The sequence below is a fragment of the uncultured Cedecea sp. genome (assembly GCF_947498825.1).
In the GTDB taxonomy this organism is placed as follows: Bacteria; Pseudomonadota; Gammaproteobacteria; order Enterobacterales; family Enterobacteriaceae; genus JGM124.
This window is the reverse complement of record NZ_CANMLV010000001.1, coordinates 403,701-461,371: the sequence shown is the minus strand read 5'-3', so window position 1 is coordinate 461,371 and position 57,671 is coordinate 403,701. Positions and strand designations below refer to the sequence as shown.

Annotated in this window: 46 protein-coding genes, 1 pseudogene and 1 riboswitch (2 of these 48 cut by a window edge); of the genes and pseudogenes, 32 read left to right on the top strand and 15 right to left on the bottom strand. The window is 46.4% G+C overall.

Features of this window, described 5'->3' with window-relative positions; genetic code table 11:
• Window positions 1-998, top strand: the 3' portion of a protein-coding gene (locus Q1A40_RS02260; RefSeq protein WP_299997214.1) for an alginate lyase family protein. It extends 151 nt beyond the left edge of the window; the window shows 998 of its 1,149 coding nt (coding positions 152-1,149); the start codon falls outside the window, past its left edge; the stop codon is at window positions 996-998.
• A 662-nt stretch (window positions 999-1,660) separates the two neighbouring features.
• Entirely contained in the window at window positions 1,661-2,398 is a 738-nt protein-coding gene (locus Q1A40_RS02255; protein WP_299997213.1) for a carbonic anhydrase, read from the top strand.
• 52 nt (window positions 2,399-2,450) lie between these two features.
• Here Q1A40_RS02255 and Q1A40_RS02250 read toward each other — a convergent pair whose 3' ends face one another.
• A complete protein-coding gene (locus Q1A40_RS02250) occupies window positions 2,451-4,763 on the bottom strand; it encodes a molybdopterin-dependent oxidoreductase (protein WP_299997211.1) in 2,313 nt (770 codons plus the stop codon).
• 416 nt (window positions 4,764-5,179) lie between these two features.
• Between Q1A40_RS02250 and Q1A40_RS02245 the strand changes: the two genes are divergently transcribed.
• Genes Q1A40_RS02245 through Q1A40_RS02225 form a run of 5 tightly spaced genes read left to right on the top strand, consistent with a single transcriptional unit; the run spans window position 5,180 to window position 10,641 of the window.
• A complete protein-coding gene (locus tag Q1A40_RS02245; RefSeq protein WP_299997209.1) occupies window positions 5,180-6,160 on the top strand; it encodes a sugar ABC transporter substrate-binding protein in 981 nt (326 codons plus the stop codon).
• A gap of 32 nt (window positions 6,161-6,192) precedes the next feature.
• Window positions 6,193-7,698, top strand: a complete 1,506-nt coding sequence (locus Q1A40_RS02240) for a sugar ABC transporter ATP-binding protein (RefSeq protein WP_299997881.1) — start codon at window positions 6,193-6,195, stop codon at window positions 7,696-7,698.
• Window positions 7,695-8,681 carry an ABC transporter permease gene (locus Q1A40_RS02235; protein ID WP_299997207.1) on the top strand — a complete coding sequence of 329 codons (987 nt, stop codon included), beginning with the start codon at window positions 7,695-7,697 and terminating at the stop codon, window positions 8,679-8,681. The genes Q1A40_RS02240 and Q1A40_RS02235 overlap by 4 nt, the downstream gene beginning before the upstream one ends.
• Entirely contained in the window at window positions 8,678-9,688 is a 1,011-nt protein-coding gene (locus tag Q1A40_RS02230; protein WP_299997205.1) for an ABC transporter permease, read from the top strand. The genes Q1A40_RS02235 and Q1A40_RS02230 overlap by 4 nt, the downstream gene beginning before the upstream one ends.
• Before the next feature lie 8 nt (window positions 9,689-9,696).
• Entirely contained in the window at window positions 9,697-10,641 is a 945-nt protein-coding gene (locus Q1A40_RS02225; protein WP_299997203.1) for a carbohydrate kinase family protein, read from the top strand.
• A gap of 48 nt (window positions 10,642-10,689) precedes the next feature.
• On the opposite strand, the gene Q1A40_RS02220 is transcribed toward Q1A40_RS02225, so the two are convergent.
• Window positions 10,690-11,301, bottom strand: a complete 612-nt coding sequence (locus tag Q1A40_RS02220) for a methylthioribulose 1-phosphate dehydratase (RefSeq protein ID WP_299997201.1) — start codon at window positions 11,299-11,301, stop codon at window positions 10,690-10,692.
• A 278-nt stretch (window positions 11,302-11,579) separates the two neighbouring features.
• Here Q1A40_RS02220 and Q1A40_RS02215 point away from each other — a divergent pair, with 278 nt between their 5' ends.
• Together Q1A40_RS02215 and Q1A40_RS02210 are read left to right on the top strand one after the other, a co-directional pair.
• On the top strand, window positions 11,580-11,873 hold the full coding sequence (locus Q1A40_RS02215; RefSeq protein ID WP_299997199.1) for a hypothetical protein: 294 nt from the start codon (window positions 11,580-11,582) through the stop codon (window positions 11,871-11,873).
• Window positions 11,874-12,087: 214 nt separating this feature from the next.
• Window positions 12,088-12,263, top strand: a riboswitch (M-box (ykoK) riboswitch).
• A gap of 73 nt (window positions 12,264-12,336) precedes the next feature.
• Window positions 12,337-13,374, top strand: a complete 1,038-nt coding sequence (locus tag Q1A40_RS02210) for a magnesium transporter (protein WP_299997197.1) — start codon at window positions 12,337-12,339, stop codon at window positions 13,372-13,374.
• 42 nt (window positions 13,375-13,416) lie between these two features.
• Here the strand turns inward: Q1A40_RS02210 and moeB are convergent, their stop codons facing one another.
• The 3 genes from moeB to Q1A40_RS02195 all read right to left on the bottom strand — a co-directional run bounded on the left by moeB (window position 13,417) and on the right by Q1A40_RS02195 (window position 17,838).
• Window positions 13,417-14,175: a molybdopterin-synthase adenylyltransferase MoeB gene (gene moeB, locus Q1A40_RS02205; RefSeq protein ID WP_299997195.1), complete on the bottom strand. Its 759-nt coding sequence runs from the start codon at window positions 14,173-14,175 to the stop codon at window positions 13,417-13,419.
• A gap of 1 nt (window position 14,176) precedes the next feature.
• Window positions 14,177-15,409, bottom strand: coding sequence for a molybdopterin molybdotransferase MoeA (gene moeA, locus Q1A40_RS02200; RefSeq protein ID WP_299997193.1), 1,233 nt, complete (start codon window positions 15,407-15,409; stop codon window positions 14,177-14,179).
• 479 nt (window positions 15,410-15,888) lie between these two features.
• Window positions 15,889-17,838 (bottom strand): bifunctional 2',3'-cyclic-nucleotide 2'-phosphodiesterase/3'-nucleotidase, encoded by a 1,950-nt coding sequence (locus Q1A40_RS02195; RefSeq protein WP_299997191.1) that lies wholly within the window; start codon window positions 17,836-17,838, stop codon window positions 15,889-15,891.
• 683 nt (window positions 17,839-18,521) lie between these two features.
• Here Q1A40_RS02195 and gsiA point away from each other — a divergent pair.
• The 4 genes from gsiA (at window position 18,522) to gsiD (ending at window position 23,895) form a co-directional block, all read left to right on the top strand.
• A complete protein-coding gene (gene gsiA / locus Q1A40_RS02190) occupies window positions 18,522-20,396 on the top strand; it encodes a glutathione ABC transporter ATP-binding protein GsiA (protein ID WP_299997189.1) in 1,875 nt (624 codons plus the stop codon).
• 19 nt (window positions 20,397-20,415) lie between these two features.
• Window positions 20,416-21,954, top strand: a complete 1,539-nt coding sequence (gene gsiB, locus Q1A40_RS02185) for a glutathione ABC transporter substrate-binding protein GsiB (RefSeq protein WP_299997187.1) — start codon at window positions 20,416-20,418, stop codon at window positions 21,952-21,954.
• Window positions 21,955-22,060: 106 nt separating this feature from the next.
• Window positions 22,061-22,987: a glutathione ABC transporter permease GsiC gene (gene gsiC, locus Q1A40_RS02180; RefSeq protein WP_299997185.1), complete on the top strand. Its 927-nt coding sequence runs from the start codon at window positions 22,061-22,063 to the stop codon at window positions 22,985-22,987.
• A complete protein-coding gene (gene gsiD, locus Q1A40_RS02175; RefSeq protein WP_299997183.1) occupies window positions 22,984-23,895 on the top strand; it encodes a glutathione ABC transporter permease GsiD in 912 nt (303 codons plus the stop codon). The genes gsiC and gsiD overlap by 4 nt, the downstream gene beginning before the upstream one ends.
• A 163-nt stretch (window positions 23,896-24,058) precedes the next feature.
• Here gsiD and rimO read toward each other — a convergent pair whose 3' ends face one another.
• The gene (gene rimO / locus Q1A40_RS02170) at window positions 24,059-25,366 is read right to left on the bottom strand and encodes a 30S ribosomal protein S12 methylthiotransferase RimO (protein WP_299997181.1); all 1,308 of its coding nucleotides are present in this window, start codon (window positions 25,364-25,366) and stop codon (window positions 24,059-24,061) included.
• A gap of 398 nt (window positions 25,367-25,764) precedes the next feature.
• On the bottom strand, window positions 25,765-26,391 hold the full coding sequence (locus tag Q1A40_RS02165) for a glutathione S-transferase family protein (RefSeq protein WP_299997878.1): 627 nt from the start codon (window positions 26,389-26,391) through the stop codon (window positions 25,765-25,767).
• A 295-nt stretch (window positions 26,392-26,686) separates the two neighbouring features.
• Between Q1A40_RS02165 and dacC the strand changes: the two genes are divergently transcribed.
• Window positions 26,687-27,877, top strand: a complete 1,191-nt coding sequence (dacC, locus tag Q1A40_RS02160; RefSeq protein WP_299997876.1) for a serine-type D-Ala-D-Ala carboxypeptidase — start codon at window positions 26,687-26,689, stop codon at window positions 27,875-27,877.
• Window positions 27,878-27,882: 5 nt separating this feature from the next.
• Here dacC and deoR read toward each other — a convergent pair whose 3' ends face one another.
• Both deoR and ybjG read right to left on the bottom strand, forming a co-directional pair.
• A complete protein-coding gene (deoR, locus tag Q1A40_RS02155; protein WP_299997179.1) occupies window positions 27,883-28,641 on the bottom strand; it encodes a DNA-binding transcriptional repressor DeoR in 759 nt (252 codons plus the stop codon).
• Between the two features lie 185 nt (window positions 28,642-28,826).
• Window positions 28,827-29,435: an undecaprenyl-diphosphate phosphatase gene (ybjG, locus tag Q1A40_RS02150; RefSeq protein ID WP_299997874.1), complete on the bottom strand. Its 609-nt coding sequence runs from the start codon at window positions 29,433-29,435 to the stop codon at window positions 28,827-28,829.
• A 585-nt stretch (window positions 29,436-30,020) separates the two neighbouring features.
• Between ybjG and Q1A40_RS02145 the strand changes: the two genes are divergently transcribed.
• On the top strand, window positions 30,021-31,253 hold the full coding sequence (locus Q1A40_RS02145) for an MFS transporter (RefSeq protein ID WP_299997177.1): 1,233 nt from the start codon (window positions 30,021-30,023) through the stop codon (window positions 31,251-31,253).
• 165 nt (window positions 31,254-31,418) lie between these two features.
• Here Q1A40_RS02145 and putP read toward each other — a convergent pair whose 3' ends face one another.
• Complete coding sequence (gene putP / locus Q1A40_RS02140; protein WP_299997174.1) at window positions 31,419-32,927, bottom strand: sodium/proline symporter PutP; 1,509 nt, start codon at window positions 32,925-32,927, stop codon at window positions 31,419-31,421.
• 343 nt (window positions 32,928-33,270) lie between these two features.
• Between putP and Q1A40_RS02135 the strand changes: the two are divergent.
• A pseudogene (locus tag Q1A40_RS02135) lies at window positions 33,271-33,369 on the top strand (VOC family protein); the annotation flags it as partial.
• 100 nt (window positions 33,370-33,469) lie between these two features.
• Here the strand turns inward: Q1A40_RS02135 and metG are convergent.
• Complete coding sequence (metG, locus tag Q1A40_RS02130) at window positions 33,470-35,506, bottom strand: methionine--tRNA ligase (protein WP_299997171.1); 2,037 nt, start codon at window positions 35,504-35,506, stop codon at window positions 33,470-33,472.
• Window positions 35,507-35,657: 151 nt separating this feature from the next.
• On the opposite strand from metG, the gene apbC reads away from it, so the two are divergent.
• The 10 genes from apbC to manA all read left to right on the top strand — a co-directional run bounded on the left by apbC (window position 35,658) and on the right by manA (window position 47,862).
• Window positions 35,658-36,770, top strand: coding sequence for an iron-sulfur cluster carrier protein ApbC (gene apbC / locus Q1A40_RS02125; protein WP_299997169.1), 1,113 nt, complete (start codon window positions 35,658-35,660; stop codon window positions 36,768-36,770).
• A 129-nt stretch (window positions 36,771-36,899) separates the two neighbouring features.
• Entirely contained in the window at window positions 36,900-37,382 is a 483-nt protein-coding gene (locus Q1A40_RS02120) for a DUF1456 family protein (protein WP_299997166.1), read from the top strand.
• 407 nt (window positions 37,383-37,789) lie between these two features.
• Entirely contained in the window at window positions 37,790-38,251 is a 462-nt protein-coding gene (locus Q1A40_RS02115; RefSeq protein WP_299997164.1) for a PTS sugar transporter subunit IIA, read from the top strand.
• Window positions 38,248-38,571, top strand: a complete 324-nt coding sequence (locus Q1A40_RS02110) for a PTS fructose transporter subunit IIB (RefSeq protein WP_299997161.1) — start codon at window positions 38,248-38,250, stop codon at window positions 38,569-38,571. Before Q1A40_RS02115 ends, Q1A40_RS02110 begins: the two co-directional genes overlap by 4 nt.
• A 13-nt stretch (window positions 38,572-38,584) precedes the next feature.
• Complete coding sequence (locus Q1A40_RS02105; RefSeq protein ID WP_299997158.1) at window positions 38,585-39,691, top strand: PTS fructose transporter subunit IIC; 1,107 nt, start codon at window positions 38,585-38,587, stop codon at window positions 39,689-39,691.
• A 31-nt stretch (window positions 39,692-39,722) separates the two neighbouring features.
• A complete protein-coding gene (mngB, locus tag Q1A40_RS02100) occupies window positions 39,723-42,356 on the top strand; it encodes a mannosylglycerate hydrolase (protein ID WP_299997155.1) in 2,634 nt (877 codons plus the stop codon).
• Between the two features lie 10 nt (window positions 42,357-42,366).
• Window positions 42,367-44,280, top strand: a complete 1,914-nt coding sequence (locus tag Q1A40_RS02095; protein ID WP_299997152.1) for a PTS sugar transporter subunit IIA — start codon at window positions 42,367-42,369, stop codon at window positions 44,278-44,280.
• A gap of 98 nt (window positions 44,281-44,378) precedes the next feature.
• Complete coding sequence (locus tag Q1A40_RS02090; protein WP_299997871.1) at window positions 44,379-45,551, top strand: carbohydrate porin; 1,173 nt, start codon at window positions 44,379-44,381, stop codon at window positions 45,549-45,551.
• A 209-nt stretch (window positions 45,552-45,760) separates the two neighbouring features.
• Window positions 45,761-46,675 carry an ROK family protein gene (locus Q1A40_RS02085; RefSeq protein WP_299997148.1) on the top strand — a complete coding sequence of 305 codons (915 nt, stop codon included), beginning with the start codon at window positions 45,761-45,763 and terminating at the stop codon, window positions 46,673-46,675.
• Between the two features lie 5 nt (window positions 46,676-46,680).
• Window positions 46,681-47,862 carry a mannose-6-phosphate isomerase gene (manA, locus tag Q1A40_RS02080; RefSeq protein WP_299997145.1) on the top strand — a complete coding sequence of 394 codons (1,182 nt, stop codon included), beginning with the start codon at window positions 46,681-46,683 and terminating at the stop codon, window positions 47,860-47,862.
• Between the two features lie 73 nt (window positions 47,863-47,935).
• Here the strand turns inward: manA and Q1A40_RS02075 are convergent, their stop codons facing one another.
• Together Q1A40_RS02075 and Q1A40_RS02070 are read right to left on the bottom strand one after the other, a co-directional pair.
• A complete protein-coding gene (locus Q1A40_RS02075; protein ID WP_299997869.1) occupies window positions 47,936-48,715 on the bottom strand; it encodes an OmpG family monomeric porin in 780 nt (259 codons plus the stop codon).
• A 267-nt stretch (window positions 48,716-48,982) separates the two neighbouring features.
• Entirely contained in the window at window positions 48,983-50,401 is a 1,419-nt protein-coding gene (locus tag Q1A40_RS02070) for a PTS transporter subunit EIIC (RefSeq protein WP_299997142.1), read from the bottom strand.
• A gap of 255 nt (window positions 50,402-50,656) precedes the next feature.
• Between Q1A40_RS02070 and Q1A40_RS02065 the strand changes: the two genes are divergently transcribed.
• Window positions 50,657-51,856 (top strand): enolase C-terminal domain-like protein, encoded by a 1,200-nt coding sequence (locus Q1A40_RS02065; RefSeq protein WP_299997139.1) that lies wholly within the window; start codon window positions 50,657-50,659, stop codon window positions 51,854-51,856.
• Between the two features lie 18 nt (window positions 51,857-51,874).
• Here Q1A40_RS02065 and Q1A40_RS02060 read toward each other — a convergent pair whose 3' ends face one another.
• Both Q1A40_RS02060 and Q1A40_RS02055 read right to left on the bottom strand, forming a co-directional pair.
• Window positions 51,875-52,588 (bottom strand): GntR family transcriptional regulator, encoded by a 714-nt coding sequence (locus tag Q1A40_RS02060; protein WP_299997136.1) that lies wholly within the window; start codon window positions 52,586-52,588, stop codon window positions 51,875-51,877.
• 210 nt (window positions 52,589-52,798) lie between these two features.
• The gene (locus Q1A40_RS02055) at window positions 52,799-53,755 is read right to left on the bottom strand and encodes a LacI family DNA-binding transcriptional regulator (RefSeq protein WP_299997133.1); all 957 of its coding nucleotides are present in this window, start codon (window positions 53,753-53,755) and stop codon (window positions 52,799-52,801) included.
• Between the two features lie 294 nt (window positions 53,756-54,049).
• Here Q1A40_RS02055 and Q1A40_RS02050 point away from each other — a divergent pair, with 294 nt between their 5' ends.
• The 5 genes from Q1A40_RS02050 to Q1A40_RS02030 all read left to right on the top strand — a co-directional run.
• A complete protein-coding gene (locus tag Q1A40_RS02050; protein WP_299997130.1) occupies window positions 54,050-54,364 on the top strand; it encodes a PTS sugar transporter subunit IIB in 315 nt (104 codons plus the stop codon).
• Between the two features lie 12 nt (window positions 54,365-54,376).
• Window positions 54,377-55,708 carry a PTS transporter subunit EIIC gene (locus Q1A40_RS02045; RefSeq protein ID WP_299997127.1) on the top strand — a complete coding sequence of 444 codons (1,332 nt, stop codon included), beginning with the start codon at window positions 54,377-54,379 and terminating at the stop codon, window positions 55,706-55,708.
• An 18-nt stretch (window positions 55,709-55,726) separates the two neighbouring features.
• Complete coding sequence (locus tag Q1A40_RS02040; RefSeq protein WP_299997124.1) at window positions 55,727-57,109, top strand: glycoside hydrolase family 1 protein; 1,383 nt, start codon at window positions 55,727-55,729, stop codon at window positions 57,107-57,109.
• Between the two features lie 14 nt (window positions 57,110-57,123).
• The gene (locus Q1A40_RS02035) at window positions 57,124-57,426 is read left to right on the top strand and encodes a PTS lactose/cellobiose transporter subunit IIA (protein WP_299997121.1); all 303 of its coding nucleotides are present in this window, start codon (window positions 57,124-57,126) and stop codon (window positions 57,424-57,426) included.
• Window positions 57,427-57,608: 182 nt separating this feature from the next.
• On the top strand, window positions 57,609-57,671 hold the 5' portion of the coding sequence (locus Q1A40_RS02030) for a carbohydrate porin (RefSeq protein WP_299997118.1). 1,341 nt of this gene lie beyond the right edge of the window; 63 of the gene's 1,404 nt are visible here — the first part of the coding sequence; its start codon is at window positions 57,609-57,611; the stop codon falls past the right edge of the window.

The following is a 57,671-nucleotide window of genomic DNA, read 5'->3' as shown; positions in this document are numbered from 1 at the left end:
AACTCAGGCCAGTGAGTGGCTGCGCCAATGATTATTACAGTCTGGGGACTTACTGGTGGCCTAATCCTCGTCGACCTAATGGATTGCCTTATATTCGCCGGGACGGACATACCAATCCACAATGTGAAAATAATGATACTGATACGACCCGTATCATTCGCATGTGCGAACGTTGTCTGACTCTGGGACTCGCCGGGTATTTTACCGGACAGCGAAAATATGCCGAAGCCGCCGCGGAGCAAATTCGTTGCTGGTTCTTAAATACTGAAACCCGTATGAATCCCCACTTAAATTATGGTCAGGCGATTCCGGGGGTTGTTTCTGGGCGTGGAACCGGATTAATAGATACCCGACTACTGTGGATGGTGATTGATACTATTGGCCTTATCAGTGCTGAAGGCGTTCTGGACACGGATGATATTATTGGTTTACACCAGTGGTTCCGCGATTTTAACCACTGGATGTATTACAGCGATATCGGACATTCGGAGTATGTCTGGCACAACAACCATGGTACCTGGTATGACGCGCAGCGGGCGGTCAATGCGTTATTTTACGGTGACAGAGGTTTAGTGGCTCGAATCATCGAGCAAGGTATCACTCAGCGTATGGCAGCGCAAATTGACCAGGATGGTAAACAGACCATGGAGCTGGAACGGACTATTCCGTTCCACTATTCACTGTTTAATCTTGAAGCGCATCTGTTGCTCAACCGTTATGCCGAGCATATTGATTTTGATCGCTGGAATACCATTCGTGACGGACGAGGTGTAAAGCTGGGTATAGATTACCTGGTGCCCTTTATCTGCGAACCCGATCTCTGGCCGTACAGTGATTTACAGGGAATTATCTGGGACAGTGCGTTACGGGTTATGTTGCAATCCGTTCGCGGTTATCCTAAGCATGCGGAGAACTATCGTAGTGTACTGGCACTGTTTCCAAGAAATACACAAAGTCTTAAAGAACTGTTGATGTGGTGTCCGTCGACGCGAAATTAAAACGGTACAGATACGATCGAGGTATGACCTCGACCGTATCTGTATATTCATTTACTGGCAAATCGGGCAGAAGCATCCAGCATGGGATAGAGTAAGAACACCTGTCGAGGCCGCCAGAGTGATTTTTTCCGGTCAATGGCGAGTTTATCAGTATGTTTATAGATTGTATTTGATGCTTTTTAAACGTCGTTTTGAATAAACCTCCACTACCAGTTTAGCAATTCCCCTTTTCAGTATCATATTTTCTCTTTCCGATTAATGGCGGTTGGTTTATTTCTTTTTAAATTCAAAATGAAATTAATAAGGTGTAATTGCTGCTCTTTGAGGAGGGATTAAATTCAGTTTGCTCCAGTTAATTTTCATAAGTTGGTTTTATAGTTTTCAGAATATAATGTATCACAATGATAACATTAAATTTATTTATGGTTTTTTTTGAGTTAATAATGATGTTTATTTCCTGAAATAAATATTTGTTGCTATTTTTATAAAAATGTATAGAACAGAGAAATAATTTATGTTAGCTTGAAATCAATTCAACTTTATAAACAAAAGCTGATTTATTTATTAAGGCGTCATAGGGCAAGGGAATGCCATTGTAGCTAATGCAAACCATATATTGCCTGATTATCCAATCCCTAAATAACGTAATTAAAGGTGAGAATATGAGTAAATCTGCATTGTCACGCCGTTCATTATTAAAACGTTCCGCAGGATTATCAGCATTAGCGGTGATGGGTGTCAGTGGTGTGACTTTACCCTCCATTGGTTTTGCTTCTACGTTGACGAAAGAGCAACGTGACAACATGACACCAGATGAAATAATCAAAAACTTTAAAGAAGGTAATATAAGATTCCGCGAAGGGAAAATGGTTCAGCATGATTATGTTGCCCAAAAGCTGGACAGCAAAACAGGTCAGTATCCGGCCGCGGTTATTTTAAGTTGTATTGACTCCAGAGCCCCGGCTGAGATTATATTCGACTCAGGTATTGCGGAGATATTTAATACTCGTATTGCCGGAAATATTCAAAACGACGACATACTGGGAAGTATGGAGTTTGCCTGTGCCGTTGCCGGAGCCAAAGTTGTTCTGGTGATGGGGCATACTGCTTGCGGTGCCGTAAGAGGCGCGATTGATAATGCTGAATTAGGTAATCTGACTGGATTGCTGGAAAAAATTAAACCGGCTATTGCTGAAACCGTTTATCAAGGTGAGCGTTCAGGCAATAATGATGATTTTGTTGATGCAGTTGCAAAAACAAATGTCCAGTTGACCATTGATAATATCAGGAAAAGTAGTCCGGTATTAAAACAACTGGAGGATGACAATAAAATAAAGATTGTCGGAAGTATGTATCATTTGCATAACGGGGTGGTTGATTTTTTTGATACGGTTAAATAAAGAAATTACGCACCCGTTAATATAACGGGTGCGGTTTAGCCTGCGATAGACGCTATTTAATCACCACAAATTCCGGCGGATTAAAGGCGGTAATCGGCGGTAATTCTTCATGCCATAGTTCTATCTCGACCCGGCAACTTTGTGCGCTACAACCCTGGCCCAGACGCGAACTTCCTTGATCTTCAGTTAATACATTAGGGTTACCGTGCTTATCCAGAGATCCTGGCGTTGCGGGATCTAATGGGTCATACCAGGCGCCCGTAGATATTTGCACGACACCGGGAATAATCTGTGAACTAATATGAACTCCAGCGAGAATAGCTCCTCGTTGGTTAAATACCCGTACCACATCCCCTTCATTGACGCCCCTGAGTTCGGCATCTTGTGGATTCATCCACAGCGGCTCACGTCCCTTTATCTTGGTCTGGCGACTGATAGTGCCGTGATCGTACTGGCTATGCAGTCGGGTCCGTGGCTGGCTGGATAACAGATGCAGCGGCCAATTTTGTGCCTGCTGTGCTTGAAAACGGGCTTCTTCCTCGTCCCAGAAAGGGTAACCCGGGCATTCGCGGTAACCAAAACTTGCCACCGTTTCAGAATAGAGTTCAATCTTGCCCGAGGGGGTTGAGAGAGGGAAATCCGCAGGTGAGGCACGGAAGTCAGACAGGAAAATCTGCGGTTTTTGTGGCGCGGCGTACTCCAGTTTACCGAGTTCCCAGAAATCGTCAAAAGCAGGAAGTGTAATACCATCCTGCTCTGCGCGATCCCGGGAGGCTTCATAGAGTGTCGGCAACCATTCTTCAGCGCTGCGGCCTTCGCTGAACTGCTCACCAAAACCCAGGGCTTCAGCCAAGTCTGAGAAAATCCTGTAGTCATCACGGGCTTCTGCCACTGCAGGAATTTGCTGACGCATGGCTATCATAAATCCGTCATGGGCGGCGCTGCCGATGTCATTGCGCTCCAGTGAAGTCGTAACGGGAAGCACGATGTCAGAAAATTTTGCCTGTGCGGTCCAGTATTGTTCATGAACAACCACGGTTTCCGGGCGACGCCAGGCTTCAACCAGGCGGTTAAGATCCTGATGATGATGGAACGCATTGCCTCCGGCCCAGTAAACCAGGCGAATATCCGGGTAATTGAGATGCTGGCCATCAAACTCATACTCTTTACCCGGATGCAGCAACATATCGGACAAACGGGCAACAGGAATAACGCTGTTTACCTTATTTTTCCCGGCCGGCAAGCGTGGGCCCGAAAATGAGACCCGACCAGCACCGGCGAGATTAGTACAGGCATAACCGAATGCCAGACCACCGCCGGGTGTACCTATTTGCCCAAGCAGGGCTGTCAGGGCGACGGTAGCCCAGTAGGCTTGTTCCCCCTGACGAGCGCGTTGAATCGACCAGGAAATATTGACCATACTGCGTTTTTCCGAAAGCGTACGTGCCAAGTCGATAATGACTTGTTCATCAAGCCCTGTGATACCCGCAGCCCAGCGGGCTGTTTTCGCCTTACCGTCAGTCTCGCCCAGCAGGTAAGCGCGGAAGGGAGTAAAGCCGACAGTATGGCTATCAACAAAGGCCTGATCGTGACGCGATTCGCTAATCAGGGTATGGCACAAGGCAAGCAGTAATGCGGTATCCGTGCCGGGTTTAACGGCAAGCCACTGGGCGTCAGGCACTGCGCTGAGATCGTTTTTGACCGGGCTAATATTAATAAACTTTACACCTTTCTGCTGGAGACGTTCCAGCCAGTGTTTCAGCATATGGTCATTGGCACCGCCGCCATTTACCTGGGCATTGCGTATCGGCAGGCCACCAATAGCCACAAACACTTCACAATGTTCTTCCAGCACAGACCAGTGGGTATGCTGGTGGTGTAACGGACTCAGAGGGCCGAGAATATGTGGCAGTATACGCTCACCTGCAGCACTGCTGTATGTGTTGGTACTGGCGGTATAACCGCCAAAACCTTTCAGAAAACGGTGTAACTGGCTTTGAGCATGATGAAAGCGTCCGGCACTGGCCCAGCCATAAGAACCGCCAAAAATAGCCTCATTACCACAGCGGTTCTGAACCGAACGCATTTCTTGCGCGACCAGGGCAATGGCTTGTTCCCAGCTCACCTCAACAAAGGGCTCTTTACCGCGCCCATCGCGTGAAGCCGGACCACCGGTTAAATATCCTAAACGGACCGCCGGGCGACGAATGCGAGAATTACCGGTTACCGACTCGGTAAGCGACTGACCAATCAGCGAAGGATTTTTATCCCAGCCAACCGGTGAAATTGAAGAGATGCGTTCACCCTCAGTGGTTACCTGATAGGTTCCCCAGTGCATTACCGCCAACTGATGTTCCGTTTTCATGCTGATACTCTGATTTGTAATACTGAAGGCACATCATAATCATGGCGTGTTGAAAAGATAGCGTAAATTTAACCGTGAAATATGACGTCAAAAAGAGAATATTTTAGAGAATGATTTTGCATTTATCTTTAAAGATGGTTTTTATTGTGGCCTGATTAATATTTTTTCGGGCGTTAATATTATTTTTCAGTAATGAGATATCTTTCAAAAAAAACAGCATAACCATTTTCTTTAAATGGATATTTGTTCTTGTAACCTGTTTTATCAGGATTTTTTTATGTCATAACTGTTAATTCTCTGGTGACTTAGTGATATGACTATGTGAATATAAGTTATAATTATTTTTTATTTGGGCCTGCCCGTTGTTGTTGTCATTGTGTGTTTCAACCCGTGACGAATATAGGATAACTATCAGAATGAAGTTCAAGAATACGCTATTAGCTGCGGCAGTGGGTCTGCTGTCTGTGACGTCAGCCAGTACTTTTGCAGCTGATGCTTTGTCCCTGCAAGGAAAGACCGTTGGTGTTGCTGTAGTGGGGACTCAGCACTTCTGGGATCGTGAAGCTTTTAAAGGTGCCACTGCAGAAGTTGAAAAACTGGGGGGCAAAGTTGTCGCCGTTGATGGTGGTCGTGATAATCAGGTTCACGCTAATAATCACGATATTTTATTATCACGCAAAGTCGATGCTGTTATCAGTATTCTCGGTGATAGTGCCGTTGAGCCAAAATTCAAAGCCTTGCGTGAAGCGGGTATTCCGGTCTTTACTGTTGACCATGTTTCACCTGAATCTGTGAATAACACCACCTCTGATAATTATACCTTGGGTTCAACGATTGGCCGAAATATGGCTGATGCCTTGGGCGGGAAGGGCAATGTCGCTGTTTTTAATGCCTTCTCCAGCGCATTACGTATTTGTGGCATCCGTTATGATCAGTGGAAATATGTTCTGAATGATTACCCGAATATTAAAATCATTCAGCCAGAGCTGGCAGAACAATTTGCTAACTCGCCGGAAGATGCCCGTAAGAAAACCCTGGAACTGTTAAGCCAGTATCCTAAAGGCAAACTGGATGCTATCCACGTAGCGTGCTGGGATCAGCCAGCCATCGGTATTGTTCAGGCCCTGGAAGAAACGGGACGCGACAAAGATGTTAAAGTTACCGCTATTGATGCCGGTCCGGAAACCTTGGAAATCATGGCAGAGCAAGACAGTCCGTTTGTGGCTAACGTCGCACAGCAGCCAGCCCTGATTGGTAAAACCTCTGCTGAAAATGTCGCGCGTTACTTTGCCGGGGAAAAACTGCCGGTTCAAACCTTTATTCCGGTTGTCCCTGTGAATGGCCCGGAAGAAGCGAAAGCGGTACATGAAAAACTGGGTTATGGTGAATTGAAGTAGTGAATAGCGAAAATACGCAACGCGGTCTGGTTATGGACCGCATTAGTAAACGTTTCGCAAACGTGGCCGCACTCAACGCGGTCACGTTGACGATTAAGCCGGGAGAAATTCACGGCCTGATTGGCGAAAATGGGGCAGGCAAGTCAACACTGATTAAAATCCTCGCCGGGGTGTACCAGGCAGATGGCGGGAGTGCTACGCTTGATGGCGAGCCACTCCCTCTCGGTAAACCTGCGGCGATTGAAGCCATGGGCATTCGGGTTATCCACCAGGAACTCAATCTTATTCCTCATTTTACCGTCGCTGAGTCGGTGTTTCTGGGACAAGAATCAGTGCATCAGGCGGGTCTGCTAAACCGCAAACAAATGCGTGAAATAACACGCAAGTTTTTCCAGGATACCTGGCAAATCTCCCTCGATCCGGACAGCCTTATCAGTCAGTTAAGCTTAGCTGAGCGTAAGCTGGTACAAATTGCTCGCGCGCTGATTGATGGTGCCGCGAAGCTGGTGGTGTTTGATGAGCCCACCGCTCCCCTTGAAGTCCATGAAGCCAGTCTGGTTTCTGACGCCATATTGCGTTTAAAACAGCAAGGCATTGCTATCCTCTATATTTCCCACTATCTCAATGAGATTGCCTTGCTCTGTGATGCGGGAACGGTACTGCGTAACGGTGAAGTCGTCGGTTATCCTGACCGTGCGTTATTGCAGGATACAGATGCCTTGATTCGCATGATGGTCGGTCGTGAGATAGAGCAGCTCTATGCTGTTCGTGATAAGCGTCATGATGTTGCCCCCACTGACCACCCACTATTAGCCGTTCAGTCTCTGAGCGATGGCCAGCAGTTAAAAAATATAAGCTTTGTTATTCAGCGCGGTGAAATCGTCGGTGTCGCAGGATTATTAGGCGCCGGTCGCGATGTGCTTATCGACGCACTTTATGGCCTGCATAAAGCGAAAAGCGGTGAGATAGCTATCGACGGCAAAGTTTGCCGCATACGGACCCCCCGCCAGGCGATTCGCGCAGGAATGGCACTGGTGCCACGGGACAGACGTCATCAGGGGCTGGTGCTTCCTTTTTCTGCTGCCGACAATATTAACCTTGCCTCAATGAGCGACAATGCCACGCTGGGCTGGGAACATCGCGGTAAAGCGCTACAGAAAGCCCGCGACTGGATTGAACGTTTAAGTATCCGCCCTGGTTCACCCATGATACCGGTTCGCCATATGAGTGGCGGGAATCAGCAGAAAGTGATTCTGGCGCGCTGGCTGGGGACGGATGCCCGGCTGTTTATTCTGGATGAGCCAACACTTGGCGTGGATATTGGTGCTCGCAGTGATATCTATCAACGTACGCGCCAGCTGGCAGAGCAGGGGCGATCGGTACTGGTCTCGTCAAGTGACGCCAGTGAGCTGCTCGGCTTATGCGATCGCATTCTGGTGATGTGGCGCGGTGCCTTAGTCGCTGATTTATCTACCACCGGACTGACGCTTGATATGTTACTGGCAACGATTAACGGTGGGCAGGAACAACCACAATGAGTACTGAAACCCAAAAACTTAGCTCGCGTTCTTTGCGCGGGCTATTTGAAAAAATTCCCTTACTGCTGTTTGCTTTACTGCTTATCTGGCTCAGTGTCCAGTCGCCTTACTTCTTAAGCTGGGAAAATATCAGCCGTATGCTGGTACAAAGTGTCCCGCTGGCAATTTTAAGCTTTGGCCTGGTGTACGTGATTGCTGCTGGTGGTGATGATGTGGTCTCTGGCGGTATCGACCTCTCTTTACCTGCCATCGCAGTATTGGGCGTTGCGCTGCTGAGCCTGGGTATGATGGAGTGGATGATCCCCTGGCCGCTGATGTTAGCGGGTCTGATAATCGCTTGCCTGGTGTGCGGTGGTATTAACGCCTTGTTGGTGCTTGCCGCCGGACTGCCGCCATTGCTGGCAACACTGTCCACCTCCGTGGCTTTTACAGGGGTAACCAACTTGATCACCGGCCAACGCCGCATTAGCGTTGACGATCCGTTGATGATGAGCTTCCGTGATGGCAGTGCGTTTGGCGTGCCCTATGCCCTTATCTATCTGGTGGTGGTTTTTGTTGGCTTCCAGGTTCTGTTACACCACAGCCGTTTTGGCCAGCATTTACAGGCAGTAGGGGGCGGTAAAGATATGGCCCAGATGTCGGGCTTAAATGTCCGCCGTCTGATCCTTGCTTCATGGTTTATCGCCGCCATCGCTGCTGCACTTGCCGTGTTTCCGTTATTGGCTCAAGGATCCGGCAGCTCAAGTGGAACTGCGACACCACTGCTGATGGAGATGGTGCTCGCGACCTTTCTCGGTGGAGCATTTTCACGTCGCCGGGTGGTGACGATTTGGGGGGCATTATTGGGCGCAATACTGGTCAATGCCTTGTCAAACGGTCTGGGCCTGTTAGGTGTGAATATTTTCTGGATGGGTGCCATCAAAGGGGTACTGATCCTGGTAGTGCTCGCCGCTTCGGCATTGCAGCATAGAGGAAAGTCATGATGAAGTTATCTCCTGCAATGTCACCTGCATCTGCTTCAGATAAACGGGGTAGTAATCTACGTGCATGGTTATCGTGTCTGTGCTTTGCCTTGGTCACGCTGGCATTTATTCTGCTGTTTAGCTGGTCCAACCCAGTCTTTTTGACGCTGGGCAACTGGAGCAACTTACTACAGGGCAGCGCTATTTTACTGATTGTTGCCCTGGCGATGACACTGATTGTCAGTGCCGGTGCGATTGATTTGTCCGTCGGTGTCGCGATTGATTTTGGTGCCATGATGGCCTTAATCGCCTTGAAAACCTGGCATCTTCCCTGGGAAATGGCGGTGATGTGTGCCTTACTGGGAGGAATGACCATTGGGTTGGTCAATGCCTTTTTAATCATCGTATGCCGTATTAAACCCTTCCTTGCAACACTGGGAACATGGTTTATCGCCAGCAGTGTAGAACGCATCTATACCGATGGTGGTGGTGCGATTGCCATGCGGCGCATGGCACCGGAATACCATAACCTGGCCGTCGGTGATGTGCTGGGTATTCCTGTTCCGGTGATTATTGTGCTGGTGATATGGCTGGCTGCGTGGTTATTAACTGAGCGCACACTGTTTGGTAAACAAGTTCGTGCAGTCGGACAAAACAGTGAAGCATCTCGTATCGCGGGTATTGCCGATAAGCGTACGCTGTTTTGGGTGCTAGTGATTGCTTCTACCCTGTGCGCGGTAGGTGGGATCATTTTGTCTGCTAACTTGCGACAGTTTACGCCACTGGCCGGGCAGTCCTATTTGATGGACTCTATTGCTGCGGTGTTTATTGGAACCGCTTTTAACCGTCAGGGGCGTGCCAGCATGAGTGGCACCCTTGGCGGTGTATTATTCCTGGCAATTGTGAATAACGGACTCAACCTAATGGGCCTTAACTATCTGGTTAAAGATGCTCTGGTAGGGATTATTTTAGTCGTGGCGCTGGCAGTCTCGTTCTGGCAAGCCCGCCTGCGTCAGCAACATGTTTGAGGTCATCTGTGAGTAAATTTGATGCGGTTTTTGTCGGCCTGACTATTCTGGATATTGCAGGCAGACCTGTGGTCGAAATCCCTGCCGGTGGTAGCGTACAGTTTATCGAGCAAATTCGGCTTAATCCGGCGGGAACGGCTGCCGGGGCACTGGTGAATGCGGCGAAGTTAGGTATCAGCACCTCAACCGTTGCCTGTCTGGGGGAAGATGAAAAGGCTGAGTTTATTCTGGGTGCTTATCGGCGCCTGGGGATCGACTGTTCACTGGTTCAGCGGACTTCAAATAAAGAAACCTCCGCGACCATCTTACCTGTCAGACCTAATGGCGAGCGTCCGGCGCTGCATTGCCGGGGAGCGTCAGATGAGCTTTTTGTCAGTGAAGAAAGCTTTGACGAGATACTCGACTGTCGTTTTCTTCATCACGGTGGAACGGGATTACTGGCGGCGATGGATCAGGGCCAAAGCGCGAAGTTGCTGAAAGCAGCCCATGAACGTGGCATTACGACCAGTTTTGATTTAATCGCGCCAAATCCGGGAACGCTTGAGTTACTGCGTCCATTACTGCCTTATGTTGACTACTTCATGCCGGCCCTTGAAGAAGCGGCCTATATTTCTGGCTTAACCGAGCCGGAAGATATTGCGGCCTTCTTCCATGACTTGGGTGCTGGCTGCTGTATCTTTAAAGATGGTGCTCAGGGTTCACTGCTGTTTAAAGATGGAAAATCGATACGTATTCCGTCGTATCAGATAGTTGCCAGCGATACCACTGGCTGTGGTGATAGCTATTGTGGTGGTTTTATTGCCGCTCTGGCGAAAGGTTATTCAGTCGAAGAGGCCTGCCTGGTTGGCTCTGCGGTTGCCGCCCTGGTGGCGACTGGGTTGGGATCGGATGCCGGTCTGGTGGACTGGCAGCAGCTGCAAGCGTTTATGGCGAATACGCCGGTTAATGCCTGATAGCGTGAAAACCGGTCACATTCTGTGACCGGTTAACTCTTTTTTGCACTAATCGCGCTCATAGAGGCGACGTTGCATTTCACATTCAAATAAGAACTCCAGCCCTTCCAAATGGCGACGTGCTTCGTTGACATCTTTACCCCAGCAGGTCAGGCCGTGCCCACGCAGCAGAAAGCCGTACTGCAGGGGATGCTGTTGCGCATACTGTTCAATATGCTTCGACAGGCCATTAATATCCTGAGAATTTTCAAAAATAGCTATCGGCAAGGTATCAAGATGGCTGGTCTGACCGCCGAGCGATTTCTGCATTTCATAGCCATGAATATTCAGCACATCACGTTTTTCAATGCGTGACAGTACAGTGGCATTGACCGTATGAACATGCAGCACTGCATTAGCTTCAGGGTACAAACGATAGATAAGTGTATGTAGCCCAGTTTCCGCAGAAGGTTTACGTCCGGAAGGTGCGAGATTGCTGGCAATATCAACCTGAAGAAAGTCTTCTGCTGTCAGGGTGCCTTTATCGCGACCAGACTCACTAAGCCAGCACCATTCAACATCCTGACGAATAGACATATTTCCGCCAGTTGCCGGTGCCCAGCCTTTGGCACCAATCCAATGACAGGTAGTGACTAATTGCGCCAGTCTTTCTTGCCACATAACGTTTTTCCTTTCTTGTTGCACGTTTATCAATCTAGCCGTCTAAATGGCTAGATTTAGAATGTTATCACTGTGTGAACGAATCAACAACAGTCAATAAATGATAAGTACATCTGATGGGGAACAGTCATGCGTAGAGTATTTTTCGCTATTAAATTGACGATAACTTAGATTGTTTTTTGAATTAATCTTTATTTTTGAAACATTACACTGCTTTTAAATTGCGCAAGAGTAAGAAACAGACGGTTCAGGATGATATTTTATCTAATGGAGAAAAGATGAATAAATTAGGGATAGCGCTATTACTCTCTTTTTCAGCCAGCTTATCTGCTACTGGCAAAGCAGACTTTACACTGAGATGGCAAGAGGAACCGACATCAGTAATAGATCCGATAACGCGATGGCAGATAGAGCAGAAAAAATTGTCCCGGCAGTCCCCCTCCAGGCAAGGCAATCTTTTTGGCCGGATTAATAAAGCGCACCGCCAGCGTTTCGTCGATCCGAATTTTTCTGCATTTAATAGCGATGAGAGTGATTTTGGTTTCACTCGAAGTGATCTGGAAAAACATTAGTGATAATTGATGCTCATCGTCTGACTGTCATCCGTGCCTGCAGGCAATTGAAATTATGTATGAATTGTTAAAATCAGCCGACAAAGGTTGAATTGCTGCTGTTGTTTTTTGTTTGTTCATTTATTTTGGGGGAAATATAAATGAATATTAAACGATGCTCACCTTTTGAGTTGCAATGAAAGTGGATTTAAATAAAATCTGCCGCGAAGATTTTGCAGTATCTCGTTAGGCGAGGCTCCTGTACAAACACAGGTTACTGATCTGACGACGTCGAGAGACGCCCAAGATTAGGACAGGTTATATCGAGTCAAGGTATAACCCCAGGTAACTTCCTCCTGAAATTCAGGGGATACGTTGTACAGTGCTAAAACCGAGACATGGAGATAGCGTTAGCACTCTCATATCTTGCTTCGCCCCAGATGAGTTCTGTTTATTATAAAACAGTAATCGGGGAACGTTAATCATGACCTTTTCAACACCTTCCGTAGCGCATAACAACGCTCAGTCTCTGGCCCGTGCGGCAGATAATACTACGCTACAAAGTCATGATATCGGGTCTTATATGACTCAGAATTATCTGGCTCTCTCAGCTGCGACTGATGTAAATACCGCGCGTGAAAAATTCTTTTCTGATATCGATAGTGAATATATTGCTCCGCAAATATTTGTCGTTGATGACGAGGGGTATCTTTTAGGTTTGGTGACAGTAAAAAATTTACTGAACGCAAATACTGATACCTTTATCGGCGATTTAATGACAGGTATTAAATATTCATTAGCAATAGATAAACCGCGTCATGAAGCGAGCGTTTTTTTAAAACAAACAGCGATAAATTATATTCCGGTACTTAATAATGGCAAAATTATTGGTATCTTAGGTCCGCAAGAAATTGCTGAATTAAAAGAAGATGAAGGAACTGAAGATAGCCAGCTTCAGGGCGCTTCATCACCGCTGGAAACGCCATATCTGGAAAACAGTATTTTTACTCTGTGGCGTAAACGATCGGTCTGGCTATTATTGCTCTTTGTTGCGGAAGCCTATACCGGAACGGTGATTAAGTCATTTGAAGATCAGCTGGAAACCGCGATCGCGCTGGCATTCTTTATTCCGTTACTGATTGGTACGGGAGGAAATACTGGAACGCAGATAACCTCAACCTTAATCAGAGCGATGGCGCTGGGTGAAGTCGGTCTGAAAGACTTAGGCGCGATTCTGCGTAAAGAAGTTTCCGCTGCGGTATTAATTGCCCTGACTATCGGTGCTGCGGGCTTCTTGCGGGCGTGGACGTTAGGTGTCGGTTATGAAGTCATGGTTGTTGTCAGTCTGACACTGATTGCGATTACTATCTGGAGTGCGATTGTTTCTTCGATAATTCCGATGCTATTACGCCGCATGAATATCGATCCTGCGCTGGTGTCTGCACCCTTTATCTCGACGCTTATCGATGGTACCGGGCTGATTATCTATTTCCAGATTGCCAGAGTAATGCTGACGATTTAGTGAATAACAGCGGGCAAGGAGCAATTCTTGCCCGAATGATATCTACAGATGAGTGTTTCCACAGACTTCGCATTGAGGGTTGGGCATCAGTTTCATTTCCCTGAACTGGCAAGTCATCGCATCATACATCACTATTTTCCCTGCTGGCGGAGTACCAAAGTGAGTGAGAACTTTGATACTCTCCATTGCTTGTAGCGATCCGATAACGCCCACCAGAGGCGCCATGACACCTGCTTCAACGCAGCTCAAGGTTGCGTCACCAAATAACCGGCTCAGACAGCGATAGCACGGTGTTCCGGGCTGCCAGGTAAAGACACTTATCTGGCCTTCCATACGAATAGCTGCTCCGGAAACCAGCGGCACTTTATGCGCATAACAGCCACGATTAAGCTGCTGACGGATATCAACATTATCGGTGCAGTCCACCACAATATCCTGTTGGGTAATCTGCTGATGGAGCTGCTGTTCGGTTAACAGACTGGGGATAGTATCAATCTGGATATGGGGATTAATCGCTGTCAGCGTATCACGAGCAGAGAAGACCTTAGGTTGACCGATATTGATATCATGATGCAAAGTCTGACGTTGAAGATTGGAAAGCGCTACAGTATCGAAATCCAGCAGAGTTAAATGCCCCACGCCTGCCGCTGCAAGGTATTGTGCTGCTGCGCAACCCAGCCCCCCAAGACCAACAACCAAAACTCTGGAGCCTTTAAGCTTTTCCTGACCGTCAAAATCAAAATCCCGCAACACTATCTGACGGTTATAACGCAGCATTTCGGCATCAGTCAGCACTTCCATCTTAGCCTCCAAACAGGGCGTTAAAGGGTTCAACATTCACCCATTCACCCGCCTCGACATGTCCGCGCTCTTGTTCAAGTACGATAAAACAGTTCGCCTGGCTGAAAGAGCTAAATATATGCGACCCTTGATGTCCGGTACTATACACTTCCAGTTCGCCGTGGGTTCCCGTTTTGAGGATACCGCGTTGAAAATCTAGCCGTCCCGGACTTTTCTTCAATTTTTCAGCAGCGCGTACTCGTAGTCGGGCAGGGAGAGCAAGCCCCTGTTGCCCGCTGAGTCGTGCCAGAAGGGGCTGAACTAACTGATAAAAAGTTACGGCGGCAGAAACAGGATTACCCGGTAAGCCACAGAACCAGCTATCACTCAGACGCCCAAAGGCAAAAGGTTTTCCGGGCTTAATAGCCAGTTTCCAGAAACTGATTTCGCCCAGTTCTTCGAGGATCTGTTTCGTATAGTCAGCCTCACCCACTGAAACACCACCACTACTGATAACCACATCTGCCTGTTGCGAGGCCACTTGGAAGGCGGTACGTAAAGCCTGTTCGTTGTCGGGAATAATCCCTAAGTCTGTTACCTCACAACCGAGCTGAGACAGCATAATATGCACCGCCAGGCGGTTGGTATCGTAAATTTGTCCTTCAGACAGTGTTTCGCCTGGTAAACGAAGTTCATCTCCTGTTGAGAATACCGCTACCTTGAGTGGGCGAAATACCTGAACATCCTTGATACCGAGTGAGGCTATCATTGCCAGTTCAGCCGCGCTCAGTTTTATTCCGCTATTAAGGATCGTCGCACCTTCAACAATATCTTCCCCACGCCGACGAATGTTCTGACCCGGGCGAACTGAAACAGGAAAACGAACGCCACTGTCACAGATTTCTGCGTCTTCTTGCATAATGATGGCATCAGTCCCTGGCGGGATCTGTGCACCCGTCATAATACGAATGCAACTATTTTCTGGCCAGACACCAGTAAACGGCTGCCCTGCAAAGGCTTTGCCTGCAACGGGTAATACCGCTCCCGAACCAATATCCGCCATTCTTACCGCATAACCATCCATTGCTGAATTATCGAAACCAGGAACATCAATAGGGGAGATAACCGGTGCCGCAGTGATGCGTCCTGCTGCCTGGAGTAATGTTAAGGTCTGTGTTTCGGTCACGGCTGAGATACCCGACAGCATCTTTTCCAGCGCAGTTTCCAGGGGGATAAGTCCGGCGGTATGTTCCATGTTTGATTCCTCGATGGCGGATAAAGCAAAGCGGTATTATGCCAGAGAATGGCTCACTCTGAATGTTTGCTGTCAGAATAATCACTTTTAAAATATACAGTTCTTCGCATGTAAAAAGCACTGACGTGATGAACACACAGTGCTTTACTGGATAAATACTCAAAGCAATATATGCTCGTCCTACTTCAAGTTGTCCGGATGTTACAGGTGCTGCCGGATTGCATCGTTTATCTGTGCTCATCAGCAGTCTTAACTTGCTGGTTACAAGCACCTTGAATTATTTTGAGTATATACTCATCAGCATTTTTATTTGATTACGACATATTAAAATCACTATATAGTTATAACAGGATTATTTATTATTGATAATGTATAATTTAGATCGGTTGTTCTCTTTAGTCTTTTTAAGAATATAATTTATTATATCCTCCTCCTGAGTCACGTGGTGCGAAGGAGGAGGAGGCCATATATTTAAATGGTTACTTTGCTGTCAGAGATACCTGATATATTGCAAAGCCAGTTTCATCAGTCCCCACTTGCTTCACGGGATACTGAGCATGTTCCTTAATAAAGGCTACTGCTTTTTCGCTTGGTGAAGTTTCAAAGCGTATATCTAATTTTTTATCCGTTTTAATCGGAGTGAAGGACCAGTTATTGTCCGCTTTAGAGCTTATTTCACCTTTGTCTTTTGACTCTTTAGCGATATAAGCCGCTAAAATTGAGCGATTTTCATCGGGGGATGCAAAAACAATATGGTCATCGCCGGTCCCTGCAAACTTGGCGCCATATCCACGATAGTTATTGGTTGCCACTAAGAATGTGGCTTTCGGATCAATAGGTTTACCTTGCCAGGTAACATTTTTAATTCGATTTGCATCTTTATTAACCGTCTGACAGTCTCCGTCGTATTTTGCTGGTTGAGTTAAATCGATTTGATAATTTACACCACTGATCGTATCGAAGTTATATGTTCTGAACCCATCCCAGTTAATCAAGTTTTGTGTGGCAGTGGATTGTGGGTCTATCTGATTAAACATGCCGGCAGAGCATTCCAGCCATTCGACCACATCAGCCCCACTGGCTTTCACAACGACTAATGTATTTGGATAGAGATACAAGTCTGCTGCATTGCGGAACGTTAAATCACCTTTTTCCACTTCAATAAATTCAGCCGGTGCATTTTTACGCCCGCCTGCTTTAAAAGGAGCCGCAGCGGATAATACGGGTAAATCAGCTAAGTCAGGATCGCCTTGAATAAATTTCCGGGTATAATCTGCCTGAGCATCATTGACAATTTGTACGGTTGGGTCACTTTGAACCAGTGCCAGATAGCTATACATATTTTCAGAGGCTTTACCGATGAGTTTCCCGACAAAGTCGCGGGTGCCTTCATGTTGCTCATCAATAATTTTTACCAGCTCTTCATCACGTTCAACTAATGCTTTTTTATTGGCTTTATCGTAAACCGGGCGGGTATGTGCCGTGGCATCAACCACTTTCCAGTTGCCATCGTCATTATTTACGACTAAATCAACTACCCCAAGATGGTCGCCCCACTGGCCAGGCATAACAGCAGGAACACCATTTACGGTACCTTTTTCAATATCAACCCCCTTGATACCGGCAAACTCTTTTCCTGGGAATACGCCATGAGAGTGACCAAACATGATAGCGTTGATATCCGGCACTTCACTGAGATAATAAACGGAGTTTTCTGCCATTGCTTTGTAAGGTTCTTGTGAGAAACCTGAATGAGGAATAGCAACAATGATATCAGCGCCTTCCTTCTTCATTTGCGGAACAAATTTTTTGGCGGTCTCCGTGATGTCATTAACCATCACTTTACCTTCCAGATTTTGCTTATCCCAAATAAGAATCTGTGGCGGCACAAAACCAATGTAACCCACTTTTAGATTATGTGTTTTTCCGTCACGATCCTTCACCGGTGTGTCGACAATAATATAAGGATTAAAGTAATTCTTCCCTGTTTTGGCATCGACGATATTGGCATTCACATAGGGGAAATGGGCGCCAGCAATAGCTTTTTGCAGATAATCTAATCCAAAGTTAAATTCGTGGTTACCAAAATTACCCACTGTATAACCCATGGTATTCATCAGGCTGTGAGCAGGGTGAGATTCACCCTTTTTTAAGCCTTTATTTGCCATGTAATCAGCAAGCGGGCTCCCCTGGATTAAATCACCGTTATCCACTAAAACTGCGTTGGTGGCTTCATTTTTAGCATTTTTAATCAGCGTTGCAGTACGCACTAAACCAAATTGTTCGGTCGGTTTATCTTTATAATAATCGAAATCAATCAGGTTACTGTGGATGTCAGATGTTTCCATAACCCGTAAATCAACGGTTGCGGCATTGACATTAAAAGCAATCAATAACGCCAGTGATGATAGTTGTAAAACCTTAGCCACGATACCTCTCCTTAATTGCTTCTGTACGCAAAAATGGTTTTTCTAATGTGAGTGCTGAGCGCGAATACTTCGACCCAATATCCCTGTCATACGTCAAGTTGCCTGGGGATTGCCTACGTTCATCTCGTCGAATCACATAGTTTGTCTGTGCTCATTGACGGGCTGAACTTGGCGCCTACAAGTAACTCGAATTGTTTGGGGTATATACCCGTCATACTTCAAGTTGCTTGGGTGTTACCTTCGTCAATCCTGCCAAATCACATAGTTTATCTATGCTCATCGCCAGGATTGACTCTGCGCCTACAAGCAACTTGAATTATTTAGGGTATAAACAACAAAACCAGGATAAGAAATGCTTAAATGTGCATTGATTCAAGTTTTAGTGATAGTACACTGCAAACATTAGTCACTTAGTCGTGATAAATCACGGTTTTCATCTTTTTATCGTGATTGATTTTAATCCCGGTCACAGATTTGAATTTATCCGGCGATTTGCCATCCGTACTGCTAAATTTGCAACAAAACGCTGAGCATGCTTTTATGGGGAAAGACGTTGTTTCCAGATAATACAGGCAGCTTTCTCGCGAGTGCTAAGCAAGACAACATAACCTTACCCTTAAACTGAGAAGGGATGTCTCCAGGCAATGAGGCTCCGCAGGTATTGATGATGAAAAGGAGAGAGGATGCCGCTTAATCATGTCCTTGCTACCGATCACGTGCTTTCAGTACGCGATTTAACGATCCGTTTTGAGCAACAAGGTCAGTTAGTACCGGCGGTGGAAAATCTTTCCTTTACGTTGGGGCGGGGTGAAACCTTGGCGATTGTCGGAGAGTCGGGTTCAGGTAAGTCTGTCACTGGCCTGGCCTTGATGCGCTTGCTGAGTGAGTCTGGCAGTCAGATGACCTGTGAAGAATTGTTGTTACGCCGCAGAAGTCAGCAAGTGACTAATTTGCTGGAAATGAGCAATGCCCAGATGCGTAATGTCAGAGGCGCGGATATCGCCATGATCTTTCAGGAGCCGATGACTTCGCTTAATCCGGTATTTACCGTTGGCGTACAAATCGCTGAGGCGATTCAGTTACATCAGAAAATCGGACATAAAAGAGCGCTTGAAGAAGCCCGGCTGATGCTGGAAAGAGTTCGTATTCCGGATGCCCGCGATATACTGAATCGTTTTCCGCATCAGCTCTCAGGCGGCATGCGTCAACGAGTGATGATTGCAATGGCGCTGTCATGTCGCCCGGCAGTCCTGATTGCGGACGAACCGACAACGGCTCTGGATGTCACTATCCAGGCGAAAATTTTGCAACTGATCCGCGTTCTGCAAGAAGAGATGCAGATGGGGGTGATTTTTATTACCCACGACATGGGCGTAGTGGCGGATATTGCCGATCGTGTATTAGTCATGTATCGAGGCCAGGCGGTTGAAAGTGGCCCGGTTGAACAGATTTTTCGTCATCCTCAGCATCGTTACACTCAGTCATTACTGGCAGCAGTACCTCGTCTTGGTGCGATGACAGGACATGCACTTCCTCAAAAGTTTCCGGTTATCTCTTCAGATGGCTCTGATAAATTAATCACCTTTCCGTCGCAAGATACCATTCCGGCAGGGGCAAAACCCATTCTTGAAGTACGCGACTTAGTCACACGTTTTCCGATCCGCGGTGGTATTTTTAACCGTGTTAAACGTCAAGTCCATGCGGTAGAAAAAGTCAGCTTCGATTTACGCCCCGGAGAAACCTTGGCGCTGGTCGGCGAATCAGGCAGCGGTAAATCGACGACCGGACGTTCATTACTGCGTTTGGTGAAAAATCAGAGTGGCACCATCAGTTTTGATGGCAGGCGGATAGATAATCTTTCTAATGCTGACATGCAGTCGATACGTAAAGATATCCAGTTTATCTTTCAGGACCCTTATGCGTCCCTTGACCCCCGCCAGACCGTGGGGTACTCGATTCTCGAGCCTTTATTAGTACATAAGGTCATGAAGCCTGAGCAAGCAGAACTCCGGGTTGCCTCGCTGCTGGAGCGAGTGGGTTTACTGCCGGAACATGCTTCACGCTATCCCCATGAGTTTTCAGGTGGTCAACGCCAGCGTATTTGCATTGCTCGCGCTTTAGCCCTGAATCCTAAAGTTGTCATTGCTGATGAGTCTGTTTCTGCGCTGGATGTCTCCATACGCGCTCAGATAATTAATTTATTACTCGATTTACAGCAGGAATTGGGTATTGCCTTTTTGTTTATCTCACATGATATGGCTGTGGTGGAGCGCATCAGTCACCGGGTGGCTGTGATGTACCTGGGACAAATCGTTGAGATTGGCCCGCGCAGCGCCGTATTTGAAAACCCGCAACATCCCTATACCCGTAAACTGATGGCAGCGGTGCCAGTAGCAGACCCTACATTCCAGGGGCGAAAACCGGTACTTGTTTCAGATGGCACGTCAAGTGCAGTGCGGAACCTGGGAGATGAACCCTATATCGCGCCCTTAGTTGAAATAGCGCCCGGACACTTTGTTGCCCGGCATACTATCGGTAGTAGTGAAAATCGTGTTTAAAGAGCCCTGGAGAAAAATAATGACAATTCGTCGCACGCAAAAATGGTTGATTTCCGCGGGGCTTGCCTCGGCATTTATGGCTTCACCTGCATTTGCTGTCAAAGATATCGTCGTGGCTGTGGGATCTAATCTCACGACGTTAGATCCTTATGATGCTAACGATACACTTTCTCAGGCAGTGGCAAAGTCTTTTTATCAAGGGTTATTCGGCCTTGATAAAGATATGAAACTTAAAAATGTTTTGGCTGAGAGCTACAGTGTGTCGGAAAATGGCCTGGACTATACGGTTGTCTTGCGTTCTGACGTTAAATTTCAGGACGGGACAGACTTCAATGCACAGGCGGTGAAGGCCAACCTTGATCGTGCCAGTAATCCGGAGAACCGGCTTAAGCGTTATAATCTCTATCGCTTGATTGACAGCACCGAGGTTATCGATCCAAAAACAGTTAAAATCACCTTAAAACAGCCATTCTCAGCGTTTATTAACGTTCTGGCACACCCGGCGACAGCGATGATCTCACCTGCCGCGTTGCAAAAATATGGCAAAGATATCGGTTTTCACCCGGTAGGAACAGGACAGTATCAGCTGGAAACTTGGAATCAGACCGACTTTGTCAAAGTGAAAAAGTTTGCCGGTTACTGGCAACCGGGCTTACCAAAACTTGACAGCATCACTTGGCGACCTGTTGTTGATAACAATACCCGCGCAGCAATGCTCCAGACAGGTGAAGCGCAATTTGCCTTCCCGATCCCTTACGAGCAAGCCGGTATTTTAGAGAAAAATAGCAAAATTGAACTCGTGGCATCGCCGTCAATTATGCAGCGTTATATTAGTATGAATGTGACGCAAAAACCTTTTGATAACCCAAAAGTTCGTGAAGCCATTAACTATGCAATTAACCGTGACGCGTTGGTGAAAGTGGCTTTCGCAGGTTATGCTACCCCAGCTGAGGGCGTTGTGCCTCCGGCTATCGCTTATTCTGTTCAGTTCAAACCCTGGCCTTATGATCCTGCTAAAGCAAAACAGTTATTAGCAGAAGCGGGTTATCCAAATGGATTTGAAACAACACTTTGGTCTTCCCATAATCACAGTACCGCGCAAAAAGTGTTACAGTTTACCCAGCAACAGCTGGCCCAGATAGGCGTTAAGGTCAAACTGACCGCGATGGATGCCGGACAGCGTGCGGCAGAAGTTGAAGGTAAAGGGCAAAAAGAGAGTGGTGTCAGAATGTTCTATACCGGCTGGACAGCGTCTACCGGAGAGGCTGACTGGGCATTATCACCGCTTTTTGCCGCAACTAACTGGCCACCTACGCTGTTTAATACCGCGTTTTATAATAATCCGCAGGTTGACAGTGATTTGACGGCAGCATTAAAAACAACCAAACCTGAAGAGAAAGCCAGACTTTATAAAGACGCTCAGGATATTATTTGGAAAGAATCTCCGTGGGTACCTTTAGTGGTCGAGAAGCTTGTTTCGGCACACAACAAAAACTTAACCGGATTTTATGTGATGCCAGATACCGGTTTTAGTTTTGATGATGCTGATTTAAAATAATTTTTGCTTAAAATCCGTGCAGGATGGATGGTGCTGCGCGCCATCCATTATTGGTTTTTCTGTGGCAAGGCAGATTGCTTTGCCTTTTTGTGTGACAGGGGCAATATTGTTCAATTATTTCCTCAAACGTCTGTTGGGGTTGATTCCGACACTGCTGATTGTGGCAGTGATTGTGTTTTTATTCGTTCATCTGTTACCGGGTGACCCTGCGCGTATTATTGCCGGACCCGAGGCGGACGCCTCGGTTATTGAGCTGGTTCGCGAAGAGCTGGGTTTGAACAGACCGTTATGGTCACAGTTCCTGCACTATATGGGTAATATCCTGCATGGTGATTTCGGCACTTCACTGGTTTCAAAACGCCCGGTCACGGAAGAAATCGCCAGTCGTTTTATGCCCACATTACTGCTGACGCTTGCCAGCATGGCATGGGCGACATTATTTGGATTGATTATTGGTATTGTTGCGGCGGTTTGGCGTAATCGCTGGCCGGATACACTGAGTATGGTGATTGCTGTGTCGGGTATCTCTTTTCCGGCTTTTGCTTTAGGGATGCTGCTGATGCAGATATTCTCAGTTGAGCTGGGCTGGTTACCGACGGTCGGCGCAGATAGCTGGCAACACTATATTTTACCCTCGCTGGCTCTGGGGGCCGCCGTCGCTGCAGTCATGGCTCGTTTTACCCGCGCCTCATTTGTAGAGGTGCTACAGGAAGATTATATCCGCACCGCCCGTGCTAAAGGCTTAAGCGAAACTCTTGTCATTACCCGACATGGCCTGCGTAATGCCATGATCCCGGTATTGACCATGATGGGCCTTCAGTTTGGTTTTTTGCTGGGGGGATCGATAGTTATCGAAAAGGTATTTAACTGGCCAGGGCTTGGACGGTTACTGGTGGACTCGGTTGAAATGCGCGATTATCCGGTGATTCAGGCCGAAGTGCTGTTATTTTCGCTGGAGTTTATTGTGATTAACTTAGTGGTGGATCTTCTCTATGCCGCCATTAACCCGACCATCAGGTATCAATCAGGATGAAGCTGTTTAACTGGCGACGCCAGGCCATTCTCAATGCTATGCCTATTGTGAAACCAGGAAGGATGAATACTCCCTGGCAGACCTTCTTACGACGTATTTCCCGCCAGCCGGTGGCGATGATCTCCGGGGGCTTTATCGTTTTGCTGATAGCGGTCGCTCTGATTGCTCCGTGGATTGTACCTTATAATGCGGAGAACTATTTCGATTACGAAAAGCTTAATGCCGGGCCTTCACTCAGCCACTGGTTTGGCGTTGATTCACTGGGTCGGGATATTTTCAGCCGGGTACTGGTAGGCGCACGTATCTCATTAGCTGCAGGTGTCTTTTCGGTGCTGATTGGTGCCATGATCGGCACTTTTTTTGGCTTGCTGGCGGGGTATTATGAAGGTCTGTGGGACCGCATTATCATGCGTATCTGCGATGTATTATTTGCCTTCCCGGGGATCTTGCTGGCGATTGCGGTAGTGGCGGTGATGGGCAGTGGGATGACGAATGTTATCATCGCTGTTGCCATCTTTAGTATCCCGGCCTTTGCTCGCCTGGTTCGTGGCAATACGCTGGTGCTAAAACAACAAACCTATATTGAGTCAGCCCGCAGTATTGGCGCTTCAGACGCTACCATTATCTTCCGCCATCTGTTACCCGGGACGGTGTCATCGATAGTGGTTTATTTTACTATGCGTATTGGAACGTCGATTATCTCTGCCGCCAGTTTGTCATTCCTCGGACTGGGAGCACAGCCCCCGACACCTGAATGGGGAGCGATGCTCAATGAGGCGCGGGCTGATATGGTTATAGCGCCGCATGTGGCTATTTTTCCAAGCCTGGCAATATTCTTTACTGTACTGGCGTTTAACTTATTGGGCGATGGGCTACGTGACGCACTGGATCCAAAACTGAAAGGTTAATAATCTCCCTTTCCTGTGATGAGGAAAGGGGCGATGCCTCATACTTCAAGCCGTCTGGGTGTTGCTGGCATTCATGCCGTCGAATCACATAGTGTATCTATGTTCATTGACGGCATGAGCTTGGCACCTACAAGCAACTCGAATTATTTGAGGTACACATTTATCAGACCAGTGAACCCCACAGGTCATATTCATCGGCGTTTTCAACTTTGACGCGCACGACATCCCCTGGTTTCACCTTGGTGGTCCCGTTTAAGTAGACTGCACCGTCAATTTCAGGGGCATCAGCCATACTGCGGCCTATCGCACCTTCTTCATCAACTTCATCAATCATTACCAGAATTTCACGGCCCACTTTCTCTTGCAGACGTTCGGCGGAAATCTGTTGCTGGAGTTGCATAAAGCGATTCCAGCGATCTTCTTTGACATCTTCCGGCACAGGATCGGGCAGTTCGTTGGCTTTTGCACCTTCAACCGGGCTGTATTTAAAGCAGCCGACCCTGTCGAGGCGAGCTTCTTTCAGGAAGTCCAGCAGCATCTGGAAGTCTTCTTCTGTTTCTCCCGGGAAACCTACGATGAAGGTTGAACGCAGGGTCAAGTCCGGGCAGATCTCGCGCCATTGTTTGATACGCTGCAATTGACGATCGACTGAACCCGGACGCTTCATTAACTTAAGAATGCGCGGACTGGCATGCTGAAGAGGAATATCCAGATAAGGCAGGATTTTTCCTTCGGCCATTAAGGGGATCACATCATCAACATGCGGATAAGGATAAACATAGTGTAGACGCGTCCAGACACCCAGCTTAGAGAGCTGTTCGCACAAACTGACCATACTGGTTTTAACTGGTGCACCATTCCAGAACCCGGTACGGTGTTTAACGTCAACGCCGTACGCTGATGTATCCTGAGAGATAACCAGCAATTCTTTAACACCAGACTCGACTAAGCGTTTCGCTTCTGCAAGCACATCACCGATTGGGCGACTGTCTAAATCACCGCGCATTGACGGAATAATACAGAAGGTACAACGGTGGTCGCAGCCTTCAGAAATTTTCAGGTAGGCATAATGACGAGGTGTTAATTTTACACCTTGCTCGGGTACCAGACTCAAAAATGGATTATGTTGTGGCTTGGGAACATAGTGGTGTACATGCTCCAGTACTTGTTCATAACTATGAGGGCCGGTAATTTCCAGCACCTTAGGATGAACTTCACGAATTTGATCTTCTTTAGCACCCAGACAGCCGGTAACAATCACTTTACCGTTCTCTTTTAGTGCTTCTCCAATAGCTTCTAATGACTCTTGCACTGCACTGTCAATGAAACCACAGGTGTTGACGATAACCATATCGGCATCATCGTAACTCGGTACGACTTCATAGCCTTCAGTCCGAAGTTCCGTCAGGATCCGCTCAGAATCCACAAGGTTTTTCGGACAGCCTAACGATAAAAATCCAATCTTTGCCATTTTATTATTCTATACATTGCACACAATTGACGGGGATTATACATACCCCTCAACCTGACAGCTATACCCGTTATACTTCAAGTTGCCTGTGCGTCGCTCACCTGAATCACTTACCTCCGTAAGCTTATTGGGATCCTCTCACTTGCCGCGTTACGAGACTCATAAATGAGTCTCGCCCTGACGGGTCAACGCTTTGCGTTGTTCAAAACGTGAATGTTTGTCATACAACTCGAATGATTTTGGGGAGATGTCCATAGAAGATATGTCAGTACCCGATGGAGGGCGTGAGTCGGTGTGATTAATGTAGTCATATGAAAATGAATGGTTTTTTGATGCCTTTGAAGCACAAAAAGCGGGGCAGGCAGTGTAAATATACCTGAACCCGCCGCGAATAGAGGTTAGCTAATGCCAATCATGATTTTTTTCTGGAATGCCGGGCGCTGGGTCAGTTGCTGATACCAGCGCTGTAAATGGGGAGCACTATCCCACTCAATATTCAGACTAAATAAATTATAGATGACAGGACCAAGCGCGATATCGCCAGGCCCGAAAGTGTCACCCCCCAGCCATTTTTTTCGCGCCAGTTCTGCATCAACAATGGCAAATTGTTGATTACAAGCGGCGATACCTCTGGCAATCAGTTCTGAGTCTTGCTGTTCAGGTGTAAAACGTACCAGACTGATAAACACATCGCGATGCGGGCCTGCAAGCGTGGTTGCGGTCCAGTCCATCCATTTTTCACCTTTTGCCCGGGCTGCCGGACTATCCAGCCACAGTGAGCCTGTACCGTATTCTGCCGCCAGGTAACGAACAATGGTGTTCGATTCCCACAACGTGAGTCCGTGAGCATCATCATGCAGACAAGGAACCAGGCCATTAGGGTTCATCGCCAGATATTCTGCATCATGAGTAAGGCCAAACTGGCCACCAGCAGGAATGGAATGACAGGATAAATTCAATTCTTCCAGGCACCAGAGCACTTTTTTTACATTCGTAGAATTATCTCTTCCCCAAACAGTAATCATCATCTTTCCTTTGGATTAGTGAGGTTTTGAGTATGGCTTAACGACGGCCTGATGTCAGCTTACTGAAAGTAACAGACGCTCAATATGACTCATCACGGTGATAAAGTCCGAAAAAATGAGCAGCAACATAGGCATGTGAGCGGGAGATAGCATAAACTTAATAAACTTTACCAAGGCTACCGTTTATTTTAGCGGATAGCTGGGTTATTACTCTCATCCTGGAATAGGTTTCGCGGCGGCGCGTGCCGTCATTTCTTTAAATGGATATTCAGGTGGTTTTATGAAGAGCTTGCAAATGCCTGCAATGATACGCGCTGTTATCGCAGGAACGACCTTACTGTTGGTCACAGCTCCGGCATTGAGTGCTACTCAGATAGCCGATGCTCCGCAAATTGATGCAAAAGCATGGATCTTACTGGATTACTCAAGTGGTCAGGTGCTGGCAGAAGGTAGTGCTGACGAAAAACTTGATCCTGCCAGCTTAACGAAAATCATGACCAGTTATGTTGTTGGGCAGGCCCTGAAAAACGGCAAGATAAACCTCAATGATATTGTCACTGTAGGCAAAGATGCCTGGGCAACGGGGAACCCTGAACTGCGAGGCTCCTCTTTAATGTTTCTGAAACCGGGTGATTTGGTTTCTGTAGAAAACCTTAATAAAGGGGTGATTATTCAATCAGGAAACGATGCCAGTATTGCTATTGCTGACTATGTGGCAGGCAGTCAGGATTCGTTTATCAGTTTGATGAACAGTTATGCCCAACAGTTAAAACTCACTAATACGATGTTTAAAACGGTACATGGTCTTGATTCGCCAGGACAATATAGTACCGCACGTGATATGGCCTCTCTGGCTCGAGCCATGATCCATGATGTACCAGAAGAGTACGCCATTCATAAAGAAAAAGAATTCACCTTCAATAATATCAAACAACCAAACCGCAACCGTCTGTTGTGGAGCACTAATCTGAATGTCGACGGCCTGAAAACAGGCACCACTGCCGGCGCTGGCTATAATCTGGTCGCTTCTGCAACACAAGGTGATATGCGGCTGATTTCGGTGGTATTGGGAGCGAAAACTGATCGTATCAGGTTTAATGAAAGCGAAAAGCTGCTGACGTGGGGTTTCCGCTTCTTTGAAACTGTCACACCAATCAAACCCAATGCAACCTTTGTGACTCAACGCGTATGGTTTGGTGATAAGAGTGAAGTCAACCTCGGTGCCGGGGAAGGGGGCTCAGTAGCGATTCCGCGAGGTCAGCTAAAAAACCTCAGAGCAAGTTACACGCTGAATGAACCGCAACTGACAGCTCCTCTGAAAGCCGGGCAAGTGGTCGGAACGATTGATTTTCAGCTGAACGGTAATGTTATTGAGCAGCGTCCGTTACTGGTGATGGAAACGATTGAAGAAGCGGGCTTCTTTGGTCGAATCTGGGACTTTATATTAATGAAGCTGCACAGTTGGTTTGGTGGCTGGTTTTCCTGATAGCCTTACCAGATCAGATTAAGATCTCCCGCTGCAGCATAGTCAACAAAGGCTTCAGCGGGTCTTTCATTGGTTATCAGGGTGTCAAAAGCTGTCAGCGGGCCCATACACGCGGCGCGAACTTGATTAAATTTACTGTCATCAACGACTAATACACGCTGCTGTGCCATCGCCAGTGCCCATTGCTTCACCGGTAACTCATCAAGATTAAAGCAGGTCACCCCCTGACGGATATGAACGCCGGCGGCAGACAGAAACGCGATATCCGGGCAGAGATTGTTGAGACACTCCTGGAAATTAATCGGTTTGAAAATGGCATTACTGGAATGAAACTCCCCACCGCTTAAGATAACCCGACAGTGTGGTTTTTTCTGCAGAGCCAGAAAAGTATTTAGTGAATAACATAGACCGGTAAAAGGCAGGGCATCGTCCAGAGCTTCGATAATATAGGGCATTGTGGTGCCGCAATCGAAAAAAACGGTTTGGTGGGGATGTACATATTCGGCGGCCAGTTTCGCTGCGTGGCGTTTCTCCGATATTTTCAAGGCTTGCTGATCGTTGAGCAAGTAATGGCTGGCTACCCGGGGTTCGATGACAATATAGCCGCCCAGAAGTGCCAGAGGGCCATCGTTATCGCTTAGATCACGACGAACAGTCATCTCAGAGACCCCCAGAAGTTCGGCGGCATCTTTCAGATGTATTTTATCTGCCTGTTTTAGCGCTTGAATCAGACGAGTAATACGACCGTTACGTCGGATTTCCATAGTGCTCTCCGGACATGAAAAAACCCGGAATACCGGGCCAGAATAAATAACAAAGAATCAATACATTGACGCTTTGTTACCCCAATTCGTGGTTATTTTACTGGCAACATACTCAGACTGAATCTGATCAATCAGATTCAGTCTGAAAGATAACATATTCTATCAGCAATGACGTTTCATGACAGTTAGCCGCGTATCCAGTCTCTACGAATCAAGCGAGCAAAGACGATTCGGTGTAACTGATGCAGACGCCGATAAATAAACACTCCACATACTGACCAAGTCAACTGGGTCAGAGCGCAAGAGAGCAGGGCGACCAGGAAACCACCGACCATATCCAGAGGCCAGTGAACACCGAGATAGACGCGTGACCAGGCAATCGCTACACCAACAGCCATCAACGCAATACCGGACCATAAGCGATACCAGAATAAAAAGCCGAGGGCAAAGGTGAAAATGATCGTGCCGTGATTACTTGGGAACGAGTAGTTATCTTTATGCGGTAAGAAGTTATAGCCAATTCCGCTGATGAAAGGGCGATCGTGAGGGTAAATTTTACCAATCAGCCAGGATAAGAAAAGGCCGATGGCTACGGCTATCACTACTTTGACGACCAGCTGACGGCGGACCTTCATTTGACCTGTAGGCCCCCACAACCAAAATATTGCACTCAGAATAGGCACAATCAGAATCAAGTCTTTGGCGGTAAGTGCCGCGAGTCTTAACAACCATGTGGGTGAATCCGGTGTCGCATTGATCCATAAAAAAAGCGACTGATCGAGAGTTTCCATCATAATATGTTCTGTTCCTAAACAAGCAGGCAAAATAGCGTTATTCGCTATAGCCGCATAAATATTGACAGTCGTTAAGGCTGCCAGTAAAGGTTCCCAGTGGTAACACAGGCAAAACGACAAAATATAGAGACGTCGCCTGCTAAGATAAAGCAGCATTATCCTGGTTTTGCGTATACCCGTCATACTTCAAGTCGCCTGGGCATTGCCTGTACTTAGCCCGTCGAATCAAATAGTTATCTATACCCGTCATACTTCAAGTTGCTTGGGTGTTGCCTGCGTCCAGCCCGCCGAATCACAGAGTGTATCTATGCTCATCGACGCGCCTCACTTCGCGCCTACAAGCAACTCGAATTATTTTGGGTATATACTCATCAAGGGGTTGAACTTGTCGCCTGCAGGTAACGCGAGTTATCGTGGGTATAAACAGGATAATAACAGCAAAATATTCTCAAGGGGTTAATAAAAACGTAACAAAAATGAGTTATCATTTGCCGGCTGAACTACAAAAATGTTTATTACCGACTTCCATTATAATCTATGCAGGGCGCTTAGCGACACTGCGTATTTTTACCTTCTGAGTTTTCAATGCCAAATAATAAGACAGCTAATAAATCTTTAGGGCGTCAGGCGCTTTTGTTCCCGCTCTGTCTGGTGCTTTATGAGTTTTCCACCTACATTGCCAACGATATGATCCAGCCCGGAATGCTGGCCGTCGTGGAACAATATCAGGCCGGTATTGAGTGGGTTCCGACCTCAATGACCGCTTATCTGGCCGGCGGTATGTTTTTACAATGGTTACTGGGGCCTCTTTCGGATCGTATTGGCAGACGCCCGGTGATGTTAGTAGGCGTGGTATGGTTTATCGTCACGTGCCTTGCGACACTGCTGGCGCAAAATATCGAGCAGTTTACCGTACTGCGTTTTCTGCAAGGAATTAGCCTCTGTTTTATTGGCGCAGTGGGATATGCCGCTATTCAGGAGTCTTTTGAAGAGGCTGTGTGCATAAAGATCACCGCGCTAATGGCTAACGTCGCATTGATTGCCCCGTTGTTAGGACCCTTGGTTGGTGCGGTATGGGTTCATGTTGCCCCCTGGGAAACGATGTTTATTCTGTTTGCTGTTCTTGGGGCAATTGCGTTCTTTGGTTTGAATAAAGCCATGCCCGAAACGGCAACGCGCATAGGTGAGAAGCTTTCATTCTCTGCGCTATGGCATGACTATAAACAAGTGCTGAAGAACGTGCGTTTTATTGCCGGTTCTCTGGGGCTGGGTTTTGTCAGCCTGCCATTGCTCACCTGGATTGCCCAGTCCCCGGTTATTATTATCAGCGGTGAACAACTCAGTACTTATGAGTACGGATTATTGCAGGTACCTGTTTTTGGTGCACTGATTGCCGGTAACCTGGTGCTGGCAAAACTAACCTCTCGCCGTAGTGTACGAAGTCTGGTGATTATGGGGGGCTGGTGGATTGTGCCGGGTCTGGCAGTGGCGGCAATCGCGACGGTCATCTCCTCTCATGCTTATCTGTGGATGACGGCAGGTTTAAGCATTTATGCCTTTGGTATCGGTATTGCGAATGCCGGGCTGGTACGTCTGACGCTGTTTTCCAGCGAGATGAGTAAAGGAACCGTGGCGGCGGCCATGGGCATGATCCAGATGCTTATCTTTACTGTCGGCATTGAGCTCAGTAAACATGCTTATATCGCTGGTGGCGCAGGGGCGTTTAATCTAATAAGCCTGCTGGGAGGCATGTTCTGGCTTGGACTGATGTTCATCTTTCTTAAGGATAAACGTGTCGGGCAGGCCACTACCGTTTAATTTTACGCGATAATGCAAGGCCATCGATGTCGAAGTCAGTTGCCTTGCAGCCTGAATTAAAAACTTGAGCACGGTGATACCAACCCTGTACTTTTAATTTTTTTAACACCAAAGGGATAGCGTGTGACGACTATCCCTTTGATGCATGTTGAGGCAATAAGCAGATTATTTTGTCTGTAAAGGTGATGCTGGTGCAGAGTGATAATATTCATCCGCTTCGACAAAACGTTTATGCATGGCTGCAGAAGGCACTTTATCCAGCAAGCTGAACACCACTATGCCAATGCTACCGAATACAAAGCCCGGAATAATTTCATACAGACCTAACCAGGCAAACTGTTTCCAGACAATGACGGTGACTGCACCAATAATCATCCCGGCGAGCGCCCCGTTACGCGTCATGCGTGACCACATGACAGAGAACAGGACTATCGGGCCAAATGCAGCACCAAAGCCTGCCCAGGCATAACTCACCAGACCAAGAACGCGGTTTTCTGGATTAGCGGCCAGTGCAATAGAGACCAGCGCCACGACCAGTACCATTACGCGTCCAATCCAAACCAGTTCTTTCTGACTGGCATTCTTACGCAGAAATGCCTTATATAAATCTTCGGTGATTGCACTGGAGCATACCAGCAACTGGCAGCTTAATGTTGACATGACGGCGGCAAGGATCGCCGATAACAGAATACCGGCGATCCATGGATTAAACAGAATTTGTGCCAGTTCGATAAACACCCGTTCAGCATTTTGGTCAACTTGTGCGGCCTGCAGCGGGTTGTTGCCGAAGTAAGCAATACCGAAGAATCCCACCGCTACGGCTCCCGCCAAACACAAAATCATCCAGATCATACTGATACGTCGTGCATGAGTAATACTGTGGTGAGAATCTGCCGCCATAAAGCGCGCGAGAATATGAGGCTGGCCAAAGTAACCTAAACCCCAGCCCAGCAGGGATATAATGGCCACGAAGTTCAGGTCTTTGAACATATCCACATTCTCAATGCTTTTTTGTTTGATGACTTCCAGAGACTCTTCAAATCCTCCTACGCCAATAATCACCATGACTGGGGTAAGGATCAGAGCAAAAATCATCAGACTTGCTTGCACCGTATCGGTCCAGCTTACCGCCAGGAAGCCGCCAATAAAGGTGTACAGAATAGTTGCAGCAGCCCCTGCCCAAAGCGCAGATTCGTAGCTCATACCAAAGGTGCTTTCGAACAGGCGAGCCCCGGCCACAATCCCTGATGCGCAATAAATAGTAAAAAATACCAGGATCACCGCTGCGGAAATAATACGCAGAATACGACTTTTATCTTCGAAACGACTGGAGAAATAGTCTGGCAGTGTCAGGGCGTTATTATTGAACTCGGTGTGTACGCGTAAACGTCCAGCCACTAATTTCCAGTTGATCCATGCGCCCAGTATCAGCCCTATAGCTATCCAGCTTTCGGAAATCCCCGACAGAAAAATGGCTCCCGGCAGGCCCATCAGTAGCCAGCCGCTCATATCTGATGCGCCAGCGGAAAGCGCGGTAACGAACGGACCCAGACTGCGGCCACCGAGAATATAATCGTCAAAGTTTTTGGTTGAACGCCATGCCAATATCCCAATCAATAACATGCCAAAAATATAGATACAAAATGTCACTAACAACGGTGTACTTATAGACATCAAAACTCTCCAAAATCACATACTGACAATACCGTGGCTTGTCATTTTTTACCCTGCCGGAAGTGAAGGTCGCTTCCAATCGATTTAACATATTTCCTACACTAACTTTGTTCCCGAGTAGACAGCCATTTTCCAGAGGTTGCACTCCCTCACGTTTTTCAAGGTTGCACCTTTAAAAAGTGTTAACTGCCTCGGAGAAAAAATTTCGCGGTTTCCATCGCCTTCTTTAAGCAATCCATTCATTAACATTTTATTCATTATCATACTTGCATATCAGGTAACATTTAACGTGGTTGCACAAGGTTGCAACTTTGGGGCGTTTTCTGAACGAAAGGAATGGGTGATGAGAACACAGAAAAAATGCATAGGATATGTGGTTATTGTTGTGGATGATTACGACAGAGCGATTGACTACTACACGACTCAACTCGGTTTTACTGTTTTCTCTGGCCGCGCCAGCCGTTAAAAAAATACCGGTAACCTCAGGTCACCGGCATCAGAGTTAAGTCCCGGTCAGAGCATGTCACCCTGAACATAACGTCTTATTTAACGGACATCCCCGGCTGTGCGCCGCTATCCGGGCTTAACAGGAAGATATCTGAACCGCCAGGGCCTGCGGCCATAACCATACCTTCCGAGACACCAAAGCGCATTTTACGCGGAGCCAGGTTGGCAACCATTACCGTTAAACGGCCTTTCAGCGTTTCCGGGTCAGGATAAGCGGCACGGATACCCGAGAAGACATTACGTTTCTCACCACCCAGATCCAGCGTCAGGCGCAGCAGTTTGTCAGAGCCTTCAACAAACTCGGCATTTTCAATCAGTGCAATACGCAAGTCGACTTTAGCGAAGTCGTCAAAGCTGATGGTTTCCTGAATCGGCTCATCAGCCAGCGGGCCACTGACGAGAGGCGTTGACAAGGCTTTGACCTCTTCCTGAGAGGCTTCAACCAGCGCTTCAATCTGTTTCATGTCAATACGGTTGTACAGCGCTTTAAAGGTATTCACTTTATGATTGATTAGCGGGCTGTAAATACCGTCCCATGCCAGCTCTGTATTCAGGAAGGCTTCAGAACGCGCACTGAGTGAAGGTAATACCGGTTTCAGATAGGTCATCAAGACGCGGAATAAATTGATACCCATCGAGCAGATAGCCTGCAGTTTCGCATCCTGACCTTCTTGCCTGGCAACCACCCAAGGAGCCTGTTCATCCACATACCGGTTAGCGCTGTCAGCCAGAGCCATAATTTCACGCACCGCACGACCGAATTCCCGATTATTCCAGGCTTCGCCAATACTTTCTGCGGCATCAGTAAAGGTTTTATACAGCTCAGGATCGGCCACTTCAGCGGCTAACTGGCCGTCAAAACGTTTAGCGATAAACCCGGCATTACGTGACGCAAGGTTAACCACTTTATTGACGATATCGCTGTTAACACGCTGAACGAAATCTTCCAGATTCAGGTCGATATCATCGATATTTGGTGTGAGTTTAGCGGCGTAGTAATAACGTAAGCTATCGGCATCCAAGTGTTTCAGCCAGGTGCTGGCCTTAATAAAGGTGCCACGAGACTTAGACATCTTCGCGCCATTTACCGTGACATAACCGTGAACGAACAGGTTGCTCGGTTTACGGAACTGGCTGCCTTCCAGCATCGCGGGCCAGAACAAACTGTGGAAATAGACGATATCTTTGCCGATAAAGTGATACAGCTCGGCATCAGAGTCTTGTTTCCAGTATTCATCAAAGCTAGTGGTATCCCCGCGTTTATCACACAGGTTTTTAAACGATCCCATATAGCCGATAGGGGCATCCAGCCAGACGTAAAAGTACTTGCCCGGCGCATTCGGAATTTCAAAGCCAAAGTAAGGCGCATCGCGGGAAATATCCCACTGTTGCAGACCTGATTCGAACCACTCCTGCATTTTGTTCGCCACCTGCTCTTGCAGGGCGCCGCTGCGGGTCCAGGCCTGCAGCATTTCGCTGAATGCAGGTAAGTCAAAGAAGAAGTGCTCTGAATCACGCATCACCGGCGTGGCGCCGGAAATAACCGATTTAGGTTCAATAAGTTCGGTAGGACTATAAGTGGCACTGCACACTTCACAGTTATCGCCATACTGATCCGGGGCTTTACATTTAGGGCAGGTGCCTTTTACAAAACGATCGGGCAGGAACATGCCTTTTTCCGGATCGTAAAGCTGCGAGATAGTGCGGTTTTTAATAAAACCGTTCTCTTTCAGACGGCCGTAAATTAACTCAGAAAGCTCACGGTTTTCTTCGCTGTGCGTTGAGTGATAGTTATCATAACTGATATCAAACCCAGCAAAATCAGTTTGATGCTCCTTACTCATCTCGGTAATCATCTGCTCAGGGCTGATTCCTGACTGCTGTGCTTTCAGCATGATTGGCGTGCCGTGGGCATCATCGGCGCAGATAAAGTCTACCTTGTGGCCGCGCATTCGTTGGTAACGGACCCAGACATCAGCCTGAATATGCTCCAGCATGTGACCGAGGTGGATTGAGCCGTTTGCGTACGGCAGAGCGCACGTTACCAATATTTTTTTCGCGGTTTGAGCCATAGTAGGAATTGCATCTTCTGAATAGAAAAGGGGTTTTGATATTACCGGATTGGCATTTGTTTAGCAAAATCCAGCGTCAATATGAATTGCTGCCACGCTTTCTGGTATGATGAGGGGATTGCAATGTCCGATAAAACCTTAAGGAGTTGGGATGAACCCGCAATCACCCTCCAGCTTATCCCCGGATCAACTGAACGTTATTGTTGCCGGAACCTTGGCTAATTTTAAACATCCGACCTTAAAACATAATCTCACCACGTTAAATGCGTTACACCATGTCGCTATGCTCGATGGCATACTGCATATTGAGTTGCAGTTACCTTTTGCCTGGCGCAGTGGCTTTGAGGCTCTGAAGCAAAGCTGTAGTCATGACTTGGTCAGTATGACGGGCGCTAAAACCATTGAATGGTCGCTACGCCATAAAATCGCGACCCTGAAGCGGGTAAAAAACCAGCCGGGCATTAATGGTGTGAAAAACATTATTGCTATCACCTCAGGTAAAGGTGGTGTCGGGAAGTCGAGCACCGCGGTTAATACGGCGCTGGCGCTTGCCGCTGAAGGTGCAAAAGTCGGTATTCTTGATGCGGATATTTACGGTCCGTCGATCCCCAATATGCTGGGTACTGAGCATCAGCGCCCGAGTTCACCCGATGGCAAGCATATGGCACCGATTGAAGCCTTTGGACTGGCAACGAATTCCATTGGTTATCTTGTGACTGACGAAAACGCGATGGTCTGGCGTGGGCCGATGGCCAGTAAAGCGCTGATGCAGATGCTTCAGGAAACCCTGTGGCCAGACCTGGACTATTTAGTTATCGATATGCCTCCGGGTACGGGGGATATTCAGCTTACGCTGGCACAAAATATTCCGGTTACTGGGGCTGTCGTCGTTACAACACCACAAGATATCGCGCTGATCGATGCGAAAAAAGGCATTGTGATGTTTGAGAAAGTAGAAGTGCCGGTTCTGGGCATTGTTGAAAATATGAGTATGCATGTTTGCAGTCAGTGCGGACACCATGAGCCTATCTTTGGTACCGGTGGGGCTGAAAAACTGGCTGAGCAGTACAACACTCAGTTACTTGGGCAACTACCGCTGCATATCTCGCTTCGGGAGGATCTTGATGCCGGAACGCCGACCGTTGTCAGTCGTCCGGAAAGTGAGTTTACCGAACTCTATCGCCAGCTTGCGGGACGTATAGCAGCAGACTTGTACTGGAATGGTGAAATCATTCCGGGTGAGATTGCTTTCCGCGCAGTATAACGGCACTTCAATCACGGCGGGAACAATCTGGTTCCCGCTGGCTGGCAGCAAGAAAAACTGCTGCGGTTTTCATTACAATATCATCGCAGATCTATATACTGCCCGTTTTAAATCTCGAGACTTTGCTCCATGCTAAATAATGATGTCTTGCGCGCTGTGCGCTACATGCTGAACCTGAACAATGATCAAATCGTTGCTATTCTGGCACTCACCGATACTGAGGTTCTGCCTGCCCAAATAGCCACATGGGTAAAGAAAGAAGACGAAGAGGGGTTCAGCAGCTGCCCGGATATCGTGATGGCGCAATTTCTTAACGGTCTTATCTATTTCCGTCGCGGAAAAGATGAAAGTAAACCCGCCCCCAAAATTGAGCGCAAAATGTCCAATAACATTGTGCTCAAAAAACTGCGTATTGCTTTTGAACTGAAATCAGACGACGTACTGGAAATACTGACTGAGCAAGAGTTCCGTATTGGCATGCCTGAGATCACTGCCATGATGCGTAACCCGGATCATAAGAACTATCGTGAATGTGGCGATCAGTTTCTGCGCTATTTCTTACGCGGTTTAACCCAGCGTATTAAACCGTCAAAACCTGAGTCATCTTCCTGAGTTATCTTTTTTTGATTTGATAAGTAAAGCAGCGAGACCAGGGGATCGTGACCTGTTCTTGCTTTCCGCTTATTGCTTATTCAGGCAATAAACCGCCCTGTATCTCTTTCATCTTGCTGCCTCATTGCTATTCTCCTCACATCACTTGTTCAGAATTCACCCGAAAAAACGCCTCATACAAGGCTGTAGATCCCAATATTGGCTTTCTGAATTTCATCTTTCCCCCTCAAAAAACATGATGTGAGTCACATTTCATGGTCGTTTTATGATCCGGCTCGCCCTTTTTATCCCTTCGATAGAAGGTGTTTCCTCTTTGAGGCGGAAAACGCCTGTCTGTTTATCGACAAAATAAGATTTAGTATCTCAATCAACATAATTGAATTAATACAGGGATCAGAGGTACCGATATGCTCATTGCCAGAGACAATATTTTTTTAAATCAGCGCTTCAAGGATAAAAAGGAGATTTTTCATTTCCTGGCATCGCATGCTGTTACCCAAGGCTGGGCTGAGGATGTGAATAAAATTGAAGCGGACCTTTGGGAGCGTGAAAATCAATATTCTACTGGCTTTGAAAATCAAATAGCTATTCCCCATGCTAAAACAGCCAATGTTTCTCAGGCGGGGGTGATCTTTATTCGCCTGGTAAAACCTATTGACTGGGAAAGTCTTGACGATCAGCCAGTACAAATTATTTTCGGTCTGCTAGTTCCTGAGGCGGGTGCCAAAGTATTGCATTTACAAATAATTAATAGCCTTGCCAGCGAAATTATTGACGACGAATTTAGAGAGCAATTATTCGCAATTAATGATGAAGAAGAGTTATTCCAATATATGAAATCTCGTATCGCAATTGAGGAAGAAGCATGAATATTGTTGGCGTTACATCCTGTATTGCAGGTTTAGCACATACCCCAATGGCTGCTAAATCACTGGAAAAAGAAGGTGCTCGTCTGGGCCATCAAGTAAAAATGGAACAACAAGGTGCGATGGGTATTTTAAATAAAATCTCTGCCGCAGAAATTGAAGCAGCAGATTTTGTTCTTATTGCTGCTGACCGTTCCATTGAAGAAGAAGAACGTTTTGCCGGAAAAATTATCATTCGGGTAAAAATCGGGCAATGCGTAAGCCATGCCTCTGATGTTATCACGAAATGTGTGACGGCCGTTGAGGCGCGTCAGAGTAAATAGACTGGGTGATTTTATGAAAAAAATAATGATAGATATAAAGAATCATCTTATGACAGGTATTTCCTACGCATTGCCTGTCATTATTGCCGGTTCACTGATGGTAGCAGTGGCCAAAATTATTGGTCTGGCTATTGGCGAATCCAATCTTGATGCTTTTGCCAATAGCAGCGGTCTGGAAAACTGGCTGTATCTGACTCAGGATATTGGCTTTAAAATCATTGGCCTGATGAATTATGTACTCGGTGCCTATGTTGCTTACTCCATTGCCGGAAAAAAAGGCCTCTCTGCGGGTTTTGCTGCCGGACTGATTGCCTCATTGACAGGTTCTGGCTTCCTCGGCGCAGTCGTGGGTGGCTTACTGGCGGGTTATTCTGCTGAGTGGGTATCACGCAAAATTCGGATTACCGGCTCTGCTGCAAGCTCTGTCCCGTTGATTATTCTGCCGTTTATCACTGTTGGCCTGCAAGTTCTGGTGATGTTGCTCCTGCTGGGCGATGTGCTTAGCTGGTTAAATACCGCTCTGATGACTTGGGTCAAAGAGATGACCGAAGACGGGACCAGCACGCTGGTGCTGGCTGCAGTTCTCGGGGGCATGATCTGTTTTGATCTTGGTGGCCCGGTTAACAAAGCGGCATGGGGTACGGCCAACGTGCTGTTTTTAAGTGGCGTTTATCTTCCTGCTATTCTGGTTAACGTGGCGATTATTATTCCACCTCTTGGTTATGCCGCGGCGCGTTTCTTACGTCCGAATAACTACAGCCAGACACTGAAAGAAGCCGGTAATGGTTCTGTTATTATGGGTATTCTCGGTATTTCTGAAGGTGCGATACCTTTCACTCTACGTAATCCTGCGCGCTTAATTCCGCTTAATGTGCTGGCGGGTGTTCTGGGTACGGTAACTGTTGCCTTGTTAAAAGCTTATCCTGTTATGCCTCCCCTGGGTGGATTATACGGTGGTTTTACTGTTGGTAACTCTTGGGCTTATTTTATCGGCGCTTTCGTTGGTGCAGCAGTTATTGCCTTTGGCGCGAATATGCTGGTGAACTTCAATGAAGATGAATCTCCTGCTAAGCCGGGCGAAAATAAAGCCACTGAAGAAATTGAAATAAAATTTGATTAATAGCTGCACTTTGCGCGAAGGGAGAAATTGTATGAAAAATAAAATTGTCCATATTTACAGTCATACTCACTGGGATCAGGAGTGGTATTTCACGACGTCACGCTCACGTATCTATCTTTTTAATCATATTAAAAATGTTATTCGGATACTTGAAAGTAATAATGATTTTCCCTGTTATCTGCTGGATGCGCAAAGTGCTTTAATTGAAAGTTACCTGCAATGGGCCCCTGAAGATAAAGAAGTTTTATATCAACTTATTGCAGAAAAACGTTTGCTGACGGGGCCCTGGTATACACAAACCGACCAGTTAGTTATTCATCAGGAATCGGTAGTACGTAATCTGTGGTACGGAATTAAAGTTGCCACTGATGCAGGGCATAATATGGCCCTGGGTTATGTTCCTGACTGTTTTGGTCAGGGCGGAAATATGCCACAGATTTATAAACAATTTGGTATTAACCATGCGCTATTCTGGCGTGGTATTGCCGATAATACCTTACGGGAAACTGAATTTATCTGGCAGGGCGATAATGGCGATCAGGTATTTGCGGTGCAAATGCCTTGGGGTTATCACTATGGTGGTCCGCTGGATGAAACCCCGGAAACAATGGCAAATTTTTTGAATGAGAAAATGTCGCCAATTGAAGCCCGCAGCAATCGTACTCATCTGCTTTACCCACATGGATTTGACCAGGCGCCGGTGCGTGAAAACCTGCCAGCACTGGTAGAGCAGTTCAACGCCTGCGACAGCGAGCGTCATTATCAAATCAGCAGCCCAATGGCGTTTATTGAAGCCCTGGAAAAAGAGACGGGTGGCGACGTGCGAGTGCTTCAAGGTGAATTAACCGAGGGTAAACACTCCCGTGTTCATAAAACCATTTTCTCTTGCCGGGCTGACCTGAAGCTGCTTAACAATGAGATTGAAGCCTTATTGGTGAACACCCTTGAACCGGTTCTGGCAATCAGTCGCAGTCTTGGACATGAATATCCGTCAAAAATTGTCGCAGATATCTGGAAACTGATGTTCTACAACGCTGCCCACGACAGTATTGGCGGCTGTAATAGCGATGATACTAACCAGGATGTATTCTTCCGTTATAAGCAGGCGCGTGATCTGGCGGTCAATCTGCTGGAGTTACATACCCGGCTGATTGCGATTCGTACTCCGCGCGAGCACGATTATACCTTCACGGTATTTAACCCCCTGACCAGTCAGACTGCGCCACAAATTACCTTTGAGGCTTGGTTACCGGGGCTGCCGTTCACTCTGAGAGATGCAGCGGGTAATGCACTGCCCTATATCATTGAAGAACAGACGGACTTGACCAGTTATGTACTGAACCAGACTATTCGTCTTAATCCGGGTAAGCCATACCATAAACCTGAGAAGGTCTGTCGTACGAAGATTACGGTGAACAGTGGGCTGCTACCCGCTCTGGGATATACCCGCTGGTCTCTTGATTTTACTGGTGATGGTGCCAGCCAGTCGGTACGGGACAGCGCCCGGATGATTGAGAACGCGTTCTACCGTATTGAACTGGAAGATAACGGATTAGTTTCAATTACTCAGAAAGCAACAGGCAAGCGCTATTCGCGCCAGATGTTATTAGTGGAAAATGGGGATGACGGCGACTCCTATAACTATTCACCACCGCGCAGAGACTGGGTTATTACCTCTGAAAATTGCCTGACAACCGCCAGTTGTGAGCGTAATGACCTGAATCACTCTTTGTTGCTCGGGTACGAGTTGAAGGTGCCGGGTAACTTGGAAGAGAGAGCACAAGGTATTGCCAGCTCAACTATGAAGGTGACGGCGCGTATCACTCTGCAGCAAGACGATATGATTCGCTTTGCTATTGATGTGGATAACCAGGTACTGAGCCACCGTTTGTGCGTCCATTTTGCAACCGATATCATGGCGAACGTTTCTTACGCCGATCAGCTGTTTGGTGTGGTTGCCCGCCCGGTACAGTTAAGTAATGCCTTGCAGGTATGGGAAGCAGAAAACTGGCACGAAAAACCGATTTCTATCGAGCCGATGCAAAGCTTCGTTAACCTGCATGATGATGAGCACGGTTTTACCTTCCATACTAATGGTGTCCGGGAATATGAAATTATCGGCGATAATTTTGATACCATCGCCATCACCCTGTTCCGCTCGTTTGGCTTTATGGGTAAAGAGAATTTGCTCTATCGTCCGGGGCGTGCATCGGGTGAGTCAGTTATCGCAACACCGGATGCTCAGTTGCTGGGGCCGCTGTCTTTCAACTTTGCCTGGCGCATTTATCAGGGATCTTTTGATGAGGGACAACATGCCCGAGTTTCTAAAACGTTTCTGACCTCCTTCCCGGTTTATCAGGATAGTGACTTCCTCAATGGTCGTCTGCGTTTCTGCCTGAGTGATGAAGACCGGACTTATCCGCAGGAATATAGCTTACTAACGCTTCCGACCGGATCTCAGGATGCACTGGTCAGTGTTGTCAAATGTGCTGAACAGGGAGAAGGGCTGATTGTCCGATTCTATAATCCAAGCCTTGACACCCAAGTGGCGATACCGACACTGAGCAAAGCCCGCTATGTGTTACTGGATGAGACAACACCGGTTCAAGTAAGAGCGACGCTTAAACCGAATGATGTACAGACGTTATACGTAGAAATCGAGTAAAGAGAAAAACATGAGACTGTTTATTAATAAGCGAGTCAGAGATATTTTCGTCCAGATTGCCCAGGGTAGCGTGACACAGGCCGCCCTGGCAAAAGAGATGGATGTCTCTACGCGAACTATCCGCAGCGATTTAAAAGCGTTAAACGATATCCTTGCTGAATCAGGAAACAGTCTCATTTATTGCCGTAAAAAAGGATTTTCGATTCAGGTTGATAACCCGAGTGGGCATCAAATGCTGCTTGAAAAGTCACAAAGTCCCTGGAAAGAGAACCGTTCGACGAGCGAACGTCGCCGTACATTACTGGCGCTATTACTGCGCCAGGATACGGGGATCTCTTTGGAGGAGCTGGAATCAACTTGGTTTATCAGTATCTATAGCCTGAGAAATGATATCCAACTGCTGAAACGTCACTTCTCCCTTTATGATTTGAGTATCAGCAGTGAAGGTGCCGATACCTTCAGGTTATCCGGCAGTGAAATTGCATTACGTCGCTGTGCTTATGATCATTTATTACGCGCCAAAGAGTCAGAAGAGGATTATCAGGAAATCTTTGATTCTACGGTCAGAGTGTCTGACATCAAGCAGATCCTGAGCCATTATGTGGTAAAGCATGGACTGGTGATGAGCGACGTCAATTTACGCTTTTTCACTCTGATATGCGGGATCACCTGCGAGCGTATTCGTCGTGGAAACTGGTTACTGGATTATGAGTTCGATGCTTGTGAACCTAATCTGAAACGTATTGCAGGAGATATATTGCCATTACTGCTGGGGGACAGGGTAACCCACGTTCCACAGAGTGAAATTGACTATATGTCGATGAATCTGACTGCTTTTTGCTCAACGGTATTTGAGAATGCGCCGGAGCAAGGTCTGTATGAAATCGAACGTACTATCATGAATCACTTCCTGAGTTATGTCAGTTCATCGTGGTTTTGTAATGTCAGTTACGATGATCTGTCGCGTAAAAATCTGCTTAACCATATAAAGGCAATGCGTATTCGGGTAAATAATGGCATCACTATTATTAATCCATTAATTGAACAAATTAAACGCCATTATCCGCTAATGTATGAAATGACCCTGACCGCTTTCAGTGAACTGGACCCTTTCTTTAGCGGCAAAATCAGCGATGATGAGATTGGTTATCTGGTCATGCACATCGGTGCCATTCTGGAAGAGACACATCTGTTGGACACGGATAATACCATCCGTGCACTGGTGGTCAGCGAGCAGGGGGGCGCTGCAACGCGCATTGTCTGCCAGAAAATTATCAGGATGTATCCTCACATTGATATTGATCGCTGTATTTCGGTGGAGCAATACAAAGCGATGTCATGTATTGATGAAAACATCGTGATCAGTCTGGTCAGTGTCATTGAAGAGAAGAACAAACGGGTTATTTATTTACCTCCGTTGCCTGAAAGATGGCAGCTGGAAAATATGAAATACTTTTTAACACCGGATAATACACCGCCGACGTCGATGGTAAACTATTTTTCAGCAGAACATTTTTTTGTTTTTGATAATGGTGAACATAGTAAAGAATCATTAATTAATTTTCTCTGTTCACAATTAGAGTCGAAAGGGCGCGTGGATAATCACTATTTAGGTTCTGTTCTGGAACGCGAAGAACGCGCCTCAACATTACTGGCCGATAAAATTGCTATTCCACATCCGTTAGGGTTGGTTGCGTTAAGTACTATGGTAACCGTAGCCATATTCCCGGAAGGTATTGAATGGGATACGGGGAAAAATGTCAAAATGGTCTTTATGCTGGCGATCAGTGAAGATGCATTTATCGATAGCATGGTTATTTATGATTACCTGACCAATATTCTTGATGATGATGTTATCGAGAATTTAACCCAGTGTACTAACTTCGCTGAGTTTATTGCGTTATCGCAGAAGTATTTTCTCTAAAGATAAGTGTTGTAATTTTATTTAATCTGAGGCGCATCATTGCGATGCGCTTATATCTCTGCTGTTGGTCTATCTAAAAAATAATAAAGGAATTAATGATGAAATATAAACTCTCACTCTGTAGTCTACTTATCCTCTCTGCTCCTGCTATTTCCGGAATAACATTTGATACTCCACAAGGCAGTCTTAAATTATATGGCGATGTTGAATTTAATGTCGATGCAGCAAGTAGAACAGGACAGTTAACTTCGCTAAAAACCAGTTCGGGTAAAGACTGGAAGCCAGGAAATGCAGAACGCTGGGACGTGAATGGCCGTATTTTAATGGGGCTGGATGGTTACCGAAAATCGACGAATAATCAGTTTGCTGGTTTCACCGTTCAGCCGCTGGCTGACTTGTCCGGCACCATGAAACTCGATGATGCAGCTTTCTTTTTTGGTCAGGAGCAAGACTGGAAGGTAAAACTCGGACGCTATGAAGCCTTTGATATGTTCCCGCTGAACCAGGACACTTATATTGAGTACTCTGGGAATACCGCCAATGATTTATATGAAGATGGCTACGGCTATATTTATATGATGAAAGAAGGTCGTGGCCGTAGTTCGGGTGGCGCGTTATTACTGAGTCAAACTACCGGTCCACTCTATCTTGAACTAAACGCTTCATCACGTAATGGCACCACGTTATTCCAGGATGAAAATTATCATGGCAATGCGTTAGAAAATAAGAAAAATGTCATTTACCTGCGTCCGGTTGTTGCTTTGATGCTGGATAATGTCACCGCTGCGATCGCCATGGAAAGTAACGTTGTCAATAATGCCTATGGTTATATTGACAGTAATGGTAAATTTGTTAACCAGTCGAAACGTAATGGTTACGGCGCTACGTTTAGCTGGAACGGACAAAAAACGAATCCTGAAGACGGTATGATTGTTAATTTAAGTACCGCTTATATGGATGCGACGGGTGAGAAAGACTTCAGCGCCGGAATTAACGCACTCTGGCATGATTTCGAATTGGGTTATATTTATGCTAAAAATGACGTTAAAGAATTCAATGTTAATAACGTTGATGCTAGTAACGTCAGTGACTTCTTGTTAGGTAAGTATGACATTAACACTGTTCATACTTCTTATCGTATTCGTGATGTTATGGATATGAATAATTTCGATGTGTATTTAGGTGCTTACTGGTCTCGTATTAATGCAAATGAAACTCACGATGATAAAGATCGTTACGGTATGCGTGTAAGATTTAAATACAACTTCTAATATTACCCGTGGTGTTGAGTCTGTTTACTGCATTATTAATCATGCAGGGCTATTGTTTCGCCTTTATTCTGTATGTCAGTGATACTTCAGGCTGCCTGGATATTGCGTGCGAGAGGCGCACTGATAAGCAGCCCGAATTATTTTGGATATAAAATATAATAAACAGACTCTTTTTTGTCCGGGCAGGTTTTTAGTTATCAGGAGATGATATGTTTTATCTGGGGCTGGATATTGGTGGCACAAAAATGGCTGCCGTGGTTATTGATGATGCGGGCGTTGAACTTGGTCGTTATCGTAAAGAAACAGAAAAAGAGACCTATCATTCATTTCTTGATGGACTCGAGACATTTATTACGGTTATCAAGAAAGAGATTAACGCGCCTTTTGCTATTGGCATCGCGTTGCCAGGAAGCATTTCTCCCGTCAATGGCAAGATTAAAAATTCCAATATTCTGGTACTGAATGGACAGGATCTGAAATCAGATTTAGAAGCCCGCCTTGGACTGTCGGTTATTATCGCTAATGATGCCAATTGTTTTGCTCTGTCAGAAGCCTGTGATGGTGCAGGGCTGGGGCATGAGGTGGTTTTCGGTATCACGCTAGGCACCGGTTGTGGTGGTGGTATTGCGATTCATCAACAGCTTTTTTCTGGTGCCTGGGGTAATGCCGCAGAATGCGGTCATATCACGTTGCCGGGTTTCAGTCCTGAGCGAGACGGGCCGGATGTGACTTGCTACTGTGGCAGAAATAACTGCAGTGAGTCTTTTGTCTCTGGCACCGGACTGGCAGAGCGATATTTCCGCTTATCGGGTCTGATGCACAGTGCGCCTGAAGTCATTGCTCTGGCTAAAGCGGGGGATGTTATGGCGCGGAAGCAAATTGCACGTTTTCGAGATCAACTGGCGAGGCTGCTGGCAACTATCGTCAATACCATAGATCCACATATTATTGTTATCGGAGGTGGCTTGTCCAATGAGCCGGTACTGATTGAGAATATTGACCTGGAAATCGCCCCTTTAGTTTTCACAGATACCTTTTCGACGCCGGTCGTTAACGCACAGCATGGTGACAGCAGTGGTATGCGTGGTGCCGCGTGGCTTGCCCTCAGAGCTCAGGCGAAATAACGATCATGCGCAAATTGACTAATAAAGTACAACACTACGCCTGGGGCAGCAAAACCGCATTAACCACGTTATACGGTATACCCAATCCTGAAAATCAGCCAATGGCAGAATTATGGATGGGGGCTCATCCCAGTGGTAGTTCGATGACTGAAGACTTTCGGGGATACAGTCTGTCTCTGCAGGAGCTGATCGCCGAGGATAGCTTAGGATTACTGGGTGAAGCTGTGGCTAGCCGTTTTGGCGAATTGCCGTTTTTATTTAAAGTATTGTGTGCCGGACAACCGCTTTCGATTCAGGTTCATCCTGATCTTCAGGCAGCACAAGCAGGATTTGCCAGGGAAAATATTGCCGGTATTCCGCGTAATGCAGCGACCAGAAACTATAAAGATGCTAACCATAAGCCTGAATTAGTCTATGCCCTCACTCCCTTTGTGGCACTGAACGGTTTTCGTAGCCTGGCTGAGATTGCGAATTTACTTCGGCCACTTGCTGATGCTCATCCTGCTATTGCTGATTTTTTGACCCAGCCGCAACTGGATACACTGCGTTTGCTATTCACCGAACTATTGGCGATGCAAGGGGATGAAAAAATTCATGCTCTGACGCGGCTTAACCAGCAGATCAAGAAGTGCCAAGGGGAACCTTGGGACACGCTACGCACTATAGCGACTTACTACCCGAATGACGGCGGACTGTTTTCACCGTTACTCCTGAACCTGATCAAGTTGATACCTGGTGAAGCGATGTTTCTGTTTGCGCAAACGCCCCATGCATATCTGGAAGGCGTTGGGCTGGAGATCATGGCAAACTCGGACAACGTATTACGTGCCGGATTAACAGAGAAATATATTGATATTAATGAATTAGTCGCGAACGTAGCCTTTAAGGAAAAGCTCGCCCCGCAGTGGTTGACGACCCCGGTGAGTGACGGTCAGGCTCTGCATTTTCCGGTTCCGGTTGATGATTTTGCTTTCTCTGTTTACACCCTTGAGACGGCGGGTACAGTTCTGCCTGCCGGGAGTCCTGCTATTTTGTTCTGCATTTCAGGGGAGGTGAGTTTGAGTAATGGCGAGCATAAGTTACAGCTTATGGCAGGGGAGTCGGCGTTTATTGATGCCCGTGAACCGGCGGTGACTATCAGCGGTAAGGGAAAACTCGCGAGAGCCTATGCTGATGGGACGAGCTAGTTAATATTATCAGTAAAGCGGAGCATGATACCCGGAGAAATCTTTCCGGGTATATTGACGCATTATTGTTGGGCTACCAGGTATGACGAATACCTACAGCGTAAAGACGGAAATCCTGCGTGTTATCATGTCCATGAGTGAGCTGTACTTGCTGGCTGTTTTTTGAGTGTTTCCATTGCGTCTGCTCCCAGGCCAGGTTGGTCCAGAGCGTAGTTTTAGGCGTCAAATTATAGTTTACAATCAGCCCTAAACGCAGACCGCCAGTATCAGCGCGGTTAGTTGTTTGTCCGGTCACTGTGTTGTAGCTCTTTTCATTAAGGTAATAGCGGAAATAAGGCTGAATATTCCACTGCTCATTAATTGTGGTAGGGAAATAGCCGCGGATCTGGTTCTGCTCCCAGGTGGTGTCGCCGTGACTGTTCCAGGTTTGATCGCGGTAGTACATCAGTTTTGCCTGGACTTGGTTGTTAAATTTATACTGGAAACCATGTTCACTTTCCCACTCCCAGTCATTGATACCTGGGCCTGAGAACGCATTATCGTAGTAGTAAACGGCATCCCAGAATACAAAAGAGAATTGCTCGGTAAAGTTATAGTTACCGCCAGGGATCAACCAATATGAATGGTACGAATTTTTAGCAGGCATACCGCTTTTAACATCATGAGATTCTTTATGGTAAACGAAACTCAGATTCAGGTTAGCATCCTGTGTTTTGTATAAAATTCGGTTAGCCTGCAGTAATAAACGATTCCGGTTATAGGAAGTTTTTTCTGAGTGAAAATGGGTCGTGTAGTTACGCATGGAGACTTTATACTCCATAAAGTAACTCCATTTTGAGTCTGTGGGTTGAATGGCAACCTGTACGACGGGGCTTATTTTATCAAAAACTTTTTACTTGGATAATCTAAGTCATGAAAGCACAGGCTATCATCAATTTTTATATGCCCGTTACTATACCTGTCGCTGACATTAAACGTTAGCGATGGCGATATTTCAGGGCAGTTTTAGTAGTTCTGATTTAAATTTATATTTTGCTGATGTACTCTGTTCTAAATTACGTTAAAAAATAAGCCCTACCTTTTTATACAGAGTAGGGCTTATTTACGACGTTAATACGGATTATTTATTATCGACCCTGACAAACATAACGGTCAGTATAAATGCCAGAGCAAAGACCCCACAGACACCCAAAATGGCTTGAATAAAGTTCTGCGTACCACCTGCTAAGTAGGCGGGTAAACTGAATACAGAGGATAAAATATAACTGGTTAAGTGAGTATCAAGCGTTACGGAGATGGCACCGAATACTCCGGCTGCGATGCTTGCCATGACTAAGGCTTTAGTATATTTAGTCAGAACACCAAATAATGCCGGTTCAGTAATACCCAAAACAGCAGTCACTCCAGAACCCAGCGTGATGGAAGATTGTTCTTTTGTTGAAAGCTTACGTTGCTTATACCATACGGCAACCGTGGCCCCGGCAATAGCCATATTGGCTAAACACATAATCGGCATTAGCAGGTCTTTGCCATAGAGCGCGAAGTTATTCAGGCTGATAGGCGTCATGCTGTGGTGAATACCAAAGACGATGGTAATCGGGCGGGTCAGACCAAAGACAAATCCTGTCAGTGTCGGGGAGATATCAAGCAGGGAGCTAACGACCCAGCCTGCGCCATTACTGAACCAGATACCTGCCGGTGCAACAAAGGACAGCACAACCGTAGAGGTGACGGTAAATGCCAGTAGCGGTGTGAATACCGGTTTCGCGGTTGAGGGAACAAATTTATCCACAAAAGGTGTGATTTTGGATAATACCCAGACAGCTAAAATAGCCGGAACAATAGCCCCGCCATAATTGAGTAGCTCAACAGGAACAAAACCAAATACTGAAAGCTCTGGCACTTGGCCATCGGCTTTAAGCTGAGTGGCTTTCTCCAGCAATTTGGGAGCCATCATCGCCGCGGCAACCGCCAGAGCAATATATTCGTTAACTTTGAAGACTTTTGCCGCCGAAAAGGCAACCAGCATCGGTAAGAAGAAAAATACCGCTACGGAAATAGACCGGAAAAAGAACACGGTATCTGAGCTTTCAGAGATAACATTGGTGGCTATCAGGCCAGATAGCAGCCCCATTAACATACCTGAACCGGCAATTGCCGGTACTACCGGGCCAAAAATACCGGCGACGATACGCATGGCATTCTGAAAGAGCTGGCCCTTTTTTTGAACGCTCTTCGGGTCAACTTTTTCGCCAGTTGCAGCGTGGCTACCGGACAGGGCATTGAACCATTTCTCCACCTCAACACCGATAATCACCTGGGTCTGACCTTGGGCTATCACCACCCCCTTGACGCCATCAATAGCTTCAAGTTTCGCCTTGTTGGTCAGCGATTCATCAATCAGTTTGAATCTCAGTCGAGTCATACAGTGAGTGATATTTTCAATATTTTGATCGCCACCTAATGCGGCGATAAGTGTGGCTAGTTTTGCGTTAAACGCATCGACTTTTGCTGAATCGGTCTCTGACAATGCCATCATAGTGTCCTGGTGCTGTTCTGTTTATTCCGCTCATATTATCCATTGCCAGTAATTATCCAATCGACAAAATGGTGATGAATGTCACATTAATCCGCGTGAAATAGGGAATTTAGATTATTTTTCACGATTGGTACGTTTTTATGACGCAATTCTGAAGAGGAACGAACCAGTTAATTTTAAGTGAGATCTAGCGCTTGAAATATGCATTGTTTCGCTGTTTCATGCATATATTCAGTAAGCTTGAGGTGGTTAAAAGTGAACCCAAACAGGATTTCAAACATTCAGTGCATCATTACCCGACCCGATCGCCATAACTTGATTACCGTTGTGGTGGAGACTGAATCTGGTATTACAGGATTCGGCTGTGCAACCTTTCAGCAGCGTCCTTTAGCGGTAAAAACAATGGTTGATGAATATATAAAACCATTACTGATCGGTAAAGATGCCAATAATATTGAAGACCTCTGGCAAATGATGATGGTGAACGCTTACTGGCGCAACGGTCCGGTTATCAATAATGCCGTTTCCGGAGTCGATATGGCGCTTTGGGATATTAAAGCTAAATTAGCGAATATGCCTTTACATCAACTGTGGGGGGGGAAAGCACGGGATGCTATTCAGGTTTACACTCATGCAACCAGCGATTCGATGGAAGGTTTATATCAGCAGGTCGACAAATATCTGGCACAGGGTTACAAGCATATCCGCTGTCAGCTCGGCTTTTATGGCGGCGTTCCGGTAGATATTCATACCGCAGAAACGCCGACGGAAGGCTCTTACTTCGACCAGGACCAGTATATGGACAATACACTGGAGATGTTTAAGCAGTTACGTGAAAGATACGGAAAATCATTTCATATCCTGCATGATGTCCATGAAAGGTTATTCCCGAATCAGGCAGTACAGTTTGCTAAACGAGTTGAACAGTACAGTCCCTATTTTATCGAAGATATCCTCCCGCCTAACCAAACGGAATGGCTGGATAATATTCGCAGCCAGTCCAGTGTTTCACTCGCGTTAGGAGAGTTATTTAATAATCCTGAAGAGTGGAAGGCGTTGATTATTAATCGCAGAGTCGATTTTATTCGTTGCCATGTCTCGCAGCTTGGTGGCATTACACCGGCTCTGAAATTAGCGCATTTATGCGCCACCTTTGGCGTCCGCGTGGCCTGGCATTGTCCGCCAGATATGACCCCGATTGGCGCAGCGGTCAATACCCACCTTAATGTTCATTTGCATAATGCCGCTATTCAGGAGCACGTTACCTATCAGCCAAATACCTTGCGGGTATTTAAAAATGCAGCTGAACCGAAAAATGGTTACTTATATGCTTCAGAACTAAGGGGAATTGGTGTCGAAATGGATGTGGGCATCGCCGGGGAATATCCGGTTGAGTATCGTCCACATGAATGGACACAATCCCGACTACCTGATGGTACGATTCATACTCCATAAGAAACACAGGGCCGCAATTCAGCGGCCTGTTTCACCACGATAGTTAAGGCTTTCTGAGTTAAATTGAGTGTGGTAAGTACATTGATAATTGATATCAATGATATCACTGACCACAAATACCTCTCCGGTTTTCAAAAAACCTCTGTTGGTTATATTCATCGCGGCAATTGACCGTTTGCAGTCGAGCAGTATGGCATCGTCCTTTGATAAGTTAATCGCTCTGTAGGTGGTCAAATAACTGTCAATTTCTAATCCCAGCGACAATACATGTTTTTGCAGGGAGTTTTCGATTACGTCATTCGAAATATGTGAAAATATACTGACAGGCAAAATAGTATCCTCTATTTGTGTCACAATGCCGTGAACTAAACGTAGGCGTTTTATATGCCAGAGATAATCATTTTCGCCGATAGAGAAGACTTGCATTTCATGTGGCGTAGGCAGTCGTTTATTCAGCTTGATTTTTTTGTATGATATTTCACCAAATTTATTTTCGGTGATTGAGTTATAAATAAGTGGTTTACCAATAATCGCCGTATTAACGAAATAGCCGGAACCCACTTTAGATTTTATCACACCAATAGCTTCTAATTTTGCCAGCGCTTTACGTACGGTAAATCGCGAAGTCTCATATTTTTCAGAAATCTCTCTTTCTGATAACAGTTTTACCCTAATAACCCCCTGGCAAATTTTACTGATAATATCTTGAACCAATTCTTCATATTTTTTCATGATAAATCTGCCTGTTTTCGCCTGGGAAATCATATTAATCTGAACCTCTATATTTTACGCTATAGTGGTTGATAATAGATAATGGTTTTGTGATGCAGCATACGTTAGCATGCTGTTTAACGGCAGAAAACCTGATATCTCAGAGGGGAATTGTTGAACTGAGAGCCGGGGAAAGTGGCGCAGAATGTTCTGCGCCAAGTTGCTCAATATTTATTTTCTGCCTGGCATATCAGGGATAATCAAATCTCCACGCAGGACATAAGAACCCAGTACACTTTTGGTTTTCTGATTAAGCCACGTCACTATTTTTGCTGCCATCGCGTCCATTGAATATTCAATCGCCGGGATAGTCGGGATCCCCGGATAATGCAGTGACCCGGCAAGACTAAAGACCATAATGTCATCCGGTACTGATTTATTAAACGCCTGTAATTGGGGGATAACGTTCTGGGCTTCTTGTTCATCTGCGACTAATAAAGCATTAAAATTACGCGTTGCGTTGTTATTCAGCAACTCCTGTAATGCGACGGATGAAGAAGAAGAGTCCATGAATATCAGGTCTCGATTAAAAGGCAGAAAGTTGTTTTCCAGCGCGCGTTTATAGCCCAGTAATACATCGTCGACATAACCATTTGTGGCGGTATTAATCAAAGCTATTTTTCTTTTTCCATTTTTAATCAAATAATTACATGCTGTTTCTGCTGCGAAAGCATGATCAAAATGGATACTGTTGGTGGCATCGACATCCATACAGTCGACCAGGATAACGCTGTCATCAGTCAAATTGAGCGGGAAACGCGCCCCGATAATGAGCACATCATCACAGAGCCCACAGGACAGTTCATCCAGGGCTTGCATCACTTCTGTTTTGTTGCTGGCAAAGCGTAATAACAGATGTTTTTGATGCTGACTGAGATGTTTTTCAAGTGCGTACAGGTAGCCGGTAGTCTGGTTGATATTTTCCTGCGCGCAGATAACGCCAATACAACCCGTTGACTGACTTAACAAGGACTGCGCGATGACATTTGGCCGGTAATTGAGTTCTTCTACGGCTTTAAGCACAGCCAGGCGACTGGCTTCTTTAACACCACGTGAACCGCTCAACACCCGTGAGACTGTGGCTTTTGAAACCCCAGCCAGACGTGATACATCGTTGATTGTAGACATAATTCTCTCCTGGCAGGCTGTAGCCCTGGTTTGTCATTCCGCAAAATGGCTCGGGCCCGCTAATAGTAACCCCTTGAGTATAGTCGTTTCCATTTATCATGGAAACCGAATTTCCGTAACTGTCCAAAATAGATATCCGGGGCTTAAAGTTGCGACACTCATCAAAGAAATAATTCCCATACAGAATGGACTTTGATGGCGGTCACAGTTCCATTCACTACGAATGGAAAACGGTTTCCGTATGATGTCATATTTGTTTCCGTAATATTATTTACCTTTTAAGGATGGATGTAGATGTACAAAATTATGTTGTGTTGTTCCGCAGGCATGTCCACCAGCATGCTGGTCAGAAAGATGCGGACAGTGGCGGAAGAAAGGGCAATTCCGGTTGAGATTGAGGCTTTTGGTGTCTCTGAGTTTGATAGCCAGTTCCCGCACTATCAAGTGGTTCTGCTCGGACCGCAGGTGAAATATATGTTAGGTATGCTTTCAGAAAAGGCGGCAGCCCACGGCATTCCGGTTCAAGCCATTGATATGATGGATTATGGAATGCAGCGCGGCGATAACGTGCTGGATTATGCTCTGTCGCTTATTAAAGCGACTCACTAAAAAGGTATTCACATGAGTTCTCTCTATCATTCGATGGTTGCTTCTATTGAGCAGACTATTACTCCGCTTGCGGGGCGTCTGGGACAGCAAAAATACGTTATTGCTATCCGCGATGGTTTTACTGCTGCTCTCCCTTTTATGATAATCGGCTCGTTTATGCTGGTTTTTATCTTCCCGCCCTTTGCTGCTGATACAACGTGGGGATTTGCACGCGCCTGGCTGGATTTTTCTGCGACCTACCGCGAACAGCTAATGCTGCCTTTTAACCTCAGTATGGGGGTGATGACCTTTTTTATCTCTGTAGGGGTGGGAGCCAGTCTCGGGAAGCAGTTTAATCTCGATCCGGTGATGTCAGGTTTGCTGGCTTTTATGGCATTTTTACTGGTTGCCGCTCCTTTTGCTGACGGCAAAATATCTACCCAGTATTTGTCTGGCCAGGGGATCTTTACTGCCTTAATTACCGCTATTTATTCCACCCGCGTTTATGCCGCACTGAAACAACATAAGATCACTATTCGGTTACCGAAAGAGGTGCCTACCGGAGTTGCTCGGTCGTTTGAAATCCTCATTCCCGTGCTGGTGATTATGGCGACGCTGCATCCCCTTAATCTGTTTATTGAATCGCAAAGCGGTATGATCATTCCTGAAGCGATTATGCATTTACTGCAACCGCTGGTTTCTGCATCGGATTCCTTGCCTGCAATACTGCTTTCTGTGTTGTTATGCCAGATTTTCTGGTTCTCCGGTATTCACGGCTCGCTGATTGTCACCGGCATTATGAGTCCATTCTGGATGACCAATCTGGCTGCAAACCAGGCTGCACTGGCGGCGGGAGCAAGCTTACCGCATGTTTATTTACAAGGTTTCTGGGATCACTATTTATTAATTGGTGGCGTCGGTTCCACACTGCCGCTGGCGTTCTTACTATTACGTAGTCGCGTGGCGCATTTACGCAGTATTGGTAAATTGGGCGTTGTACCGAGCTTCTTTAATATCAATGAACCCATTTTGTTTGGTGCGCCAATCATTATGAACCCGATTATGTTTATCCCCTTCATTTGCGTGCCGTTAATCAATGCCATTCTGGCTTACACCGCTACGCAATTAGGCTGGCTGGCACAAGTAGTTTCTCTGACGCCATGGACCACACCTGCGCCGATTGGTGCTTCCTGGGCCGCTAACTGGGCCTTTAGCCCTGTCGTGATGTGTTTGATCTGTATGGTGGTTTCCGCACTGATTTATCTGCCATTCCTGCGGGCTTATGAACATTCACTGTTAAAAACGACCGGGAGCCAAACTAACGATGCTCCAACGGTTTCAGACGCCATTCGCACCAATCCATAACGATAAGAGATTTTGTTAATGAAATATCAATTTCCAGATGATTTCTGGTGGGGCAGTGCGAGTTCTGCGCTGCAAACCGAAGGCGCCAGCCGGGAAGGCGGCAAAAGTGCGACCACCTGGGATGCCTGGTACGCCAGCCAACCCTTGCGTTTTCATCAACGGATTGGTCCGGATGAGACGTCAACGTTTTATCACAACTGGCAGCAAGATATTGCTTTGCTGAAGCAACTTAACCATAACAGTTTCCGTACTTCATTGAGCTGGTCAAGATTGATTCCGAACGGTATTGGCGAAGTGAATCCCGAAGCGGTGACTTTTTACAATAACGTCATTGATGAATTGCTGGCTCAGGATATTACCCCCTTTATTACGCTGTTCCATTTCGATATGCCGATGGCGATGCAGGAAATTGGCGGTTGGGAAAATCGTGCAGTGATTGAGGCCTGGAAACACTACGCAGAAGTGTGTTTCGAACTGTTTGGTGACAGGGTAAAGCATTGGTTCACTTTTAACGAACCTATCGTCCCGGTCGAAGGGGGCTATCTGTATGATTTTCATTATCCGAATGTCGTGGATTTCCGGCGTGCAGCGACGGTTGCTTATCATACGGTTCTGGCACATGCAACGGCGGTTAAAGCTTATCGGGCCGGTCAATATGATGGGGAAATAGGGGTCGTACTTAATCTGACGCCTTCATATCCCAGGTCACAGAATCCTGCGGATGTTAAAGCGGCAGAGTATGCGGACTTATTGTTTAATCGCAGTTTCCTTGACCCCGTATTACGTGGTGAGTATCCACGGCAGTTGATTGATTTATTACGTGATTATGACCAGCTACCCACATGTCAGAAAGGGGACAAAGCGCTAATTGCGGAAGGAAAGATAGATCTTCTGGGGATCAATTACTATCAGCCTCGACGGGTTAAATGTCGCGATAGCGCTGTTAATCCGATAACACCGTTTATGCCGGAGTGGCTATTTGACAGCTATGAAATGCCCGGACGTAAAATGAATCCCTATCGTGGCTGGGAAATATATGAGCCCGGTATTTACGATATTCTGACTAATTTACGTCTTAATTATGATAACCCGCGTTGTTTTATTTCCGAAAATGGCATGGGAGTGGAAAATGAAGAACGATTTTTACAGGATGGACAAATAAACGACCAATACCGGATAAACTTTGTTTCTGAACATCTGAAATGGTTACATAAAGGAATAAGTGAAGGTGCAAATTGTCTTGGTTATCATATGTGGACATTTATTGATAACTGGTCATGGTGTAATGGTTATAAAAATCGCTATGGTTTTATTCAGTTAGACTTAACCAGCCAGAAACGGACAATTAAAAAAAGCGGACTATGGTTTTCCAGTACCGCGATTAACAATGGTTTTGATTAATTCAGGAATAAATAATGATAGATTTAGAACAGGCAGTGATGGAAATTATCATTAATGCCGGGCAATCGCGAAGCCTGTGTTTTGAAGCGCTTCAGGCTGCTCGTCGCGGTGATATTACCGAGGCAAAGGGCTTGCTCCTTGAAGCGGATACCTATTCCCGCAAGGCTCATCATATGCAAACCAAGCTTATTGAGCAGGATGCGGGTGAGGCGAGACAGCCGATGACGCTTATTATGGTGCATGCTCAAGATCATTTAATGACATCTTTATTAGCACGAGAGTTATCAGAAGAAATTATTCATCTCTATCAACGTTAATATTACTAATATAAACAATCTATTATTATCCACTGTCAATGGAGAGATAATTACGGCTAAATAAAATCTTATCACCCTGCATTATATATATTATAAAAACTTTGGTCGCGGCGTAATTATTCTGCCCGGGCCGAACTAAATAACTATTGTCAAAAATAATGTTTTATTCAATTGAGGTTGCGATGAAAATATTTAAACAGCTTCCATTAACGATGGCGGTTATCGCTGCGTTATGCCCTATATCT

Excerpts from the sequence above, each read along its gene's own strand:
- Q1A40_RS02255 (WP_299997213.1), top strand. The coding sequence starts at position 1,661 with ATGAGTAAATCTGCATTGTCACGCCGTTCATTATTAAAACGTTCCGCA.
- Q1A40_RS02250 (WP_299997211.1), bottom strand. The coding sequence starts at position 4,763 with ATGAAAACGGAACATCAGTTGGCGGTAATGCACTGGGGAACCTATCAG.
- Q1A40_RS02245 (WP_299997209.1), top strand. The coding sequence starts at position 5,180 with ATGAAGTTCAAGAATACGCTATTAGCTGCGGCAGTGGGTCTGCTGTCT.
- Q1A40_RS02240 (WP_299997881.1), top strand. The coding sequence starts at position 6,193 with ATGGACCGCATTAGTAAACGTTTCGCAAACGTGGCCGCACTCAACGCG.
- Q1A40_RS02235 (WP_299997207.1), top strand. The coding sequence starts at position 7,695 with ATGAGTACTGAAACCCAAAAACTTAGCTCGCGTTCTTTGCGCGGGCTA.
- Q1A40_RS02230 (WP_299997205.1), top strand. The coding sequence starts at position 8,678 with ATGATGAAGTTATCTCCTGCAATGTCACCTGCATCTGCTTCAGATAAA.
- Q1A40_RS02220 (WP_299997201.1), bottom strand. The coding sequence starts at position 11,301 with ATGTGGCAAGAAAGACTGGCGCAATTAGTCACTACCTGTCATTGGATT.
- Q1A40_RS02215 (WP_299997199.1), top strand. The coding sequence starts at position 11,580 with ATGAATAAATTAGGGATAGCGCTATTACTCTCTTTTTCAGCCAGCTTA.
- Q1A40_RS02210 (WP_299997197.1), top strand. The coding sequence starts at position 12,337 with ATGACCTTTTCAACACCTTCCGTAGCGCATAACAACGCTCAGTCTCTG.
- moeB (WP_299997195.1), bottom strand. The coding sequence starts at position 14,175 with ATGGAAGTGCTGACTGATGCCGAAATGCTGCGTTATAACCGTCAGATA.
- moeA (WP_299997193.1), bottom strand. The coding sequence starts at position 15,409 with ATGGAACATACCGCCGGACTTATCCCCCTGGAAACTGCGCTGGAAAAG.
- gsiA (WP_299997189.1), top strand. The coding sequence starts at position 18,522 with ATGCCGCTTAATCATGTCCTTGCTACCGATCACGTGCTTTCAGTACGC.
- gsiB (WP_299997187.1), top strand. The coding sequence starts at position 20,416 with ATGACAATTCGTCGCACGCAAAAATGGTTGATTTCCGCGGGGCTTGCC.
- gsiD (WP_299997183.1), top strand. The coding sequence starts at position 22,984 with ATGAAGCTGTTTAACTGGCGACGCCAGGCCATTCTCAATGCTATGCCT.
- rimO (WP_299997181.1), bottom strand. The coding sequence starts at position 25,366 with ATGGCAAAGATTGGATTTTTATCGTTAGGCTGTCCGAAAAACCTTGTG.
- Q1A40_RS02165 (WP_299997878.1), bottom strand. The coding sequence starts at position 26,391 with ATGATTACTGTTTGGGGAAGAGATAATTCTACGAATGTAAAAAAAGTG.
- dacC (WP_299997876.1), top strand. The coding sequence starts at position 26,687 with ATGCCTGCAATGATACGCGCTGTTATCGCAGGAACGACCTTACTGTTG.
- deoR (WP_299997179.1), bottom strand. The coding sequence starts at position 28,641 with ATGGAAATCCGACGTAACGGTCGTATTACTCGTCTGATTCAAGCGCTA.
- ybjG (WP_299997874.1), bottom strand. The coding sequence starts at position 29,435 with ATGATGGAAACTCTCGATCAGTCGCTTTTTTTATGGATCAATGCGACA.
- Q1A40_RS02145 (WP_299997177.1), top strand. The coding sequence starts at position 30,021 with ATGCCAAATAATAAGACAGCTAATAAATCTTTAGGGCGTCAGGCGCTT.
- putP (WP_299997174.1), bottom strand. The coding sequence starts at position 32,927 with ATGTCTATAAGTACACCGTTGTTAGTGACATTTTGTATCTATATTTTT.
- metG (WP_299997171.1), bottom strand. The coding sequence starts at position 35,506 with ATGGCTCAAACCGCGAAAAAAATATTGGTAACGTGCGCTCTGCCGTAC.
- apbC (WP_299997169.1), top strand. The coding sequence starts at position 35,658 with ATGAACCCGCAATCACCCTCCAGCTTATCCCCGGATCAACTGAACGTT.
- Q1A40_RS02120 (WP_299997166.1), top strand. The coding sequence starts at position 36,900 with ATGCTAAATAATGATGTCTTGCGCGCTGTGCGCTACATGCTGAACCTG.
- Q1A40_RS02115 (WP_299997164.1), top strand. The coding sequence starts at position 37,790 with ATGCTCATTGCCAGAGACAATATTTTTTTAAATCAGCGCTTCAAGGAT.
- Q1A40_RS02110 (WP_299997161.1), top strand. The coding sequence starts at position 38,248 with ATGAATATTGTTGGCGTTACATCCTGTATTGCAGGTTTAGCACATACC.
- Q1A40_RS02105 (WP_299997158.1), top strand. The coding sequence starts at position 38,585 with ATGAAAAAAATAATGATAGATATAAAGAATCATCTTATGACAGGTATT.
- mngB (WP_299997155.1), top strand. The coding sequence starts at position 39,723 with ATGAAAAATAAAATTGTCCATATTTACAGTCATACTCACTGGGATCAG.
- Q1A40_RS02095 (WP_299997152.1), top strand. The coding sequence starts at position 42,367 with ATGAGACTGTTTATTAATAAGCGAGTCAGAGATATTTTCGTCCAGATT.
- Q1A40_RS02090 (WP_299997871.1), top strand. The coding sequence starts at position 44,379 with ATGAAATATAAACTCTCACTCTGTAGTCTACTTATCCTCTCTGCTCCT.
- Q1A40_RS02085 (WP_299997148.1), top strand. The coding sequence starts at position 45,761 with ATGTTTTATCTGGGGCTGGATATTGGTGGCACAAAAATGGCTGCCGTG.
- manA (WP_299997145.1), top strand. The coding sequence starts at position 46,681 with ATGCGCAAATTGACTAATAAAGTACAACACTACGCCTGGGGCAGCAAA.
- Q1A40_RS02070 (WP_299997142.1), bottom strand. The coding sequence starts at position 50,401 with ATGATGGCATTGTCAGAGACCGATTCAGCAAAAGTCGATGCGTTTAAC.
- Q1A40_RS02060 (WP_299997136.1), bottom strand. The coding sequence starts at position 52,588 with ATGAAAAAATATGAAGAATTGGTTCAAGATATTATCAGTAAAATTTGC.
- Q1A40_RS02055 (WP_299997133.1), bottom strand. The coding sequence starts at position 53,755 with ATGTCTACAATCAACGATGTATCACGTCTGGCTGGGGTTTCAAAAGCC.
- Q1A40_RS02050 (WP_299997130.1), top strand. The coding sequence starts at position 54,050 with ATGTACAAAATTATGTTGTGTTGTTCCGCAGGCATGTCCACCAGCATG.
- Q1A40_RS02045 (WP_299997127.1), top strand. The coding sequence starts at position 54,377 with ATGAGTTCTCTCTATCATTCGATGGTTGCTTCTATTGAGCAGACTATT.
- Q1A40_RS02040 (WP_299997124.1), top strand. The coding sequence starts at position 55,727 with ATGAAATATCAATTTCCAGATGATTTCTGGTGGGGCAGTGCGAGTTCT.
- Q1A40_RS02035 (WP_299997121.1), top strand. The coding sequence starts at position 57,124 with ATGATAGATTTAGAACAGGCAGTGATGGAAATTATCATTAATGCCGGG.